This is a genomic window from Spirosoma fluminis (genome assembly GCF_054778895.1).
In genome coordinates, this window is record NZ_BAAGZD010000004.1 from 692058 (window position 1) to 748186 (window position 56129).

General features: G+C 50.2%; 58 protein-coding genes, 1 tRNA gene and 1 pseudogene (2 of these 60 cut by a window edge). 20 read left to right on the top strand and 40 right to left on the bottom strand.

The features are described from left to right. Both ACYVBJ_RS08460 and ACYVBJ_RS08465 read right to left on the bottom strand, forming a co-directional pair. Positions 1 to 1756, bottom strand: the 5' portion of a protein-coding gene (locus ACYVBJ_RS08460) for a TlpA family protein disulfide reductase (RefSeq protein WP_460981851.1). The gene continues 143 nt to the left of window position 1, outside the view; only the first 1756 of its 1899 coding nucleotides appear in the window; the start codon lies at positions 1754 to 1756; its stop codon lies off the left edge, out of view. Between the two features lie 18 nt (positions 1757 to 1774). Further along, on the bottom strand, positions 1775 to 3238 hold the full coding sequence (locus ACYVBJ_RS08465) for a sodium:solute symporter (protein WP_460981852.1): 1464 nt from the start codon (positions 3236 to 3238) through the stop codon (positions 1775 to 1777). A 113-nt stretch (positions 3239 to 3351) separates the two neighbouring features. Here ACYVBJ_RS08465 and ACYVBJ_RS08470 point away from each other — a divergent pair, with 113 nt between their 5' ends. Then, positions 3352 to 3645, top strand: coding sequence for an ATP-dependent Clp protease adaptor ClpS (locus tag ACYVBJ_RS08470; RefSeq protein WP_460981853.1), 294 nt, complete (start codon positions 3352 to 3354; stop codon positions 3643 to 3645). 107 nt (positions 3646 to 3752) lie between these two features. After that, a complete protein-coding gene (recR, locus tag ACYVBJ_RS08475; RefSeq protein WP_460981854.1) occupies positions 3753 to 4364 on the top strand; it encodes a recombination mediator RecR in 612 nt (203 codons plus the stop codon). A 590-nt stretch (positions 4365 to 4954) separates the two neighbouring features. Here the strand turns inward: recR and ACYVBJ_RS08480 are convergent. Beyond that, a complete protein-coding gene (locus ACYVBJ_RS08480; protein ID WP_460981855.1) occupies positions 4955 to 5170 on the bottom strand; it encodes a hypothetical protein in 216 nt (71 codons plus the stop codon). Further along, complete coding sequence (locus tag ACYVBJ_RS08485) at positions 5167 to 5484, bottom strand: transposase (RefSeq protein WP_460981856.1); 318 nt, start codon at positions 5482 to 5484, stop codon at positions 5167 to 5169. The genes ACYVBJ_RS08480 and ACYVBJ_RS08485 overlap by 4 nt, the downstream gene beginning before the upstream one ends. Before the next feature lie 431 nt (positions 5485 to 5915). Between ACYVBJ_RS08485 and ACYVBJ_RS08490 the strand changes: the two genes are divergently transcribed. From ACYVBJ_RS08490 to ACYVBJ_RS08520, 7 genes are all read left to right on the top strand, one after another. After that, complete coding sequence (locus tag ACYVBJ_RS08490) at positions 5916 to 6251, top strand: PadR family transcriptional regulator (protein ID WP_460981857.1); 336 nt, start codon at positions 5916 to 5918, stop codon at positions 6249 to 6251. Next, positions 6248 to 6463 carry a permease prefix domain 2-containing transporter gene (locus ACYVBJ_RS08495; RefSeq protein WP_460981858.1) on the top strand — a complete coding sequence of 72 codons (216 nt, stop codon included), beginning with the start codon at positions 6248 to 6250 and terminating at the stop codon, positions 6461 to 6463. Before ACYVBJ_RS08490 ends, ACYVBJ_RS08495 begins: the two co-directional genes overlap by 4 nt. After that, a complete protein-coding gene (locus ACYVBJ_RS08500) occupies positions 6366 to 8903 on the top strand; it encodes an ABC transporter permease (protein ID WP_460981859.1) in 2538 nt (845 codons plus the stop codon). The genes ACYVBJ_RS08495 and ACYVBJ_RS08500 overlap by 98 nt, the downstream gene beginning before the upstream one ends. An 859-nt stretch (positions 8904 to 9762) precedes the next feature. Continuing rightward, a complete protein-coding gene (locus tag ACYVBJ_RS08505) occupies positions 9763 to 10602 on the top strand; it encodes a prolyl oligopeptidase family serine peptidase (protein WP_460981860.1) in 840 nt (279 codons plus the stop codon). A gap of 525 nt (positions 10603 to 11127) precedes the next feature. Then, the gene (locus tag ACYVBJ_RS08510; RefSeq protein WP_460981861.1) at positions 11128 to 11259 is read left to right on the top strand and encodes a hypothetical protein; all 132 of its coding nucleotides are present in this window, start codon (positions 11128 to 11130) and stop codon (positions 11257 to 11259) included. 140 nt (positions 11260 to 11399) lie between these two features. Continuing rightward, positions 11400 to 11846: a hypothetical protein gene (locus tag ACYVBJ_RS08515; RefSeq protein WP_460981862.1), complete on the top strand. Its 447-nt coding sequence runs from the start codon at positions 11400 to 11402 to the stop codon at positions 11844 to 11846. A gap of 336 nt (positions 11847 to 12182) precedes the next feature. After that, on the top strand, positions 12183 to 12875 hold the full coding sequence (locus tag ACYVBJ_RS08520) for a superoxide dismutase (protein ID WP_460981863.1): 693 nt from the start codon (positions 12183 to 12185) through the stop codon (positions 12873 to 12875). 88 nt (positions 12876 to 12963) lie between these two features. Here the strand turns inward: ACYVBJ_RS08520 and ACYVBJ_RS08525 are convergent, their stop codons facing one another. Beyond that, on the bottom strand, positions 12964 to 14544 hold the full coding sequence (locus tag ACYVBJ_RS08525) for a PAS domain-containing sensor histidine kinase (protein ID WP_460981864.1): 1581 nt from the start codon (positions 14542 to 14544) through the stop codon (positions 12964 to 12966). A gap of 183 nt (positions 14545 to 14727) precedes the next feature. On the opposite strand from ACYVBJ_RS08525, the gene ACYVBJ_RS08530 reads away from it, so the two are divergent. After that, positions 14728 to 15687 carry an isopenicillin N synthase family dioxygenase gene (locus tag ACYVBJ_RS08530; protein ID WP_460981865.1) on the top strand — a complete coding sequence of 320 codons (960 nt, stop codon included), beginning with the start codon at positions 14728 to 14730 and terminating at the stop codon, positions 15685 to 15687. Between the two features lie 89 nt (positions 15688 to 15776). Next, positions 15777 to 16979 (top strand): chromate efflux transporter, encoded by a 1203-nt coding sequence (chrA, locus tag ACYVBJ_RS08535; RefSeq protein ID WP_460981866.1) that lies wholly within the window; start codon positions 15777 to 15779, stop codon positions 16977 to 16979. 54 nt (positions 16980 to 17033) lie between these two features. On the opposite strand, the gene ACYVBJ_RS08540 is transcribed toward chrA, so the two are convergent. Further along, positions 17034 to 17390: a hypothetical protein gene (locus tag ACYVBJ_RS08540; RefSeq protein WP_460981867.1), complete on the bottom strand. Its 357-nt coding sequence runs from the start codon at positions 17388 to 17390 to the stop codon at positions 17034 to 17036. A 192-nt stretch (positions 17391 to 17582) separates the two neighbouring features. Here ACYVBJ_RS08540 and ACYVBJ_RS08545 point away from each other — a divergent pair, with 192 nt between their 5' ends. Further along, positions 17583 to 18443, top strand: coding sequence for a cupin-like domain-containing protein (locus tag ACYVBJ_RS08545; RefSeq protein ID WP_460981868.1), 861 nt, complete (start codon positions 17583 to 17585; stop codon positions 18441 to 18443). Between the two features lie 74 nt (positions 18444 to 18517). Here ACYVBJ_RS08545 and ACYVBJ_RS08550 read toward each other — a convergent pair whose 3' ends face one another. From ACYVBJ_RS08550 to ACYVBJ_RS08615, 14 genes are all read right to left on the bottom strand, one after another. After that, complete coding sequence (locus ACYVBJ_RS08550; protein WP_460981869.1) at positions 18518 to 19297, bottom strand: FkbM family methyltransferase; 780 nt, start codon at positions 19295 to 19297, stop codon at positions 18518 to 18520. A 289-nt stretch (positions 19298 to 19586) separates the two neighbouring features. Beyond that, a complete protein-coding gene (locus tag ACYVBJ_RS08555) occupies positions 19587 to 20957 on the bottom strand; it encodes an AAA family ATPase (RefSeq protein WP_460981870.1) in 1371 nt (456 codons plus the stop codon). Positions 20958 to 21056: 99 nt separating this feature from the next. Continuing rightward, the gene (locus ACYVBJ_RS08560) at positions 21057 to 22043 is read right to left on the bottom strand and encodes a hypothetical protein (RefSeq protein WP_460981871.1); all 987 of its coding nucleotides are present in this window, start codon (positions 22041 to 22043) and stop codon (positions 21057 to 21059) included. Positions 22044 to 22472: 429 nt separating this feature from the next. Then, positions 22473 to 22610 carry a hypothetical protein gene (locus ACYVBJ_RS08565; protein ID WP_460981872.1) on the bottom strand — a complete coding sequence of 46 codons (138 nt, stop codon included), beginning with the start codon at positions 22608 to 22610 and terminating at the stop codon, positions 22473 to 22475. A 104-nt stretch (positions 22611 to 22714) separates the two neighbouring features. Beyond that, the gene (locus ACYVBJ_RS08570) at positions 22715 to 23149 is read right to left on the bottom strand and encodes an amino acid permease (protein WP_460981873.1); all 435 of its coding nucleotides are present in this window, start codon (positions 23147 to 23149) and stop codon (positions 22715 to 22717) included. 14 nt (positions 23150 to 23163) lie between these two features. Continuing rightward, positions 23164 to 23469: a hypothetical protein gene (locus tag ACYVBJ_RS08575; protein ID WP_460981874.1), complete on the bottom strand. Its 306-nt coding sequence runs from the start codon at positions 23467 to 23469 to the stop codon at positions 23164 to 23166. Between the two features lie 137 nt (positions 23470 to 23606). Further along, positions 23607 to 24326: a hypothetical protein gene (locus ACYVBJ_RS08580; RefSeq protein WP_460981875.1), complete on the bottom strand. Its 720-nt coding sequence runs from the start codon at positions 24324 to 24326 to the stop codon at positions 23607 to 23609. A gap of 4 nt (positions 24327 to 24330) precedes the next feature. Next, entirely contained in the window at positions 24331 to 24819 is a 489-nt protein-coding gene (locus ACYVBJ_RS08585; RefSeq protein ID WP_460981876.1) for a hypothetical protein, read from the bottom strand. Further along, positions 24816 to 26081, bottom strand: a complete 1266-nt coding sequence (locus tag ACYVBJ_RS08590; protein WP_460981877.1) for a sulfite oxidase — start codon at positions 26079 to 26081, stop codon at positions 24816 to 24818. Before ACYVBJ_RS08590 ends, ACYVBJ_RS08585 begins: the two co-directional genes overlap by 4 nt. 102 nt (positions 26082 to 26183) lie before the next feature. Next, positions 26184 to 26399 (bottom strand): YgaP family membrane protein, encoded by a 216-nt coding sequence (locus ACYVBJ_RS08595; protein WP_460981878.1) that lies wholly within the window; start codon positions 26397 to 26399, stop codon positions 26184 to 26186. A 152-nt stretch (positions 26400 to 26551) separates the two neighbouring features. Then, on the bottom strand, positions 26552 to 27841 hold the full coding sequence (locus ACYVBJ_RS08600) for an adenylosuccinate synthase (RefSeq protein WP_460981879.1): 1290 nt from the start codon (positions 27839 to 27841) through the stop codon (positions 26552 to 26554). 28 nt (positions 27842 to 27869) lie between these two features. Then, positions 27870 to 28340, bottom strand: a complete 471-nt coding sequence (locus ACYVBJ_RS08605; RefSeq protein ID WP_460981880.1) for a DUF3291 domain-containing protein — start codon at positions 28338 to 28340, stop codon at positions 27870 to 27872. A 71-nt stretch (positions 28341 to 28411) separates the two neighbouring features. Further along, entirely contained in the window at positions 28412 to 28921 is a 510-nt protein-coding gene (locus ACYVBJ_RS08610; protein WP_460981881.1) for a Fur family transcriptional regulator, read from the bottom strand. 84 nt (positions 28922 to 29005) lie between these two features. Further along, on the bottom strand, positions 29006 to 31291 hold the full coding sequence (locus ACYVBJ_RS08615; protein ID WP_460981882.1) for a RelA/SpoT family protein: 2286 nt from the start codon (positions 31289 to 31291) through the stop codon (positions 29006 to 29008). A gap of 225 nt (positions 31292 to 31516) precedes the next feature. Between ACYVBJ_RS08615 and ACYVBJ_RS08620 the strand changes: the two genes are divergently transcribed. Continuing rightward, positions 31517 to 31598: transfer RNA gene (locus ACYVBJ_RS08620), tRNA-Leu, on the top strand. 100 nt (positions 31599 to 31698) lie between these two features. Beyond that, the gene (gene tig, locus ACYVBJ_RS08625; RefSeq protein WP_460981883.1) at positions 31699 to 33060 is read left to right on the top strand and encodes a trigger factor; all 1362 of its coding nucleotides are present in this window, start codon (positions 31699 to 31701) and stop codon (positions 33058 to 33060) included. A 114-nt stretch (positions 33061 to 33174) separates the two neighbouring features. Here tig and ACYVBJ_RS08630 read toward each other — a convergent pair whose 3' ends face one another. Next, positions 33175 to 34959 (bottom strand): AMP-dependent synthetase/ligase, encoded by a 1785-nt coding sequence (locus ACYVBJ_RS08630; RefSeq protein ID WP_460981884.1) that lies wholly within the window; start codon positions 34957 to 34959, stop codon positions 33175 to 33177. A gap of 305 nt (positions 34960 to 35264) precedes the next feature. After that, positions 35265 to 35468: pseudogene (locus ACYVBJ_RS08635) on the bottom strand (hypothetical protein); the annotation flags it as partial. A gap of 146 nt (positions 35469 to 35614) precedes the next feature. Between ACYVBJ_RS08635 and ACYVBJ_RS08640 the strand changes: the two are divergent. Further along, positions 35615 to 35812: a LysR family transcriptional regulator gene (locus tag ACYVBJ_RS08640; protein WP_460981885.1), complete on the top strand. Its 198-nt coding sequence runs from the start codon at positions 35615 to 35617 to the stop codon at positions 35810 to 35812. Positions 35813 to 35881: 69 nt separating this feature from the next. Continuing rightward, positions 35882 to 36112 (top strand): hypothetical protein, encoded by a 231-nt coding sequence (locus tag ACYVBJ_RS08645; protein WP_460981886.1) that lies wholly within the window; start codon positions 35882 to 35884, stop codon positions 36110 to 36112. Between the two features lie 75 nt (positions 36113 to 36187). Here the strand turns inward: ACYVBJ_RS08645 and ACYVBJ_RS08650 are convergent, their stop codons facing one another. The 6 genes from ACYVBJ_RS08650 to mltG form a co-directional block, all read right to left on the bottom strand. Next, positions 36188 to 37225 carry a hypothetical protein gene (locus ACYVBJ_RS08650; protein ID WP_460981887.1) on the bottom strand — a complete coding sequence of 346 codons (1038 nt, stop codon included), beginning with the start codon at positions 37223 to 37225 and terminating at the stop codon, positions 36188 to 36190. 100 nt (positions 37226 to 37325) lie between these two features. After that, the gene (locus ACYVBJ_RS08655) at positions 37326 to 37946 is read right to left on the bottom strand and encodes an L-threonylcarbamoyladenylate synthase (RefSeq protein ID WP_460981888.1); all 621 of its coding nucleotides are present in this window, start codon (positions 37944 to 37946) and stop codon (positions 37326 to 37328) included. 84 nt (positions 37947 to 38030) lie between these two features. Next, positions 38031 to 39065, bottom strand: a complete 1035-nt coding sequence (locus tag ACYVBJ_RS08660) for a glycosyltransferase family 2 protein (RefSeq protein ID WP_460981889.1) — start codon at positions 39063 to 39065, stop codon at positions 38031 to 38033. Between the two features lie 249 nt (positions 39066 to 39314). Beyond that, positions 39315 to 40268, bottom strand: a complete 954-nt coding sequence (locus ACYVBJ_RS08665) for a YihY/virulence factor BrkB family protein (RefSeq protein ID WP_460981890.1) — start codon at positions 40266 to 40268, stop codon at positions 39315 to 39317. A 97-nt stretch (positions 40269 to 40365) separates the two neighbouring features. Next, positions 40366 to 40779 carry an acyl-CoA thioesterase gene (locus ACYVBJ_RS08670; protein ID WP_460981891.1) on the bottom strand — a complete coding sequence of 138 codons (414 nt, stop codon included), beginning with the start codon at positions 40777 to 40779 and terminating at the stop codon, positions 40366 to 40368. 78 nt (positions 40780 to 40857) lie between these two features. After that, a complete protein-coding gene (mltG, locus tag ACYVBJ_RS08675; protein ID WP_460981892.1) occupies positions 40858 to 41895 on the bottom strand; it encodes an endolytic transglycosylase MltG in 1038 nt (345 codons plus the stop codon). A 164-nt stretch (positions 41896 to 42059) separates the two neighbouring features. Here mltG and ACYVBJ_RS08680 point away from each other — a divergent pair, with 164 nt between their 5' ends. Further along, positions 42060 to 42557: a YybH family protein gene (locus tag ACYVBJ_RS08680; protein ID WP_460981893.1), complete on the top strand. Its 498-nt coding sequence runs from the start codon at positions 42060 to 42062 to the stop codon at positions 42555 to 42557. A gap of 170 nt (positions 42558 to 42727) precedes the next feature. Here ACYVBJ_RS08680 and ACYVBJ_RS08685 read toward each other — a convergent pair whose 3' ends face one another. The 6 genes from ACYVBJ_RS08685 to ACYVBJ_RS08710 form a co-directional block, all read right to left on the bottom strand. After that, positions 42728 to 43075 (bottom strand): nuclear transport factor 2 family protein, encoded by a 348-nt coding sequence (locus ACYVBJ_RS08685; RefSeq protein ID WP_460981894.1) that lies wholly within the window; start codon positions 43073 to 43075, stop codon positions 42728 to 42730. A 59-nt stretch (positions 43076 to 43134) separates the two neighbouring features. Next, complete coding sequence (locus ACYVBJ_RS08690) at positions 43135 to 43410, bottom strand: HepT-like ribonuclease domain-containing protein (protein ID WP_460981895.1); 276 nt, start codon at positions 43408 to 43410, stop codon at positions 43135 to 43137. Continuing rightward, the gene (locus ACYVBJ_RS08695) at positions 43403 to 43693 is read right to left on the bottom strand and encodes a nucleotidyltransferase family protein (protein ID WP_460981896.1); all 291 of its coding nucleotides are present in this window, start codon (positions 43691 to 43693) and stop codon (positions 43403 to 43405) included. Before ACYVBJ_RS08695 ends, ACYVBJ_RS08690 begins: the two co-directional genes overlap by 8 nt. Positions 43694 to 43874: 181 nt before the next feature. After that, the gene (locus ACYVBJ_RS08700) at positions 43875 to 44441 is read right to left on the bottom strand and encodes an HNH endonuclease family protein (RefSeq protein WP_460981897.1); all 567 of its coding nucleotides are present in this window, start codon (positions 44439 to 44441) and stop codon (positions 43875 to 43877) included. A 111-nt stretch (positions 44442 to 44552) separates the two neighbouring features. Next, positions 44553 to 45575: a DUF262 domain-containing protein gene (locus ACYVBJ_RS08705; protein WP_460981898.1), complete on the bottom strand. Its 1023-nt coding sequence runs from the start codon at positions 45573 to 45575 to the stop codon at positions 44553 to 44555. Positions 45576 to 45823: 248 nt separating this feature from the next. Continuing rightward, positions 45824 to 46156, bottom strand: a complete 333-nt coding sequence (locus ACYVBJ_RS08710) for a DUF305 domain-containing protein (RefSeq protein ID WP_460981899.1) — start codon at positions 46154 to 46156, stop codon at positions 45824 to 45826. A 402-nt stretch (positions 46157 to 46558) separates the two neighbouring features. Between ACYVBJ_RS08710 and ACYVBJ_RS08715 the strand changes: the two genes are divergently transcribed. Both ACYVBJ_RS08715 and ACYVBJ_RS08720 read left to right on the top strand, forming a co-directional pair. Further along, positions 46559 to 47788 (top strand): MFS transporter, encoded by a 1230-nt coding sequence (locus tag ACYVBJ_RS08715; protein ID WP_460981900.1) that lies wholly within the window; start codon positions 46559 to 46561, stop codon positions 47786 to 47788. Continuing rightward, the gene (locus tag ACYVBJ_RS08720) at positions 47781 to 48197 is read left to right on the top strand and encodes a hypothetical protein (RefSeq protein ID WP_460981901.1); all 417 of its coding nucleotides are present in this window, start codon (positions 47781 to 47783) and stop codon (positions 48195 to 48197) included. Before ACYVBJ_RS08715 ends, ACYVBJ_RS08720 begins: the two co-directional genes overlap by 8 nt. 89 nt (positions 48198 to 48286) lie before the next feature. Here ACYVBJ_RS08720 and hslU read toward each other — a convergent pair whose 3' ends face one another. The 5 genes from hslU to ACYVBJ_RS08745 form a co-directional block, all read right to left on the bottom strand. Next, positions 48287 to 49672, bottom strand: coding sequence for an ATP-dependent protease ATPase subunit HslU (gene hslU / locus ACYVBJ_RS08725; protein WP_460981902.1), 1386 nt, complete (start codon positions 49670 to 49672; stop codon positions 48287 to 48289). Positions 49673 to 49831: 159 nt separating this feature from the next. Further along, on the bottom strand, positions 49832 to 50665 hold the full coding sequence (locus tag ACYVBJ_RS08730) for a DUF4097 family beta strand repeat-containing protein (protein ID WP_460981903.1): 834 nt from the start codon (positions 50663 to 50665) through the stop codon (positions 49832 to 49834). A 5-nt stretch (positions 50666 to 50670) separates the two neighbouring features. Then, complete coding sequence (locus tag ACYVBJ_RS08735) at positions 50671 to 51531, bottom strand: DUF4097 family beta strand repeat-containing protein (protein WP_460981904.1); 861 nt, start codon at positions 51529 to 51531, stop codon at positions 50671 to 50673. 21 nt (positions 51532 to 51552) lie between these two features. Then, positions 51553 to 52389 carry a HEAT repeat domain-containing protein gene (locus ACYVBJ_RS08740; protein WP_460981905.1) on the bottom strand — a complete coding sequence of 279 codons (837 nt, stop codon included), beginning with the start codon at positions 52387 to 52389 and terminating at the stop codon, positions 51553 to 51555. Beyond that, the gene (locus tag ACYVBJ_RS08745; RefSeq protein ID WP_460981906.1) at positions 52364 to 52909 is read right to left on the bottom strand and encodes an RNA polymerase sigma factor; all 546 of its coding nucleotides are present in this window, start codon (positions 52907 to 52909) and stop codon (positions 52364 to 52366) included. The genes ACYVBJ_RS08740 and ACYVBJ_RS08745 overlap by 26 nt, the downstream gene beginning before the upstream one ends. Positions 52910 to 53113: 204 nt before the next feature. On the opposite strand from ACYVBJ_RS08745, the gene ACYVBJ_RS08750 reads away from it, so the two are divergent. After that, a complete protein-coding gene (locus ACYVBJ_RS08750) occupies positions 53114 to 53710 on the top strand; it encodes an outer membrane beta-barrel protein (protein WP_460981907.1) in 597 nt (198 codons plus the stop codon). A gap of 119 nt (positions 53711 to 53829) precedes the next feature. Here ACYVBJ_RS08750 and ACYVBJ_RS08755 read toward each other — a convergent pair whose 3' ends face one another. Continuing rightward, positions 53830 to 56129, bottom strand: partial view of an ABC transporter permease gene (locus tag ACYVBJ_RS08755; protein WP_460981908.1) — the 3' portion only. 130 nt of this gene lie beyond the right edge of the window; only the last 2300 of its 2430 coding nucleotides appear in the window; its start codon lies beyond the right edge, outside the window — the gene reads right to left on this strand; the stop codon is at positions 53830 to 53832.

The window sequence follows — 56129 nt, forward strand, 5'->3', positions numbered from 1 at the left end:
AGGCATTAGCCACCCGCTGTGACCCGTCGAGGGGAACGGTAAAGTCGTACGGGTGCTTGTTCATGAAGTCGTACACGCGCTGGACAGGGCCGCCCTCGCGTGTGTTCACAAACAGAAACCTGACGTTCGGATCGTTCTGGAACCGCGTCTTAGCCTGTTGCATAGCCGGGAATGACGCTATACAGGGGCCGCACCAGGTCGCCCAAAAGTCCAGCACGACCACTTTACCCTTTAGGGCAGCTGAGGCTATTGTCCGGCCCTGTAAGTCCGTCATGGAAAAAGCGGGGGCAGGTTCATTGATCATTAATTGCTTTAATTCGTCGCGTTGTTCAGCCCGTATGTCGGCTTCCAGCTCCGCCAGGTACGTATCGGCTTTGGCCAGATCGTTGCCGGGCTGTTTGGCATACCAGTCGCGCAGGGCGGTTTTCAGGCGCTTCGTCGCTTTCCCAATCTGCACGGCCGCTTCGGCCATGGGCTGGGCGTCGGTTCCGTGATTTGTCCGAACGGCGCAGAGAAAGTAAAGCTCATTGGTCCGTGGGTCGCTGCTATCGACATCGTCTGGATTCATCACTTCCTTATAAGCCGCAAATGCGTCGGGGTCTTTGCCCTGCTGTTCAAGGGTTCGGGCGTAAGTTATCATCAGCTGCCGGTGTCGGACTTGTTTTTCAAGAGCCCAGTCACCCGTTACGCTGGCTGGCTTAGGCTGCGTTTTCAGTACGGCCAACGCCTTTTTGATGAGCTGCTCCGCTTCGGGTAAGGAGCGACGATCTTCCGCCAGTTGGGCCGCCATGCCGTTTAGCATCAGTACGTCAATCTGAGAAGCCGGTTGCGGCTCTACAAACGCCAGTAAGCCACGAATGTCGTTATTCTTGAAGTACCCGTCCGTCATCATAACGGTTAACGCGGGTAGGTGAGGGGAGTTTGGGAACTCCTGGGCGAACGCCTGATAAGCTGTTTTTTTGCGATTCCAGTCAGGTTGGTTTCGAACAGCCATGGCCTTATCCTTCTGGGCAAGCGAACCCACAGGATCAACCGTTTTCAGGCGCTCCCGCAACGTATTGACCATTTTCAGGTCACCAATGCTTTCGTACAATTGTATGGCCGTGTTCAGATCGCTCGTGGTTGGTGTAGGCCGCGAAGCCAGATACGACTCAATACCGGCTTTCACTTTGGGACCATACCCCGGCTTTTTCTGCTTGACCAAGGCGGCCAGATAATCAGACCAATAGAGCGAATGCAGTTCTGGATGTTTCCGGATTTCATATTCGTACAGAGCCGCTACCCAGTTGGGGTCAGGACGTCCGCCTGCTTCGTAAATGAAGTTCGTTCGGGTGTATACCGACGCCTGGCCACCCATGGCGTGCGGAACCAGTCGACCGGTTGCATCATAAACGGGAATCATGTACAAATGTCCGCCTGCCAGATCCGTACGTTGCGGTTGTTTGCTATTTCTGAACAGCAGCAGAATGCCAGCCGCGTCTTTTTGGGGAATATATACCTGCCCAACGTAGTCTTTCCCCTGTCGAACAAGCGTAACGGTTGTCGGGCGACTCAACTGCATGGTCGACGGTGCTCCGTAACGCACGTAACGCCCTTCGAGGGTGCTGTCACTGGCGAGTGAAGTGCCCTGGGGGGTATACGTAAACGACACCGTTTGACCAACCTGCGGGGTGGCTGGCGAGTAACAGATCTGCGCAGTAGCTACCCGAAAAGCAGCGACTGTCAAGCTAAGGGTTAGGATTAGTTGTGCGTTCATAACGTAGAAGGAAAAGGCTTAGGCCGCCACTGGCTGCTTCTCCCGAACGGGTTTAGAAACAGCCCATAGGCCAACAAAGGTGAACAGACCGTTCAGCAGGAGCCGCTCGAAACCGAACTGATACCCGCCGAACCAGGCCGCCGAATTTTCATTGACGATATAAGTCAGCACCGGAGAGACAAGGCAAATCCAGGGCACAAAGCGATCCATAACGGGCCGTTTGCTGAAGATGCCAAACGCATACAAACCCAGTAACGGGCCGTATGTGTAGCCCGCAATGTCGAATACGGCCGTAATCACTTCTTTGCTGTTGAGTTGGCGGAAAACAATAATCACTATGTAGAACAGGAGCGAAAAGCCGATGTGAACGATGTGTTTAATGCGTGACCGCTCGGCCTCGGGCCGGTTTTCAACGTTCATAAAGTCAACGCAGAAGGAGGTTGTCAGGGCCGTCAGCGCCGAATCAGCACTGGCGTAAGTAGCCGCGGTAATACCCAGTAGGAACGTAATACCAACCACTAAACCCAGGTGATTCAATGCCAGGGTCGGATACAGATCGTCGGTACGTTCGGGAATGGCAATGCCTTCGCGTTGTGCATAAATGTATAGCAGCACGCCCAGCGACAGAAACAGGAAGTTGACGATAACCAGCGTAATGGTAAACCAGAACATGTTTTTCTGAGCCTCACCAATGTTCTTACAGGTCAGATTCTTTTGCATCAGATCCTGGTCGAGGCCCGTCATGACAATGGCAATGAAGGCCCCCGAAATGAACTGCTTGAAGAAGTTTTTCGGATCGTTACCGTCCCAGAAGAAAACCTGCGACATCGAGCTTTCCTGAACCGTATTGACCAGGCCACCGAACGATAAGCCAAGGTCTTTCGAGATCAGAACAATGGTTAAAATAACCGCTGTGATCAGAAAAACCGTCTGTAGGGTATCGGTAACGATAATGGTCTTTACCCCCCCTTTAAAGGTATAAATCCAGATGAGTCCAATGGTGATAAGCACCGACACCTCGAACGGAATGCCCAGGCCATCGAACAGTGCGAGTTGTAATACGCCCACGGCCACGTACAGGCGCACGGCCGAGCCAACTGTGCGGGCCAGCAGGAAGAACCCCGCCCCGGCTTTGTACGACCAGAAGCCAAACCGCTTTTCGAGATAACCGTAGATCGAAATCAGATTGAGTCGGTAGTAGAGGGGCATCAACACCGTTCCGATGACAATATAGCCAATGATATAGCCCAGGACAACCTGAAAATACGAGAAACCAATTTTGCCCACGGCACCCGGCACCGAAATAAACGTAACGCCCGAGAGCGACGTACCAATCATGCCGAAAGCCACTAACCACCAGGGCGACTGTCGGTTTGCGGTAAAAAACGTAGTGGTATCCGCCCCCCGCGCCGTGTAGAATGAGACGGCGATCAGCATGGCGAAATAGGCAGTCAGAATCACTAAAGCAACGGTGGTATTCATGGGGAACAAAGCAACTTTTCGGGCCCAATCGGGGTTCTTCTATAGCACAGTTGGGGCTTTTAAAAATGCCCATTTTGCCGTAAATTTGCTAAGTAAACACGATTTTATCTCCCATGCAACCTTTTGAAGAAAACGAATGGTCCGACACTTCGGTGGATGTGCTTGACGAAGTTATCGAAACCGACGTTCATAACCTCGTGGTCTTCAACGACGATGTAAATACGTTTGAGCACGTTATCGAAACGCTGATCGATGTATGTAAGCATACTCCCGAGCAGGCCGAGCAGTGTACGTTGCTGATTCACTACAAAGGTAAATGCACGGTCAAGAATGGTTCGTGGGAAGAGCTTGTGCCGATGCGCAACGAGATCTGCCGTCGTGGCATCAGCGCGGAAGTCTTAAACTAAAGAGCGACAGTACGAAAGAGTGAAAGAGCGAACGTTGACGCTTTCACTAACTTCTGTTATGGCACTCTTTCGCCCCTTCGCCTTTCACTCTTTAATTCTTAGGAACGTTGGAGTATCCATCCAAACTTATAGAAGACGCGGTAAACGAGGTGTCGAAACTGCCGGGGATTGGAAAAAAAACCGCCCTCCGGCTCGTATTACACCTGCTTAAGCGCGAGGAAGAACAAACGGAGTCACTGGCTCAAAGTTTAGTGGCTGCCCGTACCAAGGTTAAATACTGCCAGAAGTGCCACAACTTATCGGATCACGACTTGTGCAGCATCTGTTCCAGCAATAAGCGCGATGAATCGCTGATTTGTGTGGTAGAAGATACCCGCGATGTACTGGCTATTGAAAATACGTCGCAGTACAAAGGCCTGTATCACGTATTAGGCGGCATCATCTCGCCGGTAGAAGGTATTGGCCCCAGCGACCTGCAAATTGATTCACTGATCAATCGCCTGAGTGGTTCCGAAGGCGAACAGGTACGCGAAATCATCCTGGCAATCAGTCCAACGATGGAAGGCGACACTACGGCGTTCTATCTGCAAAAGAAGCTCAAGCCGTTTAAGCTCAAGATATCGACCATTGCCCGGGGAGTGCCGATTGGTGGCGACCTGGAATATGCCGATGAGATAACCCTCGGTCGGAGTATCCTCAGCCGAATTGCTTATGACTAACCGAAGAAGCCCCAACTGCTGGGGTTTTTTTTTGCCCCGTACCTCACATTGATAAAAGTACTGATTTATAGATCATACTTATAGACGGGCGTGCTCCACCAAGTCATACCGCTTAGGTAAAACGCTCAGACAGGGTTTGCTTATTCGGATTGGAGGTAGTGAAGTTGTTTAGGATTTCTTTTTTCGATTGATTCTTCTCAAAAAGAACACAACAAAGGCCAACCAATGGAACGAGAGCCAATTCTCCACGTTCGGCTCATAGCAAACCAGCCGGGATTTGAAACGGTCAAGCCAAGCATTGGCATGTTCAATCACAGGGCGCCGTTTGTAAAGCTCTTCGTCAAAATAGCCCTATTCTATCGGCTGCTCATTGGCCGAACGGGGGTTGACCGAAATGTTGGCTTCGATCTCTCGGTTGGTACAAGCCTGGCGTTAAATTCTGGGCGTAGAATCCACTATTGGCATTGAGAAACAGGCCCTTAAGATTGATATGGGCCGACTCCAACAGTAGGCACAGTTCCTCGAAAAGTTTCTCAATCTCAAACAGGTCATGATGATTACCGGAGTGTGAAAGCTCTTAATCGGCGGACTCATTTGATATTAATTCCCCAGCCTTCCTCTTTGAGGACCACCAGACGCCGACGTCTCAGGTCAGGATGTTCCATATACCACACGTCAAGCCGACGCATGATCTGCAAGGTCGGCTCATCGGCCGTGACAGGCTCATAGGATAGGCCTGCCCGGCTGACACTTAAAAGCCAGCATTGTCGTCGGAGACTCAATTCAATGGAAGGTTGCTCGATCATGGCGCGTCGCTGAAGGTCGGTGCCCCATTTTTTTTGAGCCAGCTCAACTCCATGGCTCCGACCACCCGGCTGGAGCCGTCCGATCTGTTCGTAAAGTGGTGTTGTTTGATCGGCAACCGGCTTTTCTGCCCCTTTTGTTGATCAAACACTTGGTAAGTCGCAGCTATGAATGCCTGTTTCCAGGTTGGCACTAATTGGGGGTGCAAATCGTAGTCGCTGGCGATCTGACTAAGTGTTTGGCCCTGACGCAATACTTCTAAAACGACCTTCACCTTGAACTCGGAAGTGAACTGGCGACGGCTTTTTGCTTTCATGCAGGGCCGCCTGAGCGGTTAACTAAGTTAGCAACCATTTCGACAAGCTTAAGGGCTGGTACAAATATGCGGCACCACTATAACTAGTTACTTATTCTCATAAATTTCTCCTACCTGAGACGAAGGAACAGTCATACGTCTGCTTCTTAAAAGGGGGGTTGATAAGTCACCTAAGTTAAGGCTCACCCCTTGACCAGCTTACTGATTATTGTCTTCCAATCAGCTTTTATAAGTAGCTTTAACCTAATCGGAATAACTACTAAAGACCGTCCAAATCAGGACAGACCATCGTCCGTTTTCGGACGAAAATAAGCCAATAGAAGTATAGAATGGCCATTTTTTGGCACATAAGGCCTACTGATATTGTTGGCCTTTGATTTGCTATGCAAAAAGGAAAGATACTTTCTGATAATGAGATCCTCTACCAATTTATGAAAGGTACTCAACTAGGCGAGTTCGAAGAGATCGTGCTGCTAACGATTGCCCGACTTTACGATGATGCCTACGGCGTGGCCGTGTTGGAAGAACTGAGTCAGCGCTTAGAGCGACCTGTGGGCTTAGGCGTTGTGCATCGGACTATGCAGCGCTTAGAAGAAAAAGGACTGCTTCAGTCCCGCTTGAGCGAACCAATTGCCCAACGGGGTGGACGTAGCAAACGCTTGTTTACAGTTACCATGGTGGGCCAACAATCCTTACAGCAAGCGCGACGTATTCGCAATGAGCTGTGGGACGGTATTCCCAAAGCCGCTTTTGATCACCTGACATGAATCGAAAAAATAAATCTCATCAAAGCAGACAGGTGGCTCCTCCACGCTGGGCCGAGCGGTTGCTGAGTCGAATTACGGCTCCTCATCTACGGGACGAGGTAATAGGCGACCTGTATGAATTATTTCAACGGCGAGTTCAGCGATACGGCCAAAGCCCGACTATTGTATGGACTGGAGATGCTGCTACTCCTGCATCCCCGGCTTTGGCGTAAACAAGCCCAATCCCCCTATATATACACGAAATCGACTGATTATTCACAACCAAACCCAATGGCTATGCTAAGTAATTATGTTAAAATTGCTTTAAGAAAACTCAGTAAGCACAAAACCTATACACTGATTAACCTAGTGAGCTTGAGTCTGGGCATTGGCTGTGCCATTCTGATTTTTACCTTGGTTAACTACCATCTGAGTTTTGATACCTTCCATGCGGCTCAAGACCGGATCTACCGCATTACGACAGAGCTGTATGCCGAAAAAGTAACTTATAGCACGGGGGTTCCCAATCCGATGGGCGAAGCCTTCCAAAAGGGATATGACGTCGCCGATAAAGTCGGTCGGATTGCCTTTCTAAAGGGTCGAGTCGTGGCCGTATCGCCCCAGAAGAAGTTTGAGGAAGATCTCGCGTTCGCCGATCCGGAGTTTCTGGCCATGTTTGATTTTCCGCTCTTACGGGGCAACCCCCAAACAGCTTTGCAGGAACGGAATACGGCTCTGATCACGGATCGGATCGCCAAACGATATTTTGGGGATAAAGACCCGGTTGGGCAGCTGTTGCACATCGATGCCTCGTTGGTCGTTAAGATAACGGGGGTCCTGCACAACCTGCCGCCAAACACGGATTTTCGCTCCGAGATCTACCTTCCCTTCATCAATTTGCAGGACCATAGTCCCTGGATGGTTGAAAAAGACTGGTGGCTGGGTTTTAATAAAGAGATGCAATGTTTCATCCGGCTTAAACCGGGGGTATCAGCCCAACTGGTCGATTCCAGCTTGCTGTCGGCCATTTCGGATAAATACTACGACAAAGCGAATGCCCGGAAGTTTCGATTTAAACTACAACCGCTCGCTGACGTCCATTTTAATCCAAAACTGCGGGGGCAAACCGAGAAAAAAAACCTGTGGACCTTTGGCTTGATCGGCTTTTTCCTAGTCATTACAGCCTGCGTCAACTTTATTAATCTGTCCACAGCTCAGACGCTTATCCGCTCCCACGAAATTGGCGTTCGCAAAGCCCTGGGCAGCGGGCGAGGAGCGCTTTTCTGGCAGTTTATGACCGAGACTGCGCTCATCGCCGGATTCGCCCTGATGATTGGCTTGGGCTTAGCGTACTTAGCCCTACCGTTTATTAATCAGTGGTTTGAGTTACAACTCGTACTCAATCCTTTCACCGACCCGTATCTACTGAGTTTTTTGGTCGGCCTGTTGCTGATCGTCATTTTTTGTTCGGGCGCTTACCCGGGCTTGATTCTGGCTCGTTTTCAACCCGTTCTGGCCTTGAAAGGCAAGCTCTCCCAAAAATCGGTTGGCGGCTTCTCACTGCGGAAAGGGTTGGTCGTCGCTCAGTTTGCAATCTCGCAATTGCTCATTATCGGCACACTGATCATTACCCATCAGTTGCGTTATTCCGAGCAGGCCGATATGGGCTTTCGCAAAGAGACGATCGTCATTCTTCCGGTGCCTGACAATAAAACTGCAAAAATCAATACGTTGGGGGCCCAACTTTCGGAACTACCCGGGGTGGAAAACGTAACATTTTTCAATACCCCACCTGCTTCTGAAGCCATTGGAAGCACCACGTTTCTGTATGATTCCCGCCCCAAAGCCGAAGACTTTTCTATTTCCACCAAATCCGCGGATCATCATTTCATCCCGACCTTCAACATACCCATTCTGGCTGGTCGCAACCTGGCACCCTCGGATACGATCCGTGAGTATCTGCTGAATGAAACGGCCGTAAAAGCTCTTGGACTAGCCTCTCTGCAGGCGGTGATTGGCAAATCCGCGACGATTAATAACCGGCCAGGCACCATTGTCGGTGTAATGAAGGACTTTCATTTTAAGTCGTTTCATGCAGCCATTGAACCGCTGTGTCTGACCACCTGGAGTGAGGTTTACGGGAGTTGTGGCGTAAACGTAAATCCGGCTAAGCTGGGGCCGACCCTAGCCGGTTTAGAAAAAGCCTGGAAAGCCATGTACCCAGCTTCCATTTTCAGCTACCGTTTTCTAGATGAGGATATTGACCGACTTTATAAGCTCGATACGATACTACTTCGGCTGATTCAGGGGTTTGCGGGTATTGCGATTTTTGTGGGTTGTCTAGGCCTTTATGGGTTGGTCTCGTTTATGGCGGCCCAGAAAACGAAGGAAATAGGTGTACGAAAGGTACTGGGAGCGAGCTCATCCAGCATTCTGTGGCTGTTTGGGAAAGAGTTTTCTCGCCTGCTGCTGGTTGCGTTTACGCTGGCGGCTCCGCTGGCCTGGTGGACGATGAATAGGTGGCTGAACAATTTCGTGTACCGGATTGAGATCGGGGCTGGCATTTTCATCCTGGCGATTCTGATCACCTTCCTCGTGGCGGTGCTGACCGTCGGTTTCCAAAGCGTGAAAGCCTCTTTAATGAATCCCATAAGAACATTACGGACCGAATAGGTTGCCAGCAGCGTTTCCGTTTAAAGGTTACGGTTTGACCAGATAAGCAATAGCCTTGCAGTTTGCGAATGGCAACTTCCGCAAGGGCCATAAGACCTTATGGATACAGCGATGGCAGGAACTTGGCTAAAAGACCAATTCAAATACAGGGGATTGTTGAGCTGACGAATTGATCGACCTACAAGTGTAAACTGTCGGCCTCTACCGCTAACCTGTCGAATTGGTTAGTAAAGAAAACGGAGCCCCCTAGCTTTTGTCCAGTAATAAAAAGCTATATTGTTTAAAGCATGCTGGCACTGCTGGCACGCTTTTTTGTTTGTATATGAATGTTCATTTCAAGCTGAGACACCACCAAGTTGTAAAAATACTTGCTCCTCAGCAGCATCGTATGAGAACGAGCTTTTGAGGAGCAATCTGCGTCGTGTTTATCGTATGTTGGAATCAAATGTTACATGTTCTTATAAAAACGCTCTCATCTTGATACGAAAAGTATTACATGTATCTGCTTCCCAAATGGCCGTGCAGCCGTCGCTGGCCTCTAACAGGCCGAACGAACCTTCCTGTACACCTAGTTAGCTGCTCCTAGAACCGAGCTTTTTAAGCCACTGAACCGGCGAAAGTCAAGCCAGGAAAGGTAGCCCATGCAATTGTGCCCTGCAAAGAAAAAAACAGAGCATGCAACTAATTGTCTTTCAATTGCATCCAGAAGGAAAACCGGCATAGTTTTATGAAATACGTCTGTCAATACTCAATGAAGAACCATTGCATATATATCGCTTTAATAATGCTCCTGACTCAACGAGTACTCGCTCAGACACCTGACTATGCTAGTAGGGCTATTCAATCATCGACAGCGTGGGTGGACATCGATTATGTAGGCGATGGTATAGTCGGCCATAAACTGGATATTTATTTGCCCATCACTGGAAAAGCTCCCTTCCCAGTCATTATTTGCATCTATGGCAGTGCCTGGCTCTCCAATAATGCCAAAGGAGCCATCTTCACGGATGGCTTAGGACAACGATTATTGAAAGAAGGATTTGCGGTTGTCGCTATCAACCATCGGTCGAGTAGCGATACGCTCTTTCCCGCCCAGATTCAAGATGTAAAAGCGGCCATTCGATTTGTTCGCGCCAATGCCGCTACGTTTTTGTTAACAGACAAGTTTATTAGCATCACCGGCTATTCCTCCGGTGGTCATCTGGCTTCGCTGGCGGGTACAACCAATGGCGTCAAAACAAAAACTATCGGGGGGATTGAGTTTGACTTGGAAGGTCATTTAGGCCATTTCGCCCCTGTCAGCAGTCAGGTAAATGCGGTCGTTGATTGGTTTGGTCCAACTAATTTTTTACTAATGGATACCTGCGACCCCAGGATGCATCACAATGACCCCCGATCGCCCGAATCCTTACTCATTGGGGGAGCCATAACACAACATACATCAAAAGTTGAACTGGCCAATCCGATCACATATGTCAGCAAAGCCAGCCCACCCTTCCTGGTGATTCATGGAGAGAATGACCAGCTAGTCCCCCTTTGCCAGAGTGAGCAGTTGGCCAGCAAGTTGAAGCAGGAAGGGGTAAAAAGCGACTTGATCAAGGTATCAGGTGGCGGCCATGGCCCAGGCGTACTGAGTGAGGTCTACTATACGAAGATGGTTTCATTCTTCACTAATGAATGGAACCGGGTAAAGAAATAAACCGATTGGCCAGCCGATGAACAGCCCTATGTCTAACAGCTTGTAATCTTAGAAAATGCTGCAAAGTAAAACGATAGAACCTTATTGACCAGTGAATAGGCTTGTAAAGATTTGTCCTTTGATACACATGGTAACGGACAAACCATCTGACTACGAACTGTTACGTCGACGATGTGCTCAATTGAAAGAGGAAGGCTGGGTCAGTCGAAACCTCAAAAAATAGCAGCATGGCCAAGCTGGTTTAGCTTGGCGCAAGCCTAAGGGGCCCGATTGTCGGTTGACAAATAAGCAATTTACTCAATTGGTTGAGGAGTTGAACAAAGGAGCCGAGCAGCATGGCTTTCCAGGTCACATCTGGACTCGCCGGAAACCGCAGGCTAAGGCACGCCAACAAAACGCGTACCGTGTCGAGTACTGGCGGAACGAGCGCTTACCTGAACTTAATCGGATTGCCGAAGCGAAAAAGCCCAGACTGAAAGGCGCGTCATCGTATACGTGGATGAATCAGCCTTTTCTTTATTACCAATGCTGGGGCTTACTTGGGCACCAAAAGGAAAAACCCCTGTTTTACTGGAGCAGGCCGGTCGTGATCGTCTCAGCCTAATTGCGGCCATTGCTCCCAATCATAAGATAGAGGCTTCGTTCTTTACAAACTAATTCACCGATCAATAAGCACAGGCTAAGTTTCAATGAATAACTGTGTTCGTGTCAGTAGGGGCCAGTACACAGAATGCGATGTAAGTCTCTAGGTAGGATAAATCTGCTATCTATGGTTGCCGGAGTAATAAAAATAAATTATGGACAAGCTTTCTGCTGGTTTGACCGGCATCGCCGGAGAATATTTCGTAGCTGCTGAGCTTTCGCGACGAGGGTTTATGGCATCTATAACCTTGCGAAATAATGATAGTATTGATATTCATGCCTCCCGGCTGGACGACAATAAAATGTTTGCCATTCAGGTCAAAACTACTCAAGTTAGAAGGCGGCAGTGGCCACTGAGTGCGAAGGCCGAAAAGCAATTTTCTCAGAATCACTTTTATGTATTTGTCAACTTAAAGGGCCTTGACGAACGGCCCGACTACTTTATTGTTCCTAGTGCAGTGGTGGCGCAAAGCACTCGAGATTCTCACCAACTTTGGTTAGATACGCCTGGCAAACAAGGACAGGTTCATAACGATAACTCGATGAGAGTCTTTTCAGACAAGGAAGGTGAATACTTAGAACGGTGGGATTTGCTCGCTTAGCCTCGCATTCATAACGGCCCGCGTGGGTTTGCCCTGAGTGCCAGAAAGCGCGCTCCGTAGGCAAGTGAACCGCCCCCGTGTTAAAGGTTTCGAGAACGTAGTGTTCCTTCCAGTGTTCGTTGAATCGATCACTTAATGCAGTATCAGCACAGCAGAACCTTGGGAATAAACAAGCCCATAAGTGAATCCTGAGCACTTCTATATGGTAGGAAAAGCGGCCAGCAGGTTCTTTCTTTGCGTTTACAACGGTAGTCCAGAAAACATCCCTTAAGTGGGTTAGTTAATAGGTAATGGCGTTGTAAACGCATTTTCATTCTTCTACAAACCAACATTCGCATGAATCGCTCCGAGTTTTTGAAGTTGGCTTTCGGTGCTTCGGCCAGTATGGTCGCTTTCCGCTCGTTTGGTTTTTCGAACCAGGCTGAGGGGCCGTTTAAACTGGCTCCACTGCCATTTGATGCTGGTGCCTTAGAGCCTCACATCGATAAAATGACGATGGAAATTCACCACGATAAGCACCACAAGGCGTATGTTGATAATCTCAACAAAGCGGTGGCCGGTACCGATATGGCTAAGATGGACATCGACGCGTTGGTGAAAAGTGTGAGCAGCAGCACGTCCGCTGCCGTTCGGAACAACGCGGGTGGGCACTGGAATCACACCTTTTTCTGGAATATCCTGGGCCCGCAGGGGGGGGGAGCACCGAAAGGAGCGCTGGCCGACGCCATCAATAAAAAATTTGGCTCGTTCGATAATTTCAAAACCGAATGGGGCAAGGCGGCAACCGGTCGCTTTGGCTCGGGTTGGGTGTGGCTCATTAAGAGTGGTAACGACGTGGAGATCACATCAACACCGAATCAGGACAATCCATTGATGAGCTTAGCCGAGAAAAAAGGAACGCCGATCATGGGCCTCGACGTATGGGAGCATGCGTACTACCTGAAATACCAGAACCGTCGCCCGGATTACGTAGCGGCCGCCTGGAACGTATTCGACTGGAACAAGATCGGGAAAAACTTCGCGGGATAAGAAGATTACGTCCGCATTGTCAGAGGGGTTGTTACGTCAGTAGCGAATGGCTTAAAACCGTTCATGCCCTGATGGAGCAGCCCCGTTTTTATAAACTGGCAACCGGTTCGACAGTACCTAACGGTAACGGCAGGTAGACGTGGAACGTAGTGCCGCGATTTAATTCGCTTTCCACCGTTATGGTGCCGCCATGGTTTTCGGCTACCCGTTTGCAGGTGGCCAACCCTATGCCCGAACCGGCAAATTGCTGCTGGCCGTGCAACCGGCTGAAAAGGCCAAACAGTTTGCCGAAATCCTCAGGCGCAATGCCTATCCCCTTGTCCTGTACGCTGACCAGCGCGTATGACAAAGAACGATCGACGCTGGAATAATCCGGAACGGCGTTACCAGGAATCACCTGACCCGAAACGGTTATGTCCGGCCGCTGGCCGGGTCTCGTAAATTTTATGCCATTACTGAGCAGGTTTTGGAACAGTTGCCGTAATTGAATCGGGTCACCCAATACTGGAGGAAGCTGCATGTTTACCGTAACGGTAGCCTGTCGTTCGTTAATGAGTACCTCCAGGTCGTTCTGAATATCGGCCAGCAACTCCTGCATATTAATCAGACTACCCTTGGCAGAAAGGGTCAGGCTAGTCGGGGTTGTGATGCGTGCGTAGGCTAACAAGCCTTTAATGAGCCGGTCCATCCGCTCGGCCGCCAACTGCATTCGCCGAACCAGATCCAGCCCGCTTGGCCCCAGTGTTTCGGCGTAATTGTCGTTCAGGAGATTGCCGAACGATCTGATCTTCCTGAGCGGCTCCTGTAGGTCGTGACTGGCTACGTAGGCAAATTGCTCCAGACTGTGGTTCGATCGCTGAAGATCGTTGTTCATACGCTGAAGCCGTTGCTGCTGGCGGAATTGTTCGGACATATCGCGGTAAACGCACATGGCCATCACCACATCACCCCGTTCGTTACGTACCGGTCCGACGAAACATTCGCAGCGCCACCCGCCCCATTGGTCGCTGAAAGTATTTTGCTGACCCATCAGAGCCGCACTTACGTAGGACTGCCAGTCTTCCCGAAACTCAGGAAGAATGGTATCGGCGATACGTTTGCCCACGACATCGCCGGCTTCCTGGCTGTCAAACAGGCCGGGTAAACTCCCGTTTGCGAACAAAACTTTGTGGAAGTAATTGACTACCACTACGCACATACCCGGCACGGTAGACGACAGCGATTTAAACAGAATGGCTTCGCCCAGCAGGGTGCTGGTTGTGTTCTTCAGGGCCGTTATGTCGGTGAACGACACCACGGCGCTCTGACCGTCGCCGAGGGGTTCAATGCACAGGTCGAACCACTGCTCCTGTTTGGTGCGGCTTATCCGATAAAACAGTTCGCTCCGGTGGGATTCACCCGAGTTAATCACCTCGGCGATATCATCCCAAAGTGTGGTAGGCTGGGTGGGAGGAAAGAGCTCGGCGGCTGTGCGCCCAAGCATGTTGTCGCGTTCCAGCCCTAAAATCTGCTCGGCACGACGATTCGCCAGTCGCACGATGAACGTATCGATGTCGTCTTCTGCATTGCGGACAGCTTCATAAACGAGTATTCCGCTAGCAGACTGGTCCAGGGCTTTCTGCCAGAGGGAGACAGGCGTTTGGACCGCGTGGGCGTTCTTTACATTCATACTGGAACAGTGATCCGGAAGTAACGTTTCTGGATTTGGATAACGACGAATACAAAGTAACAAATCAAAAAGTAGTCTTGTTGTAAAATTTATTGAATTGCCTTTCGGCTAGGACTGAGGGCGTTTCGTACACAGCCCACAGAATTACCAAACTTTCGTATTTTTGTGAAAATAGTTTAGTCTATGTCATCACAAGAGTTATACGACGAAATCCCGTCGCTTGATTTAGCTGATTTTACGTCGGGCGATGCCGGACGGAAAGCCCGATTCGTTCAGGATTTAGGGCGGGCGTTCAATCAGATTGGGTTTGTGGCCATCCGGAATCACGGCCTCACGGCTGAATTAACCAAGAATCTATATGATGCCGCTCAAGCTTTCTTTTCGGCCCCCGATGAGCTAAAACAGAAGTATGAGCATCCGGAGCTGTTTGGTCAGCGTGGCTATATCGGTAAAGGAAAAGAAACGGCTAAAGGCTTTAAAGTCGCTGACCTGAAAGAGTTTTACCACGTTGGTCAGCCCGAACCCGTTGGCGACATGCCCGCTAACGTATTACCCGACGAGTACCCCGAATTTGGCGAAGCTACGCTAACCGCTTACCGGACCCTTGAGAATGCCGGCAAACAGTTGCTTCGGGCCATTGCCCTGTATCTGGACCTGCCCGAACATTACTTCGATGATAAGGTAACCAACGGCGACAGCATCCTGCGGGCGTTGCATTATTTCCCGCTCGATCCGGAAACAACACCGGATGGGGCCGTACGGGCGGCTGCCCATGGCGACATCAACCTGATTACGTTGTTGATGGGAGCCTCGGCCGATGGCCTGGAAGTGCTTCGGCGGGATGGCAAATGGATTGGCATCACGGCCCTGCCTGACCAGGTGGTGGTGAACGTCGGTGACATGCTTGACCGGCTGACGAACCATAAGCTGAAGTCAACGATTCACCAGGTGGTGAACCCGCCCCGTGAGAAAATGAATCAGTCACGGTATTCGATTCCGTTCTTTATGCACCCCCGTGCCGACATGGATCTGAGCTGCCTGGAAAGCTGCATTGACACCGAGCACCCGAAGCTGTACGTCGACATGACCGCCGGTGAGTTTCTGGACGAACGCCTGATGGAGCTAGGCCTCAAAAAAGCTTGATTTGCGGGCTGGTTTAGTGGACTGATGCAGCCGCGGGTTCACTAAACAAGCCAACGCTACGTTTCTCCTTCTCCTTCCTAACCCGCTACATGCTGCCTTATCTACCGACCGTTAAGCCCGTACGTCGAATTCGGTACTTCATCTTTCTGAAAGATGTGCTGATACTGGCATTGACAACGTTCGGTGGGCCGCAGGTACATCTGGCCATGCTATTCGACCGGTTCGTGGAGAAACGGCGGTATCTGACCGAGGGCGAACTGATGGAGCTGAATGCGCTGTGTCAGGTGCTGCCAGGTCCTACGTCTACGCAGACCATCACGGCCGTAGGGTATAAGATCGGCGGGCCCAATCTCGCTTACGTTACGTTGCTCATCTGGGTTTTGCCCGCCGTTTCCATCATGACTGCGGCTGCTATGGGCATTTACTACCTCGAACAGCAGCATCTTACACTTCAATTCGCCCGGTTTATCCAGCCCATGGCGGTTGGTTTTCTGGTGGTTGCCGGTTACCGAATTGGGAAGAAAGTTATTAAGAATCAGATCAGTTTAGCCCTGGCCATTACCGCGGCTCTGGTCGCCTACGTCTTTCGGTCGCCCGTGATGACCCCGATAGTTATTGCCGTTGGCGGACTCACGACGGCGCTCACGTATGAAAAGCAGGAACGCATGGAAAAAAAACCATTGCAGGTTCAATGGGCTAATTTTCTGCTTTGGTTAGGTGTGTTGATTCTGGCGGCTGGGTTAGGGGCCATCACGCAATTGTTACCCGTTCGGCTCTTCGAGAACTTCTACCGGAATGGCAGCCTGGTTTTTGGCGGAGGGCAGGTGCTGACGCCTATGCTATACAACGAGTTCGTAGCCTTTAAGCATTACCTGAACCGGGAGGAGTTTTTGTCGGGTTTGGGCTTAGTGCAGGCCCTACCCGGACCCGTATTCGCGTTTGCTTCGTATATAGGAGCGTTATCAATGCGCGACGCTGGTTTATCCGGCCAGTTCTGGGGCAGCTTCGCGTCTACTGCCGGTATTTTTCTACCGGGCACCTTTCTGATCTTCTTTGTTTACCGCTTCTGGGAGCAACTCAAACGCTACCGGGTTGTGCGGGCATCGCTGGACGGTATCAACGCAGCCAGTACGGGACTTACGGCCGCTGCGGCCATTGCCTTGTTTGAGCCAATGTCTCCTCACTGGCCGTCGGTAGTGGTGGTGCTGGTTACCGTCGTTGTGTTGCTATACACCAAAATACCGCCTTATCTGCTCATTCTGGGCGGGTTGCTGGCAGGTGTGTTCCTGTAACCGCCTGTAACGCGAACAGATTATCGTGGAGGCCAGCCCTGTGTTTGTAACTCCTCAGCGCGATGGTGTGACCGGGCCTTTATCGAGCAGCGTCAACTGATCACCCTGCACAGAAATCCCCGTAACCTCAAGCACACGATCAGCTGCAACAAAGGTGTAGCCTGGCTGATAATTACCCTGACTTATTCGTTTATCAACCGATTGGTCTGTTTCAAGCACGTCAATGCGAGCTAACCGGGTATTATAGGCAAGCCCCGGTACAGTTGTGACCAATATCTGAACAAATCTTCCAAACAAAGACGTAGTAGTCTGCCGGTATTCGTGCGCCAGTAGCGACAGGTGAAACCGATTTTGGTCTGGAGTTGGGTATATCCAGCCAGTATTGTAGGGAGCACATTTCAGCGATACCATCCGCTGTCCCCTGTAAGGGAAATGATCTGGTGTGGCCTGTGAGCAGACAAACGGATCTCTAAAGAAAAATAGTTTGGAATATGAAAGCTCAGGTAAGTGACAGAAAGTATGAAATAAACTCTAAATAGATAATGCCGATCGATTTATACTATTGAGTAATGAAGTATGGTAAGTAATTCTGCACCAACAACCATGCCGCAGCGCGTCACCCGGATCGATAAGCGAGCGAACATCACCCGTGACGAACTGATTGCCGAATATATTAAGCCGGGTATACCGGTTGTGCTGACAGATGCCACCCAGGGTTGGAAGGCGATGGGGAAGATTACCCCCGAGTTCTTTAAAACCCACTACGGTCATCTGACAAAGCAACTGAAAGGAACGACCTACACGCTGGCTGAGTACGTAGACCTTATGCTGGCTTCTACGCCCGAAAACCCCGCTCCCTATCCGTTTAGCTTTAACGTCGGCCAAACGTGCCCTGAATTATTTGAGGATATAAAGCCCGAAGTCGTGTATGGGAAGTCCGACCGGATCAAGCACCCGTTGCTGCCGAAGTTCATGCTGCATGGGACCGAGACGTATGAATTCTTTTTGGGTGGAAACGGCGCTAATTTCCCCGTTCTGCACGTCGATGCCTTGTTTTTACATACGCAGATTACCCAACTTTACGGAGCGAAAGAGTTTATCTTTTACCCGCCCGATCAGGACGAATACATGTATCCCAGCGCGGAGAATCCCAAGATTTCACAGGTAGATGTGTTCAACCCCGACTACGGGAAACACCCTTTGTTCAGGAAAGCAACTCCAATTACGATTATGGTCGAAGAAGGGGAAACGGTTCTGTTTCCCACCCGATGGTGGCATACAACCCGCATCCATGAGCCGTGTATTTCACTCGGTCGCGTTCACCTGAATGCCTATAACTGGGCCGATTTTGCGCGGGATAACTATAGTCACTGGAAAAAACAGTACCCCGCTATTGCACTACCTGCGTTTCTTTACGCCAAGACGTTAGGGTATGTGATGGATATACAGGAAACGTTTAGCTAAACGTCCTGCTCTGGGTAAGTGGCTGTTCCATTAAAAAACCCGGTTAGGTCAACGATCTAACCGGGTTTTTTATGCTACGTATTAAGCATATTGTACACGTCCTCGCGAATGAATGTGCGCTTCATTGCTTCTGTGGAATGGACCAGGACGTAGCCCGCTCTCTTTAGTTTATCGCAGGCGTTTTTAATGCGGAAGTGGAAGAGTTTGTCGGTAGCATTGTGAACCTCGTCGAACTCGACCAGGATCACTTTAATATCGAGTTTGTCTTCTACGATTGTATCGATAACCGTATACTCCGCCCCTTCGATTTCGATCTTAACCAAATCCAGAGCCGCGTGATCAAGCATGCTCATCAGGTTGCTCAGCCGATCTACGGGGGCTTCAATGTATTCGCCCGATTCTTTGAAGAGATAGACCGAATGTGACGGGTAATCGTCGCGGGTTGGGGCGTAAAATTTGAGTGTCGTCTGGCTGTCCCATACCCCAATATCTACGAACCGGATCGAATCAAGCTGCTCCTGAGTGATCCGATACGTAAACGGATCGTTGACATGAATCGTCAGTGGCTGATTTCTGCTCGTATACTCGTTCAGTTTCTCAAAGTGAAGTATACCTTCCGGCATCGGGTCAAAAATAAAGACCTGCGCATCAAAGAGCACTTTAAGCTCGGTATCGAACGAAATGTCCTCGCCCGCGCCGATGCAGTAGCAAACCGAATTGCTGTTTAAAAAATTGGCGGGTACGTAATACCCATGATAAGTCGAGCCGACATGCAGGATGTTACGTAGAGGTTTTAAGCCTTGAGTGGGGTGAATTCCGATTACTTTCTTAGCAAGATCAATCACGTTAGTCATTATTCAGGTTACTTACTTTGTACATAGTACGTAGTGAATATCCTAATGGTCACTATCATGTGAAAATATCTTCACATACTTACCCTAAACATTTGTTTATCGGCTAGATAGCGGGGTTTTATTGTGAAAAATTCTGATAAGTATCGACTCTCAGAGGGGTTTCTGATGGACAAGCGTACCCATCTGTATAAACGGCGCCTGGCTACTTCCCGATTTCACAGACATAAAACAGCCTGACGAGCAGGACCCATCAGGCTGTTAACGCAATCACTATGTAAAAGGGGGTTATCTACAGTTCATCCGATAAAAATTTGCGGATGGTCTGGTGAGGCCGCAATGGCTGGGTTTTACCGTTGGCAGGCGGTGTGCCATTCGTGCGCTCGGTCGGGCGGCTACCATTGGTGCGATTGCTATTCTGGAGCGTAAGCATCTCTTTGCGTAGCTGTTGCTGCTCGTCGTCCGACAGGACAGTACGTGTTGCTTCGCCCTGGCCATAGCCATCGTTGAAATTACTGATGCGGCTGTCGGTTTGAGCCAGCTTTAACTCGGCCAGCAACTCATTCAACTCCGCCTGTATAGTTCGGCGCTGCTCACGTAGCTCATCGAGAGCGGGCAGCAGGTCGAGGTTATGCTGCAATACGTTCTGGCGGATGCGTTGTTCGGCGAGCTGGGCTTCGAGGGGCGCCAGCTCTTTGTCTACACGCTTGAGCCGACGACGTAACTTCCAGAGTTTCACGTCGGCCTGTAACCATCGGAACCAGTACGCAGACAGCACAGGAAGCGCGATGCCCAGACACACAGCTCCGGCCAGGGCGAACAAAATGCCGCTAAGCACGAACGACAGTAAGGCCCAGGGGCTATTCACCAGAGCCAGATTAAGTTCGCTCGACTCACTGAGTTGTTTCTCAATCTTATTGACTATCGACGGGCTAAGCGTTTGCGTAGCGGCTGTTGGATCGGTATTCAACTGAAGCTGCCGGACCGATTTGTTAATGGCTGCTTTTAGCTGATCGGTGCGATACGCTTCGTACCGAAACCAGCCCAAAACGGCCAAGGTGAGCACCGAGAATACCGCCAGGGCAATCTTGAATCGCTCGTATTTGGTGCGGTTCTGCTCGGGGTTTTCCTGATAAGGCTTCTCGATCAACCGGTCATACGCGGGTTTCAGCAGAATCGACACCATCGCCAAACCGACCGCAAAGGCCCAGGCTTCATTGGTATTTCGGATGTTCAGGGCGTAGGCAACAATTTCGTGCGAAATGATCAGATCACCCGCCAGAAAAGAAATGCCGGCAACCAGGAACAGAAGTCCTGCCACCAGCGAATAGTCCGGAGCCGCTTTCGTCCGGCGCTCCCGCAGATTATCACGGTCCGCTTGTAAGGCTTGCCGCTCGGCTTCACGGTATTTGACCTGCTTATCCAGGCGCTCGACCTGGAGGCTATGGTTCTGCAAATCGGCATACGCGCTGCGGTTGGCTTCCGTCGACTCCGCAAGCTGCCGCTCCGTATTGGTCAGTTCAGTCCGTTTTTCGTTGATTCGGTCAGTCAGCCAGTCCGTATTTACCTGACTGGACAGATAGCCCTCGTATGTTTCCCGATTGACTCCTTCGACGCCACTGGTGTAGCCATGCTGGAAGTCTGGATTATTGGTTGGTTCCATGCCGTTAGTTTAACGTTATAGAGTCATAGCTGGTCAACTGACCTTAGTCAGCAGCCCGTAGCGTTTGTTCAGATTGTATGCGACTCTGTAACTGTGTACCTACATAACGTTATAACTCTGTAGTACTTCGGTTCGCTGCGATTCGGAAAGGCGGTCGCGCAGGCTTCGGGCAAGTTCGAACTCGCTCAGAAATAAGCTAACAAGTCTGTCCCGCTGTGCGTTCATTTGTGCTAAATCGGCGTCGGTCTGGCTTAGAGCGGTTGCAATTGGCCAAAGCTGAGTCCGCATAAGGTTGATTTCCTGCTGTAGCTGGTCAGCCTGCCCTTCCCAGACCGGAATTAAGTGCTGTTTATCGCTTAGAAGTTGCTGATTCGCCCGGATACTGGCGAGGTCATGGCGCAGAGTTGTCAGCGTACTGAGCAAAAGTTTTCCCGCGAGCAAAAACAGGAAAAAGATAAAGATAAATAAGGCGAAAGCCTGCCAGACCGACTGGGTCTGTATCGCCTGAACCAGCACAAACACCGATGCTGCCAGCGGTAATCCAATCTCTTCGAGAAGTCTTCGCCCCGACAGCTTAGACCCCTCTTCGTAAAAAAATGATTGCCGCCCGAACAAGCTAAACATACCGGCCAGGTACACGCCCACCGCCACCCAGCGATTCGGAAAAGCGGGTTGCAACGTATTGTCGACCAGAAAGAAAGTACCTACGCTCATAACAACAGATAGGCCCAGGCTGATCAGGGTACGTATCAGATTATCCCGAACGGGCTTGCAGTCGCGTAGGTCGCTGATGCGGGTAAGTAGGTCAGTACGGCTGGCTTTGCGTTGGGCGATAAGCGAATTAACGTCGTTGATACGTTCGGAACACTGATCCCGAAAGGCCTCAAGAGGAGCCGTTTGCTGAGAAAAATAAGCCGTTATCTCGGCGATTTTCTGGTCGGGCTGCGCGTCGGTTAAGCCGAATAAGACGCCTTCATCACGCAGTAACTTTTCATCAGCTAACCAGTCGGGCGACTGATGTGCTGCCTGATGCGTAGTGGATTCTGCGAGTACCGGTAGCGGTGGAGTGGGGATTGGTGAAGGCAAAGGGATTGACCTAGGCCCTGGCGCTACAGGATTGGCAACCGCAGCTACTGGGGCAGACGAGGAGGCAGTTGATAAAAAAAGGCGTTTGAAAATCGTCATGTATGAAACCGGCTACCAGACCAGTCGGATTAGCGTACACAGAAAACGCCCTTAAATACGCGAATAGTACCCCAAAGAAGCAAATCTTAGTCAGAAGTTGGAAGCGATGGCGACTGAATGGCGGGGAGTGCCAGCCATCTGAACAGAAACCAAAGTCCCGCCATTAGCCCAGCGTACAGCACACTAAGACCGGGACTAAAGTAGACAATCGCTACTAATCAGATAAGGGGTAAGACTAACGCTATGAGCGGAACCGCCGGATAAAAAGGCGTTAGAAAGGGCCGGTTCAGGCCAGGTTCCGTTCGGCGAAGGCGAAACAGGCTGAGTACACTACTGATATACATAACCAAGGGCCCCGATAACCGACAGCGTAATGATTTCGCCGGTTGTTCCCAAAAATAAAGCCGCCAGGCCAATAAGACCGCCCACGAGCAGCGACCAGTGGAGCGTACGAAACCGCTGGTTCACATCGGCCAGGAACCGCGGTAAGCAACCCGTTCGGGCCAGCGCAAACAGCTGGTGGGAATGCCCGAGCGTGTTGGCATGAAACGACGCAATAAGACCGAATAAATCTAATCCAGCAAAGACTTTCGCCCAGGAATTTTGTCGCCCAAGTACGATAGCCAGAGGGGATAATCCAACTGGCACAACTGACGCCAATCGCCGGAGCCAGCGCACAGCAGCATCGTACCGATACTCAGCAGATAACCTCGTGGAATGGTTTTTCGGGGATCACGGACCTCCTCGGAAACCATCGCTACGCCTTCAATGGCCAGATAAAACCAAATGGCGAAGGGCAAAGCCGCAAATACGCCCGCTACGCCAAACGATTCGTTGTGCGCCAGTACGTTCTCGGTTTTATAGGCTGTTGCCACCAAGGCCATAAACACGAGCAGTTCTACGACCGAAAGGACGGTAATGATCACGGAGAAGTTTGCCGATTCGCGCACGCCCAGAATATTGACACCGATGAAAATCACATACGAGACTACCCCCACGCCCAGCACAGACAGCGCTGGATTCAGAAAGTGGGCATAAGCCCCGAGAGCGGCTGCATGGCGGGTGGAGCCATTAAAAAGTCGACCAACGTAGCAAAACCGGCGATAGATCCGCCGGTAGGGCCAAAAGTCCGAAGCGCGTAGGCAAACGGGCCGCCAGCGTCAGGAATGGCTGTGGTCAATTCGGTGTAGCTGAAGATGAATGCCAGATAAAGCACCCTAACGAGCAGGGTCGCGATGAGAAAGCCAATTGTGCCAGCCACGGCCCAGCCGTAGTTCCAGCCGAAATACTCACTCGAAATGACCATGCCGACGGCAATCGCCCACAACTGCGTGGTGGAGATTACCTTCCGTAAGCCGGATGGAGCCTACTCCGCCGGAGCCTGACCACTCGCAGAAGGCAAAGGAGAACCGTCGGCGGAATCAGGCATAGAAAATCACTACAAATCAGCGGATTAACGTCAGCCTATCGGCGCAGGAATACGCGCTGAAGAGCCGCCCAAAGCCGTTTCTTTAAATTCTGATCGGCTTCGATGGTAGGCAGTGAATCGGCCATCAGGAACGTAATGCCTTCGAAACGAACGGGCGAATACCGGTCCATCATAATATCGAGGTTGATGCGCTCAAACGGCACTCCGAACGTAATGAAGTGGTTGATGTATTTGCCCCGCAGAAGTTCGGCGAAGTTGAGGTCGTGTGCCCCGTGCAGATTTAACAAATCGACCCCGTCAACATTCAGGTTAACCGCCTTCAGGATCTTCTCCAGAAACAGCAGGTTGCTCGGGTCCAGGGCTTCGTCGGCGAGCAGCAACACTTTATGGTTCAACTGCGGGAAGCGTGGCTGCTGTTGAACGGGCGGAAGAATAGAAGGGGTTGTGGCACGCGGAACGGGTTGGGGTAAGGGCTCAGGAGTCGGAATAATTACTCTTGGCTCGGGTACAACAGGCGTTGCCAGCGGGGGAGCCGGTGTATCGACCAGCGGGGTGTTATCCCGCTCGTTGGTAACCAGGCCATTGGATAAGGCATCCAGCTCTTTGAAGAGATCAGGCGTTTCGGTCTGCTCAGCTTCGTCCATGCGGGGCGCCAACTCTTCGGTGACACCCGTAGCACCTGCCCATACGTCGTTCTCCAGCCGGAATAGCTGATCCGCCTGGTAAAACGCCTGATAAAAATTCTTTATAGACATAAGACTAACGGCTGGGGCTTAACGGATACCATTTTACTGCTTTGAGGGGCTCCCGTCGCCCGTCGAATTGCTGGTCCAGCGGACCGTAATATTTAACTAAGTAGTTTAGGATGGTAGGTTCTGAATCGCCTAAATCCCAGAGCTTCTGCGTTCGCTGCATCCACCGGATTCGCTCAATCCACTTCTCCCGCGAAAAATGACTTTGCAGAATCAGCTTGCTCGAATGACAGGCCGTACACTGGGCTTTCACCAGCATCAGGTGTTCGTCGACGGCAAGGCCGGTCTCGGCGTCGGTTTTCAGCGAATCGGCAGCTTGGCTGGTTGCCAATGGGTGTGTTCCGTCAGGCCGTCGCTCTGTCCGGGAGAGCGACGTATTAACTTGGTCGGAGACCTGCGAACGAACATGCTCCTTGGTTGCGGTTAACGTAGTAGCGGCTACCGATGCCCAGGCGGCAACAGCCAGCCCCAAAACGATACGTTTGCTGATTGTCATCCTTTGGCTCCTTTCGTCTGACCGCCCATTTTCACTGCGATCCGGTGACAGGCGTTGTTGCAATACCCTTCGGGGTTCCACTGAGGCATAACCATTGGCTGCGATACGCCCGCATCATCCGTTGCCCGCGCCCATATTTCGTAGTAACCCGCCTGCGGAAGTTTGACCGTAGCCGACCAATGCTGCCAGGCAAGCCGGTTTTTGGGTGGTTTTAGCTCTGCTTTTTGCCAGGTGGCGCCAAAATCAGTCGATACGTGCAGTTCACGCACTGCACGGTCGCCAGCCCAGGCATGACCACGTACCGTCAGTGGTTGACCAGGAGTAAGGAGCGCTCCCGTTTTCGGGAACGTAATGAGCGATTTAACCGGCATCGACTCAATAATCCGGAACTGATCTTCGGGTGGGTCAACGCCTGGTTCGACCGGGTTTATGGGCACTCTATAGCTCTTCCCCGTCATTTTGGCCCCGTCGTGTACTTTGTTACGTACGGCGATGGTATGCAGCCACTTCCCCGATACCGAAGCTGGCCAACCACCGACGACCAGACGTAACGGAGCGCCGTGTACGAGCGGAATATCCTGGCCGTTCATCGCCCAGGCTACCAACGTTTCGTCTTCCAGCGCCTTTCGCATGGGCACGCCCCGCGAGATAACGGGTTTCGCCGGGTCGAGACTTACGTGCAGGTCTTTGCCGTAATAGCCAATGTACACGGCATCACTATTTACGCCAACATCGGCCAGGATGTCTTTCAGACGAACGCCGGTCCATTCTGCGCAGCCTACGGCACCGTCGGTCCACTGGTTGCCCGATGTTTTGGGGAAATAGCCTGCCCGGCCGTTGCCCGCACATTCCAGCGTCAACTGATACGTGTAGGTCTTAAACTTCTTCTTAAGCTCGCTCAGGGTATACGTCTTCGGTTTTTTTACCGACTCTCCATTGATGGTCAGCGTCCAGTTCGCTACGTCGATTGTTTCGGGAGCCAGCCCGTTGTTGCGGATAAATAGTTTATGGGCCGGGGTAATGGCATCATCTAACAAATGAGCGGGAGCCTCTACGTTCCAGGGTTTGTCGCTCAGCACGACCATCTCCTTACTCTTGCCCGCCAGCGGGTTGGCATCAAAGACCAGCGGTATGTACTGTCGGGGGAGCTGATCCGCGAAAACAATGTCAGTGCCGAGTAAAGTGGTCAGCGTTGCCAGCGAACTCTTTTTGAGGAAGCCCCGGCGGTCGAATAAGCGATCCGATGAACCTGAAGATGTCATGGGTTGTGCGTAAATTCCGATTGTAATTCTCAAAAATACGCAAAAAAAGACAGCCCTGCTCAGAGGAGACAGGGCTGATTAAGCAGAAAAGACTTTCGGTAACTAGGAATCAACTTCCTGCCGGGTCGAAATTTTCAACGTATCGTAGAGCCAGCAGTAGCCGGTAACACAGCTTACAAACAGCACCGCTGCCATCGCCAGCATGAGATAGGAAAAGGGGCTGGAGACCAAGCCTAATAGACAGGGGATAACGAAATCGAGGATAAGTAAGGCCCTGATGACCAAATCAACCCGACCAATGTTTTTTGCGAAGTTCATAGATTAAGAATAAAGTTACGATAGGTACGAGGTAAATATAAAAAGTTTACAAGTAGTTACTGCAAATACTGTGCAAAAGCCATAAAAAAAGCCCTGTTAAGCAGGGCTTTTTTACATAAAATATACTAAACGGACACGTAACAGGCGTCTAATCAGACCATACCAACAGCTTGCCGGTAAATGATTGCCTCCCGATCAGGGCTGGTCGAGATGAAACTAATCGGCAGTCCCAGCGCATCTTCCAGAAAATGAACGTAGGTCGCCAGTTCAGCAGGCATTTCATCAAACGCGTGCACATCGGCCAGGCTGGTTTGCCAGCCGCTAAAGGATTTGTAAATCGGCTCCACCGTCGTATCGCACAGGTCGTACGGGAGCGATTCGGTGATGGTGCCATCGGGCAATTTATAGTGCGTGCAGATCTTGATCTCGTCGAAAATGTTTAGCACGTCGACTTTCATCATCACCAGTTGCGTCACCCCATTGATCATAATGGCGTATTTCAGGGCGGGCAGATCGAGCCAGCCACAGCGACGCGGGCGACCGGTTGTGGCCCCAAATTCCCGGCCTTCCTGCCGAATCCGTTCGCCAGTTTCGTCCGACAATTCCGTCGGGAAAGGGCCGCTGCCAACGCGGGTGCAGTACGCTTTGAAAATACCGAACACTTCGCCAATCTGGCGGGGTGCAATGCCTAAACCCGTGCAGGCACCGGCCGTCATTGTATTCGAGGACGTAACGAACGGATACGAACCAAAGTCTATGTCGAGTAACGATCCCTGAGCACCTTCCGCCAAAACTTTCTTTCCGCTTGTCAGTGCATTATTTACCACGTATTCGCTGTCGGTAAGCTGGAATTGCTTCATGAACTCGACTGCCGCAAAGAATTCTTCTTCGGCCTGCGGCAACACCGCAGCGTAATCAAACCCATTCTGTTCCAGGATCACCTTGTGCGTATTGACCAGCTTTTGGTATTTAGCCGGAAAATTTGGCGACAGAATATCGCCCACACGCAGCCCCATGCGGGCTACCTTATCCTGGTACGTCGGACCAATACCCCGTAAGGTTGAGCCGATTTTCGATTCGCCTTTCGCCTGTTCGTAGGCCGCATCCAGCAGCCGATGGGTCGGTAGGATGATCGAAGCTTTTTTGGAGATCTCCAGGTTTGTGGTTAGGTCGAGGTTGAATTTCGCCAGCCCGTCGATTTCCCGTTTAAAGACGATCGGGTCCAGCACAACACCGTTGCCGATGATATTCAGAATATCGGCCCGAAAGATTCCCGACGGAATCTGGTGCAGCACGTGCTTAAAGCCGTCGAACTCAAGGGTGTGTCCGGCATTGGGCCCACCCTGAAACCGAGCAACAACCTGGTACTGGGGAGCCAGCACGTCTACAATTTTACCTTTTCCTTCATCGCCCCATTGGAGGCCTAATAAAACATCTACCATTCTGATCGGACCGCTGCTGCGGTTTTGATTAAGCTAATTCATTAAGGATACGGACATCAGACGGCATGGGCTGAATATCCCGAAATGTAAACGCCAGTGGGCCTGATCCGTGGGTGTTCAGGTACTCAAGCCGTTGGCGGGCTTCCTCCACCGTTGGAACATGCCCAACCGGAATCCACCACAGCACGGTCAGTAGCCGATCTGGCTTCTCAAACCACTTCCGGCGGTCTTTCATGACCACCGTATGCATACTTTTGAATACGAATGCCTGCAAGGTCTCGGGCGAACTCCAGACCGACATATTGACAATAATACGGTCATCATCAAACGGATTGATGTCCGTTGCATTATTGCCCTCACCCGTGAGCCGCCAGATAAACCCCTCACTCTGCTCGGCTAACTCATTAATTGTATTGAGCTGTGCTACAAACTCCGCCATAATTGGATGGCTGATGTCGGGAGCGAGCATCTTGGAAACGTTTAATTGAGCAAGGTGCATACGAGTTACAGATGATCTATTCGTCTGGCTGTGCCGGACGTAATACTGCCTGACAGCACAGGGTGCAAAGGTTAATTTTCAACGGGTACTTGCACGCCCTGCTGGTCTTTTTCAGTTATCTGGCGGTTCTCGCATTGGTCACGCGCGCAGGAACCGTAGAAGATCAGCGAATGGTGCATTACGTTGAACTTCAGCATATCACCTACCATGTTCTGAATGTTCTGAACCCGGGGGTCACAGAACTCCATTACTTTATGACAGTCCGTACAGATGAGGTGATCATGCTGACGGTACCCGTATGACTTTTCGTACTGGGCCAGATTGCGGCCAAATTGATGCTTTGTAACCAGATCGCAGTCTACCAGAACGTCCAGCGTATTATATACCGTTGCCCGGCTGACACGGTACTTCTTGTTTTTCATCGAGATGTACAATTCGTCCACATCGAAGTGGTCCTGCCGATTATAGATCTCTTCCAGTATAGCAAATCGTTCGGGCGTTTTTCGCAGGCCTTTCCGTTCGAGATAAGCCGTAAAAATCGTCCGGGCCGATTCTAAGTTTGTTTGAGTGGGAGCAGACATAACGCAAAAATAGTGATGCGTGATGAGTTATGAGCGATGACTTGCAATTAAGTGAAACGAGACGCGCTCTTAACTCATCACTTTTTAAGAATCAAATCGTACAACCTCAAACACGCCCTGAACCCGTTCCAGTTTCCGCATCAGCGTTTCGAGATGAGCCGTATCGTTGACATACAGCCGAATGTTGCCCTCAAAGATACCATCTTTTGAGTCAATCGTTACCGAGCGCATGTTGATGTGCAATTCATTGCTGATCACCCGCGTTACGTCGTTGACCAGCCCAACCCGGTCGGTTCCCGTAATCCGCAGGCCAGCCAGAAATGCCAGCTCTTTCTGGGATGTCCACTTGGCTTTGATGATGCGATTGCCGTGGTTTGACATCAGCTCCACCGCATTGGGGCACGTAACACGGTGGATTTTAATGCCGTCGTTGATGGTCACAAAGCCGAATACGTCGTCGCCCGAAATCGGGTTGCAGCATTTCGAGAGGGTATAGTCGATCCGGTCCATATCCTCACCGATGAGGAGCATATCGGCATCGGCGCGTTCGCCGTGAATTTTTTTCAGCTCTTTAACGAATGCTTTCGCATCCGGCAGTGTATCGGTGTTGAGCTTATTGGCGCGGTTCTCTTTGGCTTCCTTATCCGCTTTAAACTTCTTAAGCTCCTGAACGTCAACGTGGCCTTTGCCAACCCGGTAGAAGAAATCATCAGCCGTTTTAGAGCCGAAGTAGGCACGTAGCTGATTGATCACCTCATTGGTCATTTCCAGCCGCAACACGCGCAGTTTCTTCGCCACCAGATCCCGACCGTCGGTCACGTACCGCTTGTTGTCTTCCTTAATTAAGTCCTTGATCTTGGTCTTCGCCTTCGAGGTCACCACAAAACGCAGCCAGTCTTCGCTCGGCTTCTGGCGGTTCGACGTAATCACTTCGACCTGATCGCCGTTCTGGAGCACGTGGCTCAGCGGCACCAGCGTGTTGTTCACCTTAGCCGCCATGCAGCGCGCGCCAATCTGCGTGTGAATGTCGAACGCAAAGTCGAGCGCTGTGGCTCCGCGCTGCAACACTTTCAGATCGCCTTTCGGGGTGAAGACAAAAACTTCTTCGCTGTACAGATTACTTCTAAAGTCATCAACGAACTCGATGGCGGCTTTTTTATCGCTGTTGCTGGCCGACTCGATCATGTCGCGTACCTGACTGATCCAAGCTTCAATGCCTGCACCGGTCTGGGTGTCATTGCCTTTGTATTTCCAGTGAGCCGCATACCCCTTTTCGGCAATTTCGTTCATCCGTTCGGTTCGGATCTGCACCTCAACCCACTGCCCCGACTTGCTCATCACCGTGGTGTGGAGCGACTCATAGCCGTTGGTACGCGGTGTACTGATCCAGTCTTTCAACCGGTCCGGATTAGGCTTATAATGATCCGTTACGATGGAGTAGGCTCGCCAGCAGGCCGCTTTTTCTTCTTCCGGCGCTACGTTCAGAATAATGCGAACGGCGAACAGATCATAAATTTCCTCGAAGGGCTTCTTCGATTTATTGAGTTTCGTCCAGATGGAGTAAATCGATTTCGGCCGCCCTTTTATTACGTATTTGATGCCGGTTTCGGCTAAATCAGCTTCGATTGGCTCAATAAACCGGCCGATAAACCGGTCGCGGGCTAATCGGGTCTCGCGCAGTTTCTTGGCAATATCCTTGTAGGCTTCGGGCTCGACATGCTTTAAATAAAGATCCTCTAACTCCGATTTTATGGTATACAAACCCAGCCGGTGGGCCAGAGGGGCGTAAATATAAATCGTCTCAGAAGCAATCTTCAGTTGCTTATCGCGGGGCATGGAGTCCAGCGTGCGCATGTTGTGCAGCCGATCGGCCAGCTTAATCAGAATAACGCGGACGTCATCGGATAAGGTAAGCAGCATCTTCCGGAAATTCTCGGCCTGCTGCGACGTACCGTATTCAAAGATGCCTGAAATCTTGGTTAGCCCATCAATGATCTTGGCCACTTTCGGACCAAACGCCCGGTCAATATCCTCGATGGTGGTATCGGTATCTTCGACTACGTCGTGGAGCAGGGCCGCTACGATGCTGGTTGGGCCCAAACCAATCTCTTCAACGGCAATCTGCGCAACGGCTAACGGGTGGTATATGTACGGTTCACCCGAGCGCCTACGCATATTTTTATGGGCTTCGGCCGAGGTGTTAAACGCCTTTTTAATCAGTTTGGCGTCATCCCCCTTGAGCATTGGCTTGGCCGCCCGTAACAATCGTCGGTAGCGTTTCAGGATTTCCTGACGTTCCAGTTCCAGGTCGATCACGGGTTCAGCCGCGTCAGCGGGCCGGCCGGGTCGACGGTCAATTGCATTCATCATGATTCGGCGTCTATAGGGGCAAGGGCCCTTCGGGTTGTACTCGTACTACCAAGATAACAAATTAATAACCGAAAGTAGACGAGATAAACGTTAAAAATAAAAGCTCGGTCCTGTTTCTTGGTGAATTAAATTCTTTTTGTACCTTTGCAGTCCCAAACGGCCAAAATCATTGATTCAGCCGAATATTTGGGGTGCAGCCGAGACGCTGTACTGGCCATAAGTTCCGCGGGCGTGGCGAAATTGGTAGACGTGCCAGACTTAGGATCTGGTGCCGCAAGGCATGGGGGTTCGAGTCCCTCCGCCCGTACAACGATTCAAAGAGCGAAAGAGTGAAGGAGTGAAAGAGCGTTGCTAAACAATCCACTCTTCATTCTTTCGCTCTTTCCCTATTTAAAACTGATACACCTGTGGATATTACGTTAGAAAAATCGAGCGAAACGAACGCGTCGCTGAAGATTACGCTGACTCCGGCCGACTACAAGCCCGAAGTAGATAAGAAACTGAAAGACTACGGTCGTAAAGTCCAGTTAAAGGGCTTTCGTCCGGGCCACGTACCGGCTTCACTGGTTCAGAAGATGTACGGCAAAAGCATTCTGGTTGACGAGATCAACTCGATGCTCAGCAAGACAGTTAGCCAGTATATCCGGGACAATAAATTACAGGTAGTTGGTGACCCAGTACCCGACCGTACGGAAGCTGACGCCATCGACTGGGATAACCAGACCGATTTTGCGTTTAGCTATACGCTGGGCCTGGCTTCTGAATTCGACATTGACTTTGCCGATCTGCCGAGCGTAACGCAGTACGAAATTCAGGCGGGCGAAGCGGAGATCAACAGCACCATTTCCGATCTGCAGCAACGCTTTCATACGCACAGCCACGGCGAAGAAGTCGGCGATGGTGACACGATCTATGGCGAATTAAAGCAGCTGAACGTTGCCGAAGGCGCTGAAGGTTTCTCGGCTAAGACGGCGTTTCCGATGAACCAGATGGCCGAAGAAGCCAAAGGTCAGTTCGTCGGTAAGAAAAAAGGAGAGGTTATTACGTTTGCGCTGGAGCAGGCGTTCCCCGATGAGAAAGCACGGGCCACGGCAACGGGCGTTAAGAAAGAAGAAGCGGCTGATCTGACGGGCGAGTTTACGTTTGAAATCGACGACATCACCCGTCACGAGCCAGCCGAACTGAATCAGGAGTTTTTCGACAAAGTGCTCGGCGCTGGTGCTGCTACCAACGAAGAAGAGTTCCGGACCAAAGTAGCCGAAATTATTCGCAGTAACTACGGCCGTGAATCAGCACAACTGCTGCGGTTAGACATCGAAAAAACCTTGCTCGACAGTACGCCGATCCTGCTGCCCGACGAGTTCCTGAAAAACTGGCTGCTCGAAGTAAACGAAGGTAAGTTCACGCCGGAGCAGGTTGAGGAGCAGTATGATGACTTTACGAAGTCGGTTAAGCTGCAGCTTATCAAAAATAAGATTGCCGAAAAAGCCGACATCAATGTCGAATTCGAGGAAGTGCTGGAAGTGACCCGCCAGATGGTTCGTGAGCAGTTCGGTTTCATGAGCGGTGAAAACGAGGAGATGAACCAGACCATTGATCGCATCGCCCGTAATTATCTGGTCGATGAGAAAAACAATGGTCAGAACTACACGAGTACGTTCAACCGGGTGTACGACGATAAAGTCATTGAATACGCGAAAACGCAGATTACCCTTGCCACCCAGGAGGTGTCGGTTGATGAGTTTAAAGCGCTGGTTGAGAATCGCTAGTACACGATACAGCTATGTAAGACGAAGGCCCGGTCATTGACCGGGCCTTCTTTCGTTTAAGGCGTTTTCGGACGCTACGTTACGTAGCCAGGGTTTATCTCCAGACCACGCTACTCACCGGAACATATCCGCGATAGCGTGTTTATAGTTCTCCAGAATAATTTTGCGTTTGAGTTTAAGCGTTGGGGTTAGCTCACCGCCCTGAACCGTCCATTCGGTCGGTAGCAGCTCAAATTTTTTGATTTGTTCGACGTGGTTGAAGACCTCATTGAAGCGGTTAACATCCGCCGAAATCAGCGCCCGTATTTGTTCGTCTTTGGTAACATCACTATCTCCCGGATACGGTTTATTCTCCTGGGCGTACCATTCCTGGACCAGCCGGAAGGCGGGCACAATGAGCGCTCCGACGAACTTCTGCCCTTCGCCAACGACCATAATCTGCTCGATCCACCGGCTTTCCACCATTTTGTTTTCGATAGGCTGGGGCGCTACGTACTTGCCGCCACTAGTTTTGAACAATTCCTTTTTTCGGTCGGTAATTTTTAAGAATTTTCCATCTACCAACGTACCAATGTCACCCGTACGCAGCCAGTCGCCCGTCATTACCTCCGCCGTCAGATCGGGGCGTTTATAGTAGCCCATCATTACATTCGGCCCTTTGCACAGAATTTCACCATCTTCGGCAAAGGACACCTCTACATCCTTAAGCAAGGGCCCAACAGTGCCAAACATCCGGTTTGCTTCACTGTAGCGGTTGCCGCTGATGATAGGCGACGCTTCTGTTAAGCCGTAGCCTTCCATAACGACAATCTGAGCTGCGCCAAAAAGACGTAACAACCGAACCTGACAGGCCGCTGCGCCGGTAATAATTGCCTTTACCTGGCCGCCCAGTGCTTCCCGCCATTTCGTAAATACGAGCCGATTGGCCATGGCCAGCTGCAGCCGATATCCTACCGTGGTTGGCGCATTGATCGTGTACTGTTCTCCTAACCGAATTGACCAATCGAACAGGCGTTTTTTGATACCGGTCAGTTCGGCTCCTTTTGCCAGAATGCCCTCGTATACTTTCTCCAGCAGGCGGGGTACCGTTGTGAAAACAGTTGGTTTTACCTCGCGTAGATTCTGGGCGATAACGTCCATGCTTTCGGCATAGTAGATCGACACTCCGCAATAGATGTAACAATACGTAGCCATCCGCTCGAACGCGTGGTTCAGGGGCAAAAAACTGATCGCCCGGTGGCCACGAACGCCTATTTCGTTGATGACCAGCGAACTGCTGAACATGTTGCTGAGAATATTACCATGCGATAGCATCACTCCCTTGGGCGTACCCGTAGTGCCGGACGTATATAGAATCGTAGCCAGATCGGCGGGGGCTACCGACTCACGGAGCGGCTGCAGCCGCTCCTGCTGGCCTGTATCCTCAACGAGCAGACTGCGCCAGTGGTTGGCAGTGGCAACATGCTCAAAGGTGAAGATGGTTCGCAGTGAGGGGACACTTTGGCTTATGCTCTGTACTTTTTGATGCAGTTCGGCTTCTCCGGCGAAGACCATTTTTATCGACGCGTCGTTCAGTATGAATTGAAGTTCAGTCGGGTTAATGGTTGGATAGATCGGTACAGAAACGGCACCAATCTGCTGAATAGCCAGATCGACCAGCATCCATTCGGGGCAGTTTTTGCTGATGATCGCTACCTTGTCCCGCCCTTCGACCGTACCATCGCTCCGTGAAATACCCTGGTTCAATAATCCGACGCTAAGCTGGTTCACCAGGCTAATGACTTCCTGCGTGCTGTATTTTTTCCAGTCGCCAGCTTCCTTAGCCGCCAGCATATCGGCTAACGGATAATTTGCCAATTGGTACGCGAGGCAATCAAATAATCGGGTTGGTTCGTTCATGTAGTACTAACAATTTGCTAAATACGTATGTAGATCCGTGCGGAAACGGCACAGAACAAAAACACGTCGGCGACGAAAATGTCCTGCCGACTGACAAGGCGTTTTCGTCGCCGATTCAATTAAAACGGGCAGCCCGACATTCGTGTTTTTACTTTTCGGACTGAATATACGCGGCCATAAAGCTCCGGCCCCAATTTTTTCTTTCCATCGGTCAATTGAATTCGAAACCAGCCGCAACCTTATCGGTTCTGTTCTCCAGCTTTCCCCTGGACGGGTTAACGGAAAAGTAAGGGCGCAAACTGATATCAGTTCTGCCGCCACGCCCGAAATGAGTGGCCGCCCGGCTCAATACCGCCCATTGACAATCCCGCTAACGCCCGGCTCTCTCGCTGATTCGAGACGTTGTAGTGTTTCTCGATATACGGAATAATATCCTGCGCAAAATCGCGGGCGAACGGGTCCTGGTCAGGTCCGACACCCATCGGCAAGTCTGTACCCGGTGCGCCCCGATGATAAGAACCCGCATGTGTTTGCTGATATACTCTAGAATTGAACGTCTATATCGTTCTCTACCCACTTGCAAAAAGATAGAAAGATGCGGATAAAATCTAATCGTATTTTCTTACTTTCTGATAAGTAGGACTTATCAGCGCTTATGGAATTGCGTCAGTTTCGCTGTTTCGTCGAGATTGATCAGGAGCTCCACTACCAAAAAGCGGCTAGTCAGCTGTTTATCTCACAGCCCGCTTTAAGCCAGCAGATTCAACTTCTGAAAAATGAGTTGGGGGTCGATTTATTCGTTCGCAGCCACCGGACCATCCAGCGCAAGGTGGAACTGACAGAAGCCGGTTAGGAAATCCGGTTCACGAAGCGGTGGAAGCCCTTTGCCAACAGACGGGTTCGAACGTACCATCAATAGGAGGTGAGTTCGCTCGAACTGTTATCCGATTTTGTGCAGGCGGGCAGGGGGATAGCGCTTATTCCTTCTCACTTTGACGTAACGCAGCGCGACGGGGTTATCGCAAAACCACTCGTTACCAGCCAGCACAACGCGTATCCTGAATTGAATCTTCAGCAGGTGGTCGCGTTTCTGGCCGGAAACACGTCGCCAGCGGTAGGCGCGTTACGGCAACGCGTTTCGTCGCTTCCGTAACAGCTGCTGCCGCTGGCGTTATACTACCTGATCGACGCGTAAATCCGGGCTCGAACTTACACCTGTCTTTTGTCTTTACTGGTACTGAATGTACATAGGCGTTGGCGTGAGTGCCAGCACCTCCGACGGGGTCATGATACGTGAGCCCGGTTTGCGGAAATCGTTATCGTAGAACAACTTAAAGCCGGTGTACTGAACGGGCTCTTTCTGAATATAGTCGTGGTACGAATCTTTCTTTAATACCGGCGGTCCCCAGCCGTCCATGTTCATAACGATCTGAACGTTCGGGTCGAGCTTGATATTTTTGTAATTTTTAACCATGCCCTGCGTAAAGCGGTGAACTACCAAAACCTTGGGCGGCAGCTTGTTTTCCCGAACGACGCGGCTTAGGAACGCGACCGTCTGATTGATATCGGCGGCATCGTAACTACCGATTTTCGTGCCGGGCCGGGCCCCGGTTACCATCGAGAATTCAGGATCGATACCGAGGTGAACGAACGGAAGTTTAAGGTATTTTTCCATATAGGCCAGTTCCGGGCCCAGCGGTGCGTGTCCCCGCTGAATGTCGAGGAACACGATGGCTTTGTGTTCGTTACCCCATTTGATGATCTTTTTGATGGTTTTATCAGACATCCGCATGCGGTAGCCCCCATCTTTACCGGGCGCGCCCTGGGCTGAGGTAGCGACCAGGTGCAGCGCGGGCTGAACGGGGGTTTTGGGATCGGCTTTTTCCCAGTTCTTAATTTCTTCGTCTAACCGACGTAGCATATCCTCTTTAGGGTATTTACCCAGAATACCCATTTTTTTGGAGTGCGGGTTACCGTAATAGGCGAAGATGCGCTTTTTGGGGAGAATCGCTTCGGTAGGGGCATACGTCAGCGAGTCGAGGGTTGAATCGCCGGTGCTTACGGTTCGGGTTGAAGTAAGGGCCGGAGTTTCCGAAGAATCGGTTTTGGCGGAAGCCTCCGCAGATGTGGCCGAACTGGGCTCGGCTGATGCTTCGGTAGTGAGCTTACCGTTTTTTGACGTACTCTCTTGTTTCGATTCTGTTGACGAACAGCCGGTGAGCTGACTCAGGGCCAATAGGGAGACAACGGCCAATGACAAACGCATACTGTAGGGATGAAAAGGTTAATTCACAAAAAAAGGGTTAAACTCCGTGATGAAGGAGCGTTAACCCTACGGTGCAAGTATAGAATGTTACGTTGTCTTTTCAAAACGCTAATTCGCCCAGCCCCTGACGAATGATCGAAAATTCGTCGTTGGTGGCATCGACGATTGTTGAGGGGACATTGCCGCCATATCCGCCGTCGATCACGATATCGACCTGATGCTGAAACTTCTCAAAAATCAGTTCGGGGTCAGTTGAATACTCAATTACCTCATCCTCATCGCGAATCGACGTCGTAATAATGGGGTTGCCAAGTTCGTGCACGATCTGCCGGGGAATATCGTGGTCGGGTACGCGGATACCGACCGTTTTTTTGCTGGTATTCAAAAGCCTGGGTACGTTGCCGCTGGCTTCAAGCAGGAACGTATACGGACCCGGCAACACCTTTTTCATGAGCTTGAATGCCTGGTTGCCGACCCTGGCGTAGTCGGCGATATGGCTCAGGTCATAACAGATAAACGAAAAGTCGTTTTTGGTGGGTTTAATTCCTTTTATACGAGCCACTCGCTCAACCGCACGCGTGTTGTGGATGTCACAGCCCATTCCGTAGATCGTATCGGTTGGATAGATAATGACGGCTCCGTCCCGAAGCGCCCGCACAACGTGCTCAATTCGACGGGGGTCGGGGTTTTTAGGGTATAATTTGATGAATTCGGCAGGCATGGCGACGAAAGTTTACCGACGTTAGGTCGTACAAACGTCTAACTATAAACTGTGTCGGGTGTTTTAAATGAGCCTGGCCGGTGATTAAAGCGGCTGGCGGATACGGCTCAGCTTTAGGTATCGGCGATAGAGGCCGTTGACTGGGGGGCGAACGTAGCTTAAGGCCAGAATGACGTTCGTGACCAGGTCCGATTGTTCGATGTGCTGGAGAAGCTGGCCGAATTTCAGGGCCAGATCGAACTGCTCAGCGTAGAAGGCTTTCCGGATAAATGTACGAATGCGTCTGGCCAGAGCTTTGTACTCGGCTGGGGTAGTGCACCGCTCAAAGGCTTTCTGACAAACGACCAGCGTAGAACTCAACAACGTATTGTCGGGCAGCACCACCTGGGTCGACAGTGAATTCGCCAACCGTCGTTTAAGGGTTAAAACTTCATCCAGATAGGCGTAATGATAGAGCCGGGAAGAGCGAACCCAAAAGTCAAAATCTTCGTAAGCCAGCGTTTCGTCGTAGCCACCTAGTTCATTCAGGACGTCCCGGCGCATCATCATGGTCGGCGTGCAAATGAAATAAGAGGTTAAAACTGGCTGGAAAACATCGCCCGACGGCACCTTGCAGCGAGCCCGTCCCCGGCTATCGACTTCATAATGCACCGCCGTTTGCTGGTTGTGCTCATCAATATAGGCGGCATTTGAAAACACGACGGCATAGGGACCCGATAAGCGCTCAAACAAAGCCACCTGTTTCTCAATGCGGCCCGGCAGCAATACGTCGTCGGCCGCCAGGTCAATCACGTACCGACCGCTGGCAAAGGCTAATCCCTGGTTGAAGGCTTTGTTCAGGCCTACGTTAACCGGATTCTGAATGAATTGAACGGATGGATGCTGTTGGATAAACTCGGCGATGGTCCGGGCCGACTGGTCCTGGCTGCCATTGTCGATCACAATAAGTTCGACGTTGGGGTAATCCTGCTCGACGACCGACTGAAGGGCCTGCGGGACGTAACGTTCATGGTTGTAACACGTACAAATAACGCTCACCCAGGGTTTGATCCCATTGAGGTAGGGACTCATCGGAAGTGGATTCGACTGACCAGTAACGGAAACCATGCGGTAAGACATTGCTCCTGTCGGAACAGGAAGCCAAAAGGCCTGTGGGTTAGTTGTACACCCAAAATTACAAACTGGTTGTTACCGAATTGACTGGTTTTTGAGCAAACGGAAAAAAGCTATTCAACAAACTGTATACAATATGAAGTTGGCACGGTTTTTACCCATTACTAGTCAAACGCAGTCTGACCCGTGCCTGGCACGATACGTTCGTCAGGCTGTGCATACTACATTTATGGGTTAGGGTTTGCAAACGCCACTTCAGGTCTTGGAGGTGGCGTTTGTTGTTTTCTTTGGCTCGCGTGGGTGCTTTTTCCCTTCCAGATCGTACAGCGCGACGTTCATCTCGAACCCCATAATGAGCAGTAGGGCAATCAGATTGATCCAAATCATCAGGGCGATGAGCGTACCAATGGACCCGTATACCTTGTTGTAGGAGCCGAAGTTGGACACGTAATACGAGAAACCCAGCGTGGTTAAAACGATTAGTAGGGAGGAAATGACCGAACCGGGGGTTACAAACGCCCACTTCATATCCACATCGGGGCCGTACTTGTAAATGACAGAAACTGCCGCGACGAATACCGCAAACACGAGGAGATAACGAGCAACGGCCAGCAGGTTAACAAACACGACATTGTTCAGAATGCCAAAGTGCAACAGATAGTCACTGACAACTCCGCCAATAATCAGGACGACCACGGCCAGGATCAGGGCAAAGGCCAGGGTGATTGTCAGCGCAATGGCAATGCCGCGAATCTTAAAGAAACCCCGGCGGTCGGCCGACTCGTGGCTGGAGTTGAACGCGTTCATCAGGGCAACCAGGCCGCTCGTGGCTGAATATAAGGCCAGCAAAAAGCCAAACGACAGCACCCCCCCCCTCGGCCGACTGATAATATCCCGGATGGTTGTGTCTACGGAACTGAACGTATCGCCGGGGAGTGCACGCCGGAAAAACCCCATGATCTGATCCTGAAGGTGATCGATCGGGAAATAGGGAATCAGGGTGAACAGGAAAATCACCGTCGGGAAAACGGCCAGAATCAGGCTGTAGGAGACCGAAGCCGCCCGTTCGCTGGTGTCGTTCTCGGCGAATTTATCGATTACGTCGTTCAGAAAATGATACCAGCTTTTCTGGGTACTGAATGCGTTATGGGTAAGCAGCCACGCACGAACGTTACGCATCGCACCGAAGCTCATGAGTTTTTCGAACATAGCCTATCCGGGTCAGTGTAGTAGTAGGTTAGACAAGCCGCCAGTCAATCTGGTTGTTTAGCAACTTAATTGGTGGCCATCCAGCTGATTTTCTAACCTATGAGTTAAAAAAAGGTTTGGCCGCTGCCACCAGGTCATCGGGTGCTGAGCAGGGGCGCCCCGTGTCGGATCGCAGAAAAACCAGCGTCGTCTGTCCTGTATTCAGCAGCTGACCGTCCTGATTAAAAATCTCGTAGGAAAACATGAACCGGGTTTTGGGAAGCTGCGGAATCGTAACCCGAATCGTGAGCAGGTCATCGTACTTAGCCGGACGAATGAACCGCGAGGTCAGATCATAAACCGGCATTGAAATGCCGCGCTCTTCCAGGTCTTTATAATTTATGCCCAGGTGCCGAATGGCTTCTACCCGGCCAATCTCATAGAAACGGGCATAGTTGCCGTAATACACAATGCCCATCTGGTCGGTATCGTAGTACCGAACCCGAATATTTGTTACGTCGTAAGTCAGCATACCAAGGGGAGCGAGGAGTAAGGGAAGAAAGAGAGATAGTCCACTATGCCTCTTGTCCTGTTTCTCCGCTTACTCCTTTTATTTCATAATCTTCATACGAGTGAGGGCCTGTTGGTACAGGCGCGCGTTGGCCAAGTGCTCCGACAGCGTTTTCGAGAACGTATGGTAGCCGTTGAAACTGGCATTGACCACGAAATACAGGTAATCGTGTTGCTCGGCGTTCAGCACTGCATCGATCGTTGCCGGGGCGGGCAGGTTGATCGGACCCGGTGGTAAACCGGCGTACCGATACGTATTGTAGGGGGAATCGACCGTCAGTTGCTTGTTTAACAGACGCCGGATGCTGAAGTCGCGCAGAGCAAAGATGACCGTTGGATCCGCTTCGAGTTTAATACCTTGTTTCAGGCGATTCAGGTAAACGCCCGCCACGCGCGGCTGCTCGTCGCGTTTGTTGGTTTCGGCAGCCACAATCGACGCCAGCACCTGCGCCTGCGTTTGGCTCAAGCCGAGTGCTTTGGCTTTAGCCTGACGTTCGGGGGTCCAGAACTTTTTGTATTCTTTACCCATCCGCTCCAGGAATGCTTCAGGCTTGATTGTCCAGAAAAACTCATACGTATTGGGCAGAAAGAGGCAGACGATCGTGGTAGTATCGAAGCCAAACGACTGGCAGGTTGCCGGATCGTTCAGCAGTTTACCCAGAGCCTCGGGGCCAAATTCAAACTTACTGCCCAGTCGCTGGATGAGGTCGCTTTTCTGGCGGATGTTGTTGAACGTAACGGGCATGGCATCCTGACTGCCGCTCCGTAGTTTAACCAGCGCTTCGCGGTTGCCCATCCGCGGCCGAATCTCATAACGCCCTTCTTTTACCCGCTCCGGGTACTTCATCATCTTGGCCAGAAACCGGAACGACAGCTCATCGTTGATGACCTTATGGGTTTTCAACGTATCCATCACCGACTCAAACGTAGAGCCTTTCGGAATAAGTAAAGCAAAGGTTTCATCACCGTCTCTGACCTGGAGGTTTGGACTTTTAAAAACCTGCCAGAAATAGAAGGTGAACGTAGTGAGCAGGATGGATACGGTGAGAAAGAGGCCAATTTTAAGGTTACGCGACATAGCAATGGATCAGTTACGATTTCAGAATGGCAGCGCTGGTTTCAGGCGTGGGCAACGATTTCGGTACGATTTTGGATAGGTGAACTGTAACCGTAAACCAAAGCCTGCATTCTGGAATCAGCGCGCAAATTTACGGCAAATCATAACCAATTAATCTACCCAAAATGAAGTACACCGCATCAATTTTACTTATCCTGGTGCTGATCAGCTCCTGCCGATCCCGGGTTGAGAACCCACGAGCAATGAATCCGGCCGCAGCCGCGCGCCAGAAAGCGATCGACGAGATCCGGGAAGCGGATTATAATTTTAGCGTACTCTCCGAAAAACAAGGCATGGCGAAGGCATTTACGACCTACGCAGCCGACGATGCGATAAAACTGAACGATGGAGCACCCCCGGCGATTGGCTTTGATTCGTTGCGGGCACAAATGGCTCGTATGCCGCGCGATGGGGCAATACTGACCTGGCAACCGCTTAAAGCCGATGCGGCTCTTTCGGGAGAACTGGGTTATACATTCGGGCAGTGGATGCTGACGAACCGCGACGAAGCGGGCAAACGCTCGACGCAATACGGTACGTATGTGACCGTCTGGAAACGCCAGCGCAACGGCCAGTGGCGCTTTGTGATCGAGGGCGGCAACGAAACCCCCGAACCGAAATAAGCACCCGTGAATTTGAGTCGGGGGTAATCTAGTCTCAAATGAGCGACGTTTGTCATCCCGGCGGCCCGGTCCTGGCGTCGTGATGACAAACGTCACGCGGAAGAATCCTAAATAACTCCATTAACAGCCCTGGTAGAATCGGGCAGACTGTAGAGTGGAGTCAGCGTTGATTAGGGTTTGATGACAAACGCTTTCAGTTCGGCCATTTTACCATCGCGGAATCGCCATACGTCGCAGTATAGATAGTCGGCGGCTTCTCCGTTTTCATCTTTCAGGCTGACATGGCCAAGCGCGGTAACGAAATCACCCTCAGCTATTAAGGTTTCGACCCTGAATTTTGGCGGCTCAACGTACGCTGTTGCCATCCACTGTCGAACCGCTTTCTTGCCGTCCAGGGTTATATCGCCGACAAATACCCATTTCGTGTCCTCGGTGCAATAAGCCAGAAACCCCTCATTGTCGCCCTTTGTGATAGCCGCGTTCGCCTTTTCTAAAATTGCTTTATTCGTCTCGGTCATTCTTCGAAGATTGACTGTAGTTGGTTGATCATATTAGGTAGAAATGTGTCCTTAATGACCTAGACGATGGAATAACCTATACCAAAATAGTCATGAACAATCCGGTTCCTAAACCCACGAATGCGATACCAATCTATGTCGGGGAGTTTATCTTTGAATTCTTCCGGAAGACGATTAGCCGCTTCACCGATAATCTCGAAGTTCCGAATCACAGCATCTATAGTCTTATCGTCTCGAATAAACTCCTCAAAACTTAGCTCGGCAGTGTAATCGAGGATTTTGTGGGCGCTATCGAGAATGTCCTCAACCAAGAGCTTTGAGTCCCGTTTAGACATATACTATCTCCTGTTCTATATTTTTAAAGTACTTATCTTTCATGCCATTTCGAGATACTAGGTCAACCTTTTTATTGAGCCGCTGCTCCATATAATTGGCCAAGTCAATAAACTCAACCCCTACAGGCTGGTTGAAGTCGACAATAATGTCGATGTCGCTGGAAGGAGAGAAGTCGTCACGAACCACCGAACCAAACAGGCCTAGCGTTTGTACGTGATACTTCTCGGCTAGTTCAGGTTTGAGTTGCTCCAGCACTCGCATTACCTCAGTGAGTTGTCTCATTGCTCAAATTTTGGAAAGTTTGCGTAGCCAAATTGCTCATAACGTTTTGCGGCTTTGCGTTGTGGGGGATTTTTAGCACTCATGTTCATACGAATCACAAATGTTGAACCTTGCACAGACGTTTCATCGAAGCGAGTCAGCCCCCATAACGCAAAGCCGCTGTTAGCGGTTTGGGCAGTGATCAGTTGTTACTTGCCAAGTTTGTTCTAAAGTAATCCAATAATCTCGTTTTAAATTTTGCTTCTCGTTCTTCAATGTCCACTTGAACCCAATCGTTTTTTGGATAGTTTGAAAGTTCTAATACTGTCGCAATACTTGAAACTTTATATTTCTGTTTCTTCACTCCAAAATAGCCATTGCCTGCTTGTATGTTTAGTTTTTTCTCAAAAACTGTCTTGTTGCCAAATCTGTCTAAGTACAATGCCGCATCATCGTTAGACCAACCGTTATAGTTTGTGTCTTGCCATTTTTTAGGGAAAATGTGTTCAATGTCAAACGTGCTTGGAATTAGGTCAGTTTGTTGTGGATTTAGATAAGCATACAACAAAAGCAAAGCCCTTGAAATTCGTGAAGAAGAATGTCCGTCGATTTGTTGGCTTAATAAATCTTCATTTAGGGTGAATTTGTATTGGTGATCCTTACTTGTGTTTAGAGAGATACAAGCACTATAAATGTCATCTTTGATAGCGTTTACAGACGGTTGCTCTATAAACTTAGCAAACAAAAACGCGATTAGTTTTTGCAACATATTCTCAAAGTCAGATTCAAAAGTTTCGCTGTCTTTGTGCTTTAAGAAGAAAACGCTTGTAGCATATTTCCAAAATTCGTTTGGATAGCAACTTAAACAATGTAAATTGATTCATGCCTTTGTTGAAACTGAATATGTATAGTTGTTTTCAGGTTCAATTTCTGTATTTAGGAAACGCCAAAAGAAAGCCAAATCGATGATTTCGGTCATTAAATTTTGGCTTTTCAAGCGGTCGTATTTGTTTTCTGCGTAAAACTTACGTAATCCTACTTCTTTAGATTTGTCGTTGTTTCTTGCTCGTAGAACGTGAGTATAATAACGGAAAATGTCGTCAATGGAAAAGTAACCTTGTTTACAAATTTGGGTAAGGTCTTTCCACGTTTCCGTAAATTCTTTTCTTTTTTCTTCTGTCGTACAGTTGCGATAAATCTGTGCCTTGAAAATATCAGAGTCAGCCAATGGCATACCTCTGTCATTAAGCGTTGAAAAAATTGTCAGTGCGGTATCTTGCGCATCGCATTCAATTGGAAGAATAATACATTTTTGGAGAATAGTTACACAAAGTTCTTTCCATTGCATTGGATTAATCGTTGCGTATTTATCGCATTTTTCTTTAAAATAGCGATAGTTTTTCGAGTAGTTGTCTTGAGCGTTATCATTGAAGTTGCCTGTTTCTAAGATTTTATGGAAAGTTTCGTTATCTTCTTCTGTTGCAACTTCCGAAACAATATGAATTTTTGTTTTGTCCGTAACTTTTTGTGAAATAGGATTTATGTCCCAAATACAAGGTGCAAGTTGATTTTTCAAACCAATTACATCTTCGTCCTCCACCATATCGTCAAGTTTCTTGTAAAATGAACGCAACAACAACATAAACGAAGTAATACGCTGTTGTCCATCAATTATCTCTTGATTTTTGTCATCATTGACGTAAGAAACGATTGTTCCTAAAAAATAGTCCGCACCTGCTTTGGCGTCTGTTTGAGCAAAATTTTCAATGTCGCTCCACAATGTTTCACATTTTTCAATGTTCCATTTGTAAGGTCGTTGATAGTCTGGAATAACGAACTTTTTGTTTTGCATTTCGCTGAATAATTTTCCAACGGTCTTTTTGCTTACGTGTAAATCTGCCATATTTTATTTTCTGTCGTTTTGTCGTTTTTTGTCTTCGCAGGTCGCCTTTGCCTGACCGCTAACGGTTTGGCGATTGGCGAAGAAGCGGATTTCGAAGCGCTAAACTGTCAATCTAGTACAAAAGTTGATACGAGGTAGAATATTCAATTAACCACTGAACCCGCTTTTTTGCCAAACGCCTGTTATCTGCTGGCATTCTTGACTTCTATTACTTTGGGCACTAATTTCAAATGTTGTTGTCTCAAAAATTATTTGTCTGACTCCAACCTTTTGATATATTCTTTCATTTCTGCAATTTCCTTTTCTTGTGCCTTTATAATTCCATCTGCCAACTTTCTTACTTCAGGGTCTTTTATATCTGCCCTTTTACTTGTGAGTATTGCTATTGAATGATGTGGAATCATTGCCTTCATATACAATACATCACCTATTGGAGTTTGTGTTCTGACCAAAGTTAAAGCACTTACAAATAGAATTAAACTACCTAAAAGTATGGCAATATTCTTTTTCTTGTCCTTGTACATCATTTTCATAAACAGTAGCATAATCACCGCCATTGCGGAGATGCCTAAGCAAGTCATATAAAATCGTGTAAGGCTAAAATATACGTGGTCTATTTCGTAGGTATTAAAGTACATTGTTATATACATTGCTATAAATGATGCAAGCAACATCGATAAAAATTTCGTGTAGTGATTTTTCCCTTTCTTGGCTTAGTTCATTTCGTGATTATTTTCCATTTTATGTCTATTTATTAGTTTATGCTGTTTGTTCTTTTCTTATGCTTGCAGATAACTCGTAAATATACGCAAGTATATTGCGTATATTCGCCTGGGTGGGTTGCATTAACGCAATACGCCCGTAGCTCATACGTAACATGTAGTACCAAGTCGTGCCAACTGACTACATAAGTGGCCACTTAATAAGAACACCCGGCGTTTGGCGAAAAAGCGGTAAATTTGGGCGAACTAAATCGAGTTGTTTTGGTAGTTCGCCCGTTTTTTATTCGTCGTGTTGCCGACGGCCCCTCTCTGTACACGCTTTCCTTTTGGTTGCTCTGCGTCAGTAACTTTTTGTTTTCAGCGAGTTTTTCCATGATGATTCCCGAACTGCCCGATTACCTGACCGGCTTGGGCGGCCGCGAATACATCGGACTCATCATCGCGCTTTTTACGCTTACAGCAGGCCTTTCCCGTCCCTTTAGCGGGAAGCTCACCGATACTATTGGCAGGGTGCCGGTCATGGCGTTCGGTTCGCTGGTGTGTTTTATATGCGGCCTACTGTATCCGTATCTGATTACGGTCTGGGGCTTTTTAACACTTCGGCTGGTTCATGGCTTTTCAACCGGTACCAAACCCACCGCCACGGCCGCGTACGTAGCCGACGTAGTACCGGCTACCCGTCGGGGCGAAGCAATGGGCATGTTGGGCCTGTTTACGGCGATGGGCATGTCGCTGGGGCCGGCCATTGGCAGTTGGTTAGCCGATGATTTCTCCATGAACGTCATGTTCTGGACCTCGTCGGCGTTTGCGCTGCTGTCCATCGGCATTCTGCTCCGGATGCCCGAAACGCTGGGCAATACGCAGCCGTTTCGGTTCGGTCTCTTAAAACTGACCAAAGAAGAAATTTTCGATAAGCAGGCGCTGCCGCCGTTTATCGTTCTGCTGTTGCAGTCGTTTTCGTCAGGAGTTGTATTAACGGTGATTTCCAGCTTAAGTACTTCGCTGGGCATCACCAACCGGGGGCTGTTTTTTACGGTGTATACCATTGCTTCGCTCGCGGTTCGGTTACTATTCAGTCGCTCCTCTGACCGGCACGGTCGTTTGCCCGTTTTGTTCATCTCCACCGCCGTGCTGGCCGTATCGATGGCGATGCTGGTCGTTACCGATTCGCCAGTGTGGTTCTGGGCGTCGGCCATTGTGTATGGGATGTCGTGGGGAATGAACTCGCCAACGGTACAGGCCTGGACGGCTGACTTAAGCGACGAAGCGACCCGCGGGCGGGCGATGGCTACCATGTACATTGCGCTGGAAGCCGGTATTGGACTAGGGGCCGTATCGTCGGGATGGTTATTGAATCACGTAGTCGGCAAGGCCGGTTGGGATGCTTCGTTTGCCGTTTCGGGTGGCTTGGCCGTTCTGGCAACGGTGTATCTGGGGTGGCTCTGGCAGAAAAGCAGACGCAAGGTGATGGCCCAAGCTGGACATGAATGACATTGAACCACATATACATCCCTTAGTCGACGCGCTGAACGCAACCGGGTTGGTGCAGACGTTTTCGAGCTGCGAAGGTCATTTCAGGCCCGACGAACAAACGCTCGTTGATCGAAACCGGGCCGAAGTGCGGTTTTTGCCCGCGCCGAACGTATCAAACGAAGCGGTTGAGCGACTGTTAAGCTACGTCTTGACCCGTTTCAAATACCGGCACGGTTTGCTTCCTATTCAGGTTAGTGCCCATAAACTGTACACACCGATCGACAGGGAACGTATTGACGAAACCTTTGTGCTGGAGTTGCGACCCTTTAATCGCTTCGACCCACCCGACCGCAAGCGTAGCGATACTGATCGGGCCATTGAGCAGGTTGTCAAGGTGATTTGCGAGTTCAGGGAGATCGTTGATTAATGAGTTGCTGACGCACGGTTCGTCGTTATGGGGACGCGCGTCAGCAACTCATTGACCAAAATAAGGCAGAAAGCTAAACGTTTCGCCGATTAAAGAATGAACTGGCTCAGGTCGCGGTTTTTAACCAGACCGTTCAGCTTTTCGCCAACCAGCTCTTTCGTCACCACTACGTGCGCGTTGGGGCCAATGGAGTCCGGAATGTCGAACATAAAGTCGTTCATCAAGTGGCTCAGCACCGTTTGCAGCCGCCGGGCTCCGATGTTCTCTACTTCACCATTCACCTCGTACGCAATACGCGCCAGTTCACGTAACGCATCGTCCTGAAACGTAAGCTCGACACCCTCGGCCTGGAGCATTGCTTCGTACTGCTTCGTCAGGGCATTTTTGGGCTCTTTCAAAATCTGGTAGAAATCATCCTCCGACAGGCTCTGCAACTCGACCCGAATTGGGAAACGGCCCTGAAGCTCGGGAATAAGATCGCTCGGCTTGGCTACGTGAAAAGCGCCAGCCGCAATGAACAGAATGTGATCGGTATGAATGACGCCGTATTTAGTATTCACGGCACTGCCTTCGACAATCGGCAGCAGATCGCGCTGAACGCCTTCGCGACTTACGTCGGGGCCACCACCGCCATTACCCGAACGGGCCGACGCTACTTTGTCGATCTCGTCGATGAAAATAATGCCGGCATCTTCGGCTTTGCGAATGGCTTCTTCTTTTACTTCGTCCATATCGATCAGCTTGGCGGCTTCTTCCTCCAGCAGAATCGTTCGGGCTTCGGCAATGGTTACCTTGCGTTTTTTGCCCCGCTTCGGCATCATGCCGCTGATCATCTCCTGAATGTTCATCATCGAAAGATCATCCACTGAGCCGCCCATAACGCCAATGTTTGGGGTTTGCGTCTGCTGCACGTCGATCTCGATTTTCCGATCATCCATTTCGCCGGATCGGATCTTGTCGCGAAACCGCTCCCGCGTTCGTTCGTTCAGCTCGGCATCGGGGTCCTGCTGACCGTTCTCGAATCCCAGATGCTGATTTACGGCCGGTTTAACGGGCGGAATCAGAATGTCCAGAATAGCGTCTTCCACAAGTTGGGCGGCCCGCACTTTTACGGCTTCTTTCTTGGCCGCCCGTACCATGTTCACGGACTGCTCCACCAGGTCACGGACCATGCTCTCCACATCGCGGCCAACGTAACCGACTTCCGTAAACTTCGAGGCTTCGACCTTAATGAACGGAGCATCGGCGATTTTAGCCAGCCGCCGGGCGATTTCGGTTTTGCCGACGCCCGTAGCGCCGATCATCAGAATATTGTTGGGAGTTATCTCGCGCTGCATATCGGCCGCGCTGTTCATCCGGCGCCAGCGATTCCGTAACGCAATGGCCACGTTGCGTTTCGCATCGTGCTGACCGATAATGTATTGATCTAGCTCGGCAACGATCTGCCGGGGAGTAAGGTCTTTGAGTTCAATCATCAGAAAAACAGAGCGCCTTGTGCGCTCCACTCAAAGAAACACCAGAAACAGCAAAATGTGCCAATGATGCCCAAAAAACGTTGCGGGCGGCTTCTGTACAGCCCGAAACGCTGGTAATCCGAATGGGTGATTACCAGCGCCTGCCGTGCGAAAGAGACCTTACTTCGCCTTGCGGATATAAATATTGCCGTGCATATTTTTCATCATCATCTCGGAGCCTCCGCCGTTAATTTTGCCCTGCACCCAGTCTTCAACGCTTACCCGATACATGCCCGACTGGCTGGTTCGGTTGACTTTAGGTTGATTTTTATCAATGTCGATGTCAAAGTCGCTGAAAATATCGCCCTGATCAGACTTGATTTTGACTGATGCTTTGGCGGTTGAGGGTAGCGTTACGTCCACGTTACCGTTCAGGGTGGAGAAGGCCATCGGCGTTTTCGGATCTACCGTTTTGAATGATGCTTTCAGAACTCCGTTCACGGTGTTGGCTACGGCCGATCCTGAGATGTTCGTCAGCTGAATGGCCCCGTTCACGTTCGTCACTTCCAGCTCACCCGTTACGTTATCGACCGTTATATCCCCCTGGTTCACCGTGTTCAGTTTCAGCGAGAAGCGCTGGGGAACCTTGATCGTTAAATCGATTGGCCGCTTCCAGGAGTCGGAGGATACCTGAATGCGGTTGTCTTTTTCTTCGGCGCTGATCTCCATGGAATTGGTGTTCGCTATGCGCTTCATGCCGTTGGAAGCGACCTCTGTAGTTCCTTCCTTATGTCGACGTGCAGTCGATACCGCGTCTATTACTACGTCTTTGCCGCTGTAGCCCACTACGTGGATGGAGCCGTTTACCAGACCAACGGTCAGGAAACCCGGCTTTCCCGGATCGCTCAGGGAAACGGTTAACTGTTCTTTTACGTCGCTCTGGGCGGCTAAAGGCGCGGTCCAGAGGCTAGCTATTAATAGCAGACCTGCCGTCTGTAATTTCGTTGTATTCATGGTATTCAGGATTGCTTTTTAATGTAAATATTTCCGTTAAACGTTTCGAACCAGAGGGCCTTGCCGCCCTTGCCGATCCGAATGGAGGTGTCTTTGTTTAATTTATAGACGGTCTTGTCGCCCTGACGCTCCTGATTCTTAACGACCTGCGTTGGCAAAACTTCGGCGTTCGGAAAGTCGGTGTAAAACGCGCCCTGGAAGCTCTTGAAGTGCAGGTCGGCGGAGAGGTCAGCCGGGTAGGAAACCCGAATGTTTCCGTTCAACGTATAGTACGATGATTTTTCGGGCGGACTTGCCAGGTAATTGATGTCGACGTCCCCATTTATGGTTCGGGCTTCGGTGGCTCCTTTGGCATTCGTCAGCGTGATGGCACCGTTGATATTATTGACCTTAAGCTGTCCGGTAACATTGTTGACCGTTACGTTTCCGTGGTTGATCGTCGATACGCAGAGGTTCATCTGATTCGGGACTTTTACGGTAAAGTCAAGATTAAAATTATAGTCAATGCGGTGGTTTCGCTCCTGTCGGTTCCGGTTAGGCCGTGAATCGAACGGCTCGGCGATATACGCAATGATACTGTCGCCTTTCTGCTCGAACTGAAGCCGAAACTCTTTTTTGCCCGTTTCTAAATCTGCATTATTCTTGGCCGAAATTTCTTTGTCGACTTCCAGCACGACTTTGTCGCCTGAATAACCTTCGACCTTAATAAAGCCGTTGACGTTATAAATCGCCAGGGTACTGCCTCCGGTGGTGTTCGACACCGTAAATTCTTTAGCGATATGTTCTTCAGATTTCTGAGCCGTTGCCGGGGATTGGGCACAAGCGACCACTAATCCCGCCAGGCAGGGGATGATGAACCGGTTCATGATGTGTTTTGATTTAGGGTTTTACGACAATTCTTTAATACTCTGCTGGATTTTACTTTTCACCAGATCATTGAGGTTTTCTTCATTGAGCAGTCGCCGGAGCTGTTTGATGGACCGTTTCTCCTGAAGTTTCACCATAACATCAGCTAAGGCCGATTGAACCAGGGGCGAGTCCTGCTGGGTAATTGACTGCACTAACCCTTCGCGTACTTTGGGGTCTTTGGCCAGCTTCGCCAGGGCCTCCAGCGTAACCAGCCGCACGTTTACATTCGGGTCGTTGTTCAGCGTAGTTAACAAAGCTTCGGCTACGTGATCGTCTACCTGATTGATCTCGCTGGTGTAGCTCACCGCCCGCAGCCGCTCGGACGCGGACGGATTCTCTAGCAGTGACAGCAACATCATCTGGCGCATCTCTCTTACCTGACCCGACAACGTATCAATCTGCTGCTGGTACACGATAGCCGGGCTTTCCTGCCGATGCAGCCAATACCCGCCAGTTAGGCCGAGGCAGAGGATCACCAGGCTATACGCTACCTGGAAAGCCGGCTGGGGCGTAAAGAACTCCCGGAGTTGGGCGAAGAATCCACCCACCGATTTCCGCTGCTCGGTTTCAACGGTGTCTTTATACGTATCGAGCATCGTATGGAACCGCACCCGCATGGTGTCGCTGGGCTCAGGTACCGTCACGTCGCCCATCTGCCGCCACAACTGACTAAAGATATGCAACTCCTGCTGGCAGCCCGCGCACTGCATAACGTGCGTTTCTAACGTAGCGCGCGCAACATCGGGCATCTGGTTGCCGAGCCAGTCAGTAAACTGCTCTCGGGCATTTTCACAGTTTATGGGCTTTGCTTCCATGTTCAATCCTGAGATAAATGTTCTTTAAAGCGGTCATGGCCCGGTGCACCCGCACTTTTATGGCTCCTTCGGTTGTGTTCAAAATCCGGGCAATTTCCTCATACTTCAACTCCTGAAACCGGCTCAATATCAGCACTTCGCGGTTGTCGGCACTGAGCCTGGCCAGGGCATCCTGCAATAGATCGGCCTCCTGCTGTTGCTGAAGTAGCTCATCGGCGGTTGCTCCGCCACCAACCCGTTCGGCCACACTGGCTATATCGTCGTGATAGGCCGATTGCTTGTTTTTTTGCACAAAGTCAGCCAGGACGTTACGGGCCAGGTGATACATCCAGCTTTTGAACTCACCGTCGCCGGTGAAGGTATGGCGGTACTTCAGCATCCGATAAAACACCGTCTGCACCAGGTCTTCACTGGCTTCCCGTTGTCTGGTCATGTGGAACAGAAAGCCAAACAAAGGCTTGTGATACCGCTCGAAGAGCAAGCCCATCTTGTCCAGATCGCCCGCTTTTACTTGGAGCATAAGTGCGTTGTCTGTTAGCGATGTCAACCTGGTAGAAAAGGGTTTAGCGTAGTTGAGACTGGAAACTGACCGACGTAACAAAGGTTACAGGAAATACAAAAAATATTTCTTGGTGAACAAGGCCGCTAAGTCGAACAACTTTCATAAACAGCAGTTTGCTGGTTAACAATAGCAATCTTGTTTAGCATTACAAACCCTGGCCATATGAAGATCTATACGAGTTGTCTGTTTCTTCTTGTGTTCGCTGGCATTGCCGTACAGGCGCAGCACCGCTTTTCAATAGCCCCAACGTACTGGTATACGTACGGTAACTACACGTACCAGGTTCAGAACCTTCTGGACGGCGCTGATATTCAGGGGTCTGGATATAGTAAGGGCTCTTCGCTTGGGCTAACGGCCCGTTATCAGGTTAGGTCAAACCTGAGTATTGGCGTTGGTATCCTCCATGCCTGGCAAACAGCGCATAGCAAGGATAACGTGACCAGTGAGGTGCGTATAACATCCCGGGCTGTTCAGGTGCCTGTCCTCATCAATTATCGATTTGGTCAAAATCGATTGGCTCCGTATCTCTCCGCCGGGGCTGGTTTCGCAAAGAACACCTCGATAAAGCAGTCACGGATTGGAATTAGCGCCATTGCCGGATTAGGCTTAAACTATAGAATCAACTCAGGGATATCCTTGTTGCTACAGCCTACTGCGAGCTACTTACTGTCATCACCTGAGAACGATAGTGCGGTTAACTGGAATTCATTTCGGTCCTACCAGCTTGGCGTACAAGCCCAGTTGATCTGGTTTCTGTAACGAGTTGTCTTATCCATCGCACTCCAGTCAACAGATGACCTTCGTTCGGTTGACTGGAACGTAATGGTTGGCGGGGTCTCGTTTCCCTTCTCGAAGGCGAACATCACGAACAAAACAGGCTATTCGCTTTTCAACGACTTTGTTGGGTTCATAAGAGCCGCTTTAATACTGTGAAAACTTACCGTTAACAGGGCGATACTAACTGCCAGTATTGCCGCTGACGCAAAAATCCACCACGAAAGAGTCGTCTTGTAGGCGAATTCTTGCAACCACCGATTCATAACATACCAAGCTAGGGGAGAAGCCAGGAAAATTGCGATGATAACCAGCTTTAAAAAGTCTTTCGACAATAACACAATCACGTTACCAACGCTGGCGCCCATTACTTTACGTATACCAATCTCCTTGGTGCGGTTTGTTGCCGTGAACATGGCCAACCCCAACAGTCCTAAACTGGCAATGCCAATGGCCAAGAAAGAAAACCAACTCAATAAGCTAGCCAAGACTTCGTCAGATTGATACTGCTGCTGGAAGTGAGTATCCAAGAAAAAAGACTCGAATGCATTAGCCGGGAAAGCCTCCTGAAAAGCTTTTTGAATGGTTGCTACAGAATTACTCAAACTGGTGCCGCTCAATTGAATCGTCAGATAGTCGCTTTCCCAGGGCAGGTGCTGCAAAATGATAGGCCGATTGGATGTGTCCAGCGATTGCTGATGGAAGTCTTTTACCACGCCAATAACGGTTTTAGGGGAATGACCCCCATCGGCAAGCTGCTGGTTGATCGCTTCCTGAGGTGTAGTAAAGCCAAAAGCACGTAAAGCGGTTTGATTGATGATAATGGCATTATTATCACGGGCCAGATCTTTGTAAAAATCCCGGCCTGCCAGTAGTTCAATTCTGTAGGTGGAGATATAATCTTCGTCGACCGCCAGGAGACTACAGCGTTTATAATTGTTTGTCGGATCAGGATACCGCTGGAAATCATTGGTCCAGAAGATTTCTTGTCCAGGAACTTCCGAAGAGGCCGTCACTTGCTTAACGCTGCTACTGGCTGCTAACCGATCCTTAAAATAGCCAATGTCATTCGTGAAGCTATTCGTCCGTAACACTTTAGGGGCTTTGACAATTAGCTTCTGGTCGATGTGGATGCCCAAATCCTGAGTTTGCATAAACTTGATCTGCCGATTAATAACCAAAGTGGCAATGACCAGGCCGATCGAAGCTGTAAACTGAAATACTATTAACGCTTTGCGAAACGATTCGCCACCGATCTGTTTTGACAGACGCCCTTTCAATACGGCGATGGGGCTGAATGAGGACAGGATAAAAGCGGGATAGAACCCGGATAGGACAAATCCTACCAGAAAAATAGAGACGGCAGCCACCCAGAACAAAGGTTGTTGAACCACATTAAACCCAATACCGGTATGAACCCAGCTGTCAAAGAAAGCTAGTGCTATTAAAAAAAGTCCCGCAGCCAGAAGAACAGATAGGCTATTAATGGTAAGGGATTCGAACAGAAACTGGCCGATAAGCTGTCCTTTTTGTGAGCCCAATGCCTTTCGTATGCCTACCTCTTTGGCTCGTTCAATGCCCTTTGCGGTAGAGAGATTTATATAATTTAGCCAGCCGATCGCCAGGATAAAAAAGGCAACTAACAGCAGCCCATATACAATTTCGATTTTGCCGTTTGCTTCAACTTCAGAGACTATCCGGGAATAAAGATGAATACTACGTAGGGGTTGCAGTACAAAGCGTTGCTGCAAATTGTATTTCTTTAACTGACTACCTAAGTGCTGTTGAATAATATCGGCAAATCGAGCTTCCAGCGTCTTAGGCGAACTGCCCGGTTTCAGCAGTAAATAGGTATAAAAGTTGGTCCAGTACCAGCCCCCATACAGGAATTGCTGATTCCGGAGTAGCTTTTGAATAGAGAACAGAAAATCGATCTGGATATGACTGTTGTAAGGAAGGTCAGCAAAAACGCCTTCGACTACGTAGTTGCCTCCTTCCCATTCGGTACTTAACTGGATGATTTTACCTAGTGGATTGTCCTGGCCAAAGTACTTCCTGGCCATTGATTCGGATAGTACGACCGATTCGGGTCGATGGAGCACCTGATTCGCAGCAGTACGTAACAACGGAACCGAAAAGACACTGAAGAAGGAAGAATCAGCATAGAACGCCTTTTTCTCGTGGTAACTGACCAATTCGCCTATTTTCTTGTGATGGCTAACCATACCATCGGCCCGGTGCAGCCGAACGAAGTTGTCAACCTCAGGCAAAGCGTCTTTTATGGCTGGTCCCGCGGCATAATAACTGATGGCACTGCTAGTTGACAGGACATTATTTTTGTAGTCATCCAGTCGGATGCGATAAATGTCGTCCGCCTTCGTATGGAAGTTGTCAAAGCTAAATT

What these genes read in the sequence shown, in the direction of transcription:
- ACYVBJ_RS08465 (WP_460981852.1), bottom strand. Translation starts at nt 3,238, where the DNA reads ATGAATACCACCGTTGCTTTAGTGATTCTGACTGCCTATTTCGCCATG.
- ACYVBJ_RS08470 (WP_460981853.1), top strand. Translation starts at nt 3,352, where the DNA reads ATGCAACCTTTTGAAGAAAACGAATGGTCCGACACTTCGGTGGATGTG.
- ACYVBJ_RS08480 (WP_460981855.1), bottom strand. Translation starts at nt 5,170, where the DNA reads ATGATCGAGCAACCTTCCATTGAATTGAGTCTCCGACGACAATGCTGG.
- ACYVBJ_RS08485 (WP_460981856.1), bottom strand. Translation starts at nt 5,484, where the DNA reads ATGAAAGCAAAAAGCCGTCGCCAGTTCACTTCCGAGTTCAAGGTGAAG.
- ACYVBJ_RS08490 (WP_460981857.1), top strand. Translation starts at nt 5,916, where the DNA reads ATGAAAGGTACTCAACTAGGCGAGTTCGAAGAGATCGTGCTGCTAACG.
- ACYVBJ_RS08495 (WP_460981858.1), top strand. Translation starts at nt 6,248, where the DNA reads ATGAATCGAAAAAATAAATCTCATCAAAGCAGACAGGTGGCTCCTCCA.
- ACYVBJ_RS08500 (WP_460981859.1), top strand. Translation starts at nt 6,366, where the DNA reads ATGAATTATTTCAACGGCGAGTTCAGCGATACGGCCAAAGCCCGACTA.
- ACYVBJ_RS08510 (WP_460981861.1), top strand. Translation starts at nt 11,128, where the DNA reads ATGCTGGGGCTTACTTGGGCACCAAAAGGAAAAACCCCTGTTTTACTG.
- ACYVBJ_RS08515 (WP_460981862.1), top strand. Translation starts at nt 11,400, where the DNA reads ATGGACAAGCTTTCTGCTGGTTTGACCGGCATCGCCGGAGAATATTTC.
- ACYVBJ_RS08520 (WP_460981863.1), top strand. Translation starts at nt 12,183, where the DNA reads ATGAATCGCTCCGAGTTTTTGAAGTTGGCTTTCGGTGCTTCGGCCAGT.
- ACYVBJ_RS08525 (WP_460981864.1), bottom strand. Translation starts at nt 14,544, where the DNA reads ATGAATGTAAAGAACGCCCACGCGGTCCAAACGCCTGTCTCCCTCTGG.
- ACYVBJ_RS08530 (WP_460981865.1), top strand. Translation starts at nt 14,728, where the DNA reads ATGTCATCACAAGAGTTATACGACGAAATCCCGTCGCTTGATTTAGCT.
- chrA (WP_460981866.1), top strand. Translation starts at nt 15,777, where the DNA reads ATGCTGCCTTATCTACCGACCGTTAAGCCCGTACGTCGAATTCGGTAC.
- ACYVBJ_RS08540 (WP_460981867.1), bottom strand. Translation starts at nt 17,390, where the DNA reads ATGGTATCGCTGAAATGTGCTCCCTACAATACTGGCTGGATATACCCA.
- ACYVBJ_RS08545 (WP_460981868.1), top strand. Translation starts at nt 17,583, where the DNA reads ATGCCGCAGCGCGTCACCCGGATCGATAAGCGAGCGAACATCACCCGT.
- ACYVBJ_RS08550 (WP_460981869.1), bottom strand. Translation starts at nt 19,297, where the DNA reads ATGACTAACGTGATTGATCTTGCTAAGAAAGTAATCGGAATTCACCCC.
- ACYVBJ_RS08555 (WP_460981870.1), bottom strand. Translation starts at nt 20,957, where the DNA reads ATGGAACCAACCAATAATCCAGACTTCCAGCATGGCTACACCAGTGGC.
- ACYVBJ_RS08580 (WP_460981875.1), bottom strand. Translation starts at nt 24,326, where the DNA reads ATGTCTATAAAGAATTTTTATCAGGCGTTTTACCAGGCGGATCAGCTA.
- ACYVBJ_RS08585 (WP_460981876.1), bottom strand. Translation starts at nt 24,819, where the DNA reads ATGACAATCAGCAAACGTATCGTTTTGGGGCTGGCTGTTGCCGCCTGG.
- ACYVBJ_RS08590 (WP_460981877.1), bottom strand. Translation starts at nt 26,081, where the DNA reads ATGACATCTTCAGGTTCATCGGATCGCTTATTCGACCGCCGGGGCTTC.
- ACYVBJ_RS08595 (WP_460981878.1), bottom strand. Translation starts at nt 26,399, where the DNA reads ATGAACTTCGCAAAAAACATTGGTCGGGTTGATTTGGTCATCAGGGCC.
- ACYVBJ_RS08600 (WP_460981879.1), bottom strand. Translation starts at nt 27,841, where the DNA reads ATGGTAGATGTTTTATTAGGCCTCCAATGGGGCGATGAAGGAAAAGGT.
- ACYVBJ_RS08605 (WP_460981880.1), bottom strand. Translation starts at nt 28,340, where the DNA reads ATGCACCTTGCTCAATTAAACGTTTCCAAGATGCTCGCTCCCGACATC.
- ACYVBJ_RS08610 (WP_460981881.1), bottom strand. Translation starts at nt 28,921, where the DNA reads ATGTCTGCTCCCACTCAAACAAACTTAGAATCGGCCCGGACGATTTTT.
- ACYVBJ_RS08615 (WP_460981882.1), bottom strand. Translation starts at nt 31,291, where the DNA reads ATGATGAATGCAATTGACCGTCGACCCGGCCGGCCCGCTGACGCGGCT.
- ACYVBJ_RS08630 (WP_460981884.1), bottom strand. Translation starts at nt 34,959, where the DNA reads ATGAACGAACCAACCCGATTATTTGATTGCCTCGCGTACCAATTGGCA.
- ACYVBJ_RS08640 (WP_460981885.1), top strand. Translation starts at nt 35,615, where the DNA reads ATGGAATTGCGTCAGTTTCGCTGTTTCGTCGAGATTGATCAGGAGCTC.
- ACYVBJ_RS08650 (WP_460981887.1), bottom strand. Translation starts at nt 37,225, where the DNA reads ATGCGTTTGTCATTGGCCGTTGTCTCCCTATTGGCCCTGAGTCAGCTC.
- ACYVBJ_RS08655 (WP_460981888.1), bottom strand. Translation starts at nt 37,946, where the DNA reads ATGCCTGCCGAATTCATCAAATTATACCCTAAAAACCCCGACCCCCGT.
- ACYVBJ_RS08660 (WP_460981889.1), bottom strand. Translation starts at nt 39,065, where the DNA reads ATGTCTTACCGCATGGTTTCCGTTACTGGTCAGTCGAATCCACTTCCG.
- ACYVBJ_RS08665 (WP_460981890.1), bottom strand. Translation starts at nt 40,268, where the DNA reads ATGTTCGAAAAACTCATGAGCTTCGGTGCGATGCGTAACGTTCGTGCG.
- ACYVBJ_RS08670 (WP_460981891.1), bottom strand. Translation starts at nt 40,779, where the DNA reads ATGCTGACTTACGACGTAACAAATATTCGGGTTCGGTACTACGATACC.
- mltG (WP_460981892.1), bottom strand. Translation starts at nt 41,895, where the DNA reads ATGTCGCGTAACCTTAAAATTGGCCTCTTTCTCACCGTATCCATCCTG.
- ACYVBJ_RS08680 (WP_460981893.1), top strand. Translation starts at nt 42,060, where the DNA reads ATGAAGTACACCGCATCAATTTTACTTATCCTGGTGCTGATCAGCTCC.
- ACYVBJ_RS08685 (WP_460981894.1), bottom strand. Translation starts at nt 43,075, where the DNA reads ATGACCGAGACGAATAAAGCAATTTTAGAAAAGGCGAACGCGGCTATC.
- ACYVBJ_RS08690 (WP_460981895.1), bottom strand. Translation starts at nt 43,410, where the DNA reads ATGTCTAAACGGGACTCAAAGCTCTTGGTTGAGGACATTCTCGATAGC.
- ACYVBJ_RS08695 (WP_460981896.1), bottom strand. Translation starts at nt 43,693, where the DNA reads ATGAGACAACTCACTGAGGTAATGCGAGTGCTGGAGCAACTCAAACCT.
- ACYVBJ_RS08700 (WP_460981897.1), bottom strand. Translation starts at nt 44,441, where the DNA reads ATGTTGCAAAAACTAATCGCGTTTTTGTTTGCTAAGTTTATAGAGCAA.
- ACYVBJ_RS08705 (WP_460981898.1), bottom strand. Translation starts at nt 45,575, where the DNA reads ATGGCAGATTTACACGTAAGCAAAAAGACCGTTGGAAAATTATTCAGC.
- ACYVBJ_RS08710 (WP_460981899.1), bottom strand. Translation starts at nt 46,156, where the DNA reads ATGACTTGCTTAGGCATCTCCGCAATGGCGGTGATTATGCTACTGTTT.
- ACYVBJ_RS08720 (WP_460981901.1), top strand. Translation starts at nt 47,781, where the DNA reads ATGAATGACATTGAACCACATATACATCCCTTAGTCGACGCGCTGAAC.
- hslU (WP_460981902.1), bottom strand. Translation starts at nt 49,672, where the DNA reads ATGATTGAACTCAAAGACCTTACTCCCCGGCAGATCGTTGCCGAGCTA.
- ACYVBJ_RS08730 (WP_460981903.1), bottom strand. Translation starts at nt 50,665, where the DNA reads ATGAATACAACGAAATTACAGACGGCAGGTCTGCTATTAATAGCTAGC.
- ACYVBJ_RS08735 (WP_460981904.1), bottom strand. Translation starts at nt 51,531, where the DNA reads ATGAACCGGTTCATCATCCCCTGCCTGGCGGGATTAGTGGTCGCTTGT.
- ACYVBJ_RS08740 (WP_460981905.1), bottom strand. Translation starts at nt 52,389, where the DNA reads ATGGAAGCAAAGCCCATAAACTGTGAAAATGCCCGAGAGCAGTTTACT.
- ACYVBJ_RS08745 (WP_460981906.1), bottom strand. Translation starts at nt 52,909, where the DNA reads ATGCTCCAAGTAAAAGCGGGCGATCTGGACAAGATGGGCTTGCTCTTC.
- ACYVBJ_RS08750 (WP_460981907.1), top strand. Translation starts at nt 53,114, where the DNA reads ATGAAGATCTATACGAGTTGTCTGTTTCTTCTTGTGTTCGCTGGCATT.